Source organism: Actinoplanes sp. GCM10030250 (genome assembly GCF_042666575.1).
Lineage (GTDB): Bacteria > Actinomycetota > Actinomycetes > Mycobacteriales > Micromonosporaceae > Actinoplanes.
This window is the reverse complement of sequence record NZ_JBHTDO010000012.1, coordinates 55,716-110,089: the sequence shown is the minus strand read 5'-3', so window position 1 is coordinate 110,089 and position 54,374 is coordinate 55,716. Positions and strand designations below refer to the sequence as shown.

Genomic DNA, 54,374 nt, shown 5'->3' with positions numbered 1-54,374 from the left:
GCCCGGTTTGCTTCTTCTGCCGTATCTGACCGACACGCTCGGCGTGGCGGCCGGCGTGGCGGGTCTGCTGGTCCTGCTGCCGAAGGCATGGGACGTCCTGGTCAACCCGGTGGCCGGCCGGATCTCCGACCGCAGCGGGTCGCGCCGGCCGTTTCTGCTCATCGCCGGGCTCGTGCTTGGTGTGCTGTTCGCGGCGATCTTCCTGGCCCCGTTCCCGGGCGGGGCGGCCTCCGGTGCCTACGTCGCGGTGGCCTTCCTCGCCGCGGCGACCGCCTTCGCGTTCTTCCAGGTCCCCTACGTCGCGATGCCCGCCGAACTCACCGACGGCTATGCCGAGCGCACCCGGCTGATGACCTGGCGGGTCGCGGTCCTGGCCCTCGCGATCCTGGTCTCCGGCGCCGTCGCGCCCCTGGTGGTCGAGCTCACCGGCGGCGGCCGCGAGGGCCACCGGTGGTCCGGCGCCTTCGTGGGCACGCTCATCGTCTTCGGCACGCTTGCCACCTTCTTCGGTACGCGGAAAGCGCACTCCCGCACGGCCGGTGAAGCCGAGCCGAGCCTTCGTGCGCAGCTGCGGGTGGCGGCCGGCAACGCCCCGTTCCGTGCCCTGCTGATCTGCTGGATCGTCCAGGCGGCGGGCATCGGCACCATGCTCGCCGGAGTGCAGTACTTCGCCGACCACGTCCTGGAGCAGAAGTCCGGCGCGACGTTCCTGTTCGCCGCCTTCGTCGGGCCGGCCCTGCTGGTCATGCCGCTGTGGACCGCGGTCGGCAAGCGGTACGGCAAACTGCGCTCCCTGATCACCGGCTCGCTCATCTTCGCCGCCGGAGCGCTGATCCTGCTCGGCTCCCGGGCCCTGCCCGCCGTGGCCGTCTACCTGCTGGTCGCCCTGATCGGCGTCGGTTACGCCGGCCAGCAGGTCTTCGCGCTGGCCATGCTGCCGGACTGCATCGCGTACGACACCGAGCGCACCGGCCGCCGCCAGGCCGGCGTCTTCACCGGCCTGTGGACCGCCGGCGAGACCCTCGGGCTGGCACTGGGCCCCGGCATCTACGCCCTGCTGCTGCAGATCTTCGGCTACACGTCCTCCGCCACCGGCGAGGCGGCCGGCCAGACCGATTCCGCCCGCCTCGGTGTGCTGCTCGGCTTCACCGTCGTGCCCGCACTGCTTGTCGGAGTCGCCGTGTTGCTACTGCGCGGCTACGACGAGCGGATAACGTCACGGGCATGATCGATGCGCTGCCGGAGAAGGGTGTGGCGGGCGAGCAGGTCCTCGCCGAGCTGCGAGAACTGCGAGGGGGAGACCTGCCGACACACGGCGGGCGTCTTTTCGCGTACGTCTACGATCCGGCTGTCGACGGGCTGGACGAGTTGGCCCGCGCCGCGTACGCCGTCTCCGCCCAGGTCAACGGCCTGGACCCGACCGCCTTCCCGTCCCTGCTCGCGATGGAGAACGCGCTCGTCGGCGCGGCCGCACGGCTGCTCGGCGGAGACCGGGAGACGGTCGGCAGCGTCACCAGCGGCGGCACCGAGTCGCTGATCCTGGCGGTGAAGGCGGCCCGCGACGCGAACCCGCGGATCACGAACCCCCGCCTGGTCGTCCCGTCCACCGCACACGCGGCGTTCGCCAAGGCGGCTCATTACCTGCGGGTCGAGCTCGACGTCGTACCGGTGCACGATCTGTTGGCGGACCCGCCGGCGATGGCCGCGGCAATCGGCCCGGACACCGTGCTCGTCGCGGCCTCCGCACCGAGTTACGCACACGGTGTTGTCGATCCCGTCCCGGAGATCGCGGCGATCGCCGCCGAGCGCGGCGTCCGATTCCACGTCGACGCCTGCTTCGGCGGCTGGGTGCTGCCCTATCTGCGACGGCTCGGGGTGGACCTGCCCGCTTTTGATCTGTCCGTGCCCGGTGTCACCAGCATCTCGGTCGACCTGCACAAATACGCCTATGCCCCCAAAGGGGTCTCGGTGCTGCTGCACCGCAACGAGGAACTGCGCCTGCCGCAGTACTTCGCCTACGCCGGCTGGCCCGGCTACACGATGATCAACCCGGTGATCTCGTCCACCCGCTCGGGCGGCCCGATCGCCGCCGCGGTGGCCACGCTCCGCTCCATCGGCGACGCCGGCTACCTGGACCTGGCAGCGAAAACCCGCGAGGCGGTGTCCATCCTCGCCGACGCGGTGACAGCCACCGACGGGGTACGCCTGTACGCCCCCGCCGAGACCAGCGTGGTCTGCCTGGCATCCGACGGTGTCGACCTGTTCGTGCTCGCCGACGAGCTGGCCGCCCGCGGCTGGCACACCCAGCCCCAGATGGCATACGCCGACTTGCCCCCGACCATCCACCTCACGGTGACCGCTTCCGTTCGCGCAACAGCACCCCAGTTCGCCGCCGACCTCACCGCGGCCGCCGAGGCGGCCCGCGCCCGCGGCCCGATCGAGCTGCCACCCCTCCCACCGCTGACGCCGGAAATGATCACGCCCGCCCTGATCGCGGAATTGGCCGAAGGGCTGGGCCTCGGCGGCGGCGACTTCAGCCAGATGGCCGCAGTGAACTCCCTGCTGAACGCGGCTCCGCCCGCCCTCCGCGAAGCGTTGCTCACCGGCTTCCTCAGCCTCCTGCAGCGACCAGTGACGCAATGACGCAATCATTGCGTCATTGCGTCACCGAGGGGCCGCGCCCCGAGCGGGTGCTTGAGGTGGCGCGCACGCGGATGACGCTGACCGAGCCTTATCCGGATGGGTTAGGTTGACCGGATGGCCCTACCTGGAGTGCTCGGTGAACCCATCCGGTTCGTGCTGAACTGGGGGCGCCGCTATTCCCTGTGGGTGTTCAACTTCGGTCTGGCCTGCTGCGCGATCGAGTTCATCGCGTCGAGCATGAGCCGGCACGACTTCATGCGCCTCGGTGTCATCCCGTTCGCGCACGGGCCGCGGCAGGCCGACCTGATGGTCGTCTCCGGCACCGTGACCGACAAGATGGCGCCGGCCATCAAGCGGCTCTACGACCAGATGCCCGAGCCGAAATACGTGATCTCGTTCGGCTCCTGCTCGAACTGCGGCGGCCCCTACTGGGACTCCTACTCGGTCACCAAGGGCGTCGACCAGATCATCCCGGTCGACGTCTACGTGCCCGGTTGCCCGCCCCGGCCCGAGGCGCTGCTGCACGGCATCCTGCGCCTGCAGGAGAAGATCGCCGCCGAGGGCTCCGGTCTGGGTGGCGTGCACCGCCCCGACGCGCTCTCCCTCACCGCCCCGATCGTCAAGCCGCCGGCCTGAGCGGATCGCCGACCCCCACGATGTTGGACATCTAAGCCGGTCCTGGGCGGTTCGGTTGTCCAAGATCGCCAGGAGCCGCGGCGGTGAGGATCTCGCGGGCGCCCTGGCGGAGCAGGTTCGCCGCGACCGAGGTTCCGAGGACGAGCGGGTCGTTCGCCCACTCGTGCGCGTCCAGCACGGTCTTGCCGTCCAGGCTGATCACCCGGGCGCGCAGGCTGATCCGGCCGTCCGGTTCGGTGCGGGCGTAACCGGCGATCGGCGACTGGCAGTTGCCCTGGAGGATGTGCAGCATCGTGCGCTCGGCCTCGGTCTCGCGCGCGGTTCGCCGGTCGTCCAGCGCCTCCGCGATCTCCAGGGCCGCGCCGTCGTCCTGCCGGCATTGCAGGACCAGTGTGCCGGAGCCGACCGCGGGCACGAACGTGTCGACGCCGATCGGCTGGGTGATGCGTTCGGGCTGGTTGATGCGGTGCAGGCCGGAGACGGCGAGGAGCAGTGCGTCGTACTCGCCGGCGTCGAGTTTGGCGAGGCGGGAATTGGCATTCCCGCGGATCGGCACGGGGGTCAGGTGCGGCCAGTGCAGGGCCAGCTGGGCGATGCGGCGTACGGCCGACGTGCCGATCCGCGCACCGGACGGTAGTTCGTCGATCCGCTTCCCGGACGGGTGCACCAGGCAGTCCCGTACGTCGTCGCGCTCGAGATAGCCCGCGAAGATCGTGCCCGCCGGGGCCGGCCGGTCGCCGGGGACGTCCTTGACGCAGTGCACTGCCAGGTCGGCCCGGCCGTCCAGCAGCGACTGGTCCACCTCCTTGGTGAAGGCGCCCTTGCCGCCCAGCTCGGACAGCGAGCCCTGCCACCGGTCGCCGCTGGTGGTCAGCGGCACGACCTCGACGGTGATCTCCGGCCGCCGGGAGGCGAGCATCTGCCGGACGCGTTCGACTTGGGCGAGCGCCATCGGGGAGGAACGTGTTCCGATACGCAGCACGCGGGAAGCGGACATAGCGGGAAGCGTAGCCGCTACGCCCCGTTTGCTGAGTAGCCTCACCCGCATGGGCTCTCAGTCTCGTGCTGACTTCATCATCGACGTCCTGACCCGCGAGTTCGGCGAGTTGATGGCGCTCGACCCGGCCGCTTTCCGCAGGAAGTTCCGGAAGATGGCGGCGTCGCCGTTCGCCTTCTACCGCGGCAGCGCCTCGTTGTTCTACGCCGACCTGACAGCGGATCACCGCGACGACAGCTATCTGGACGAGCGCACCAGCCGGGTGTGGATCCACGGTGACCTGCACGCGGAGAACTTCGGCACCTACATGAACTCGTCGGGCCACCTGGTCTTCAACGTCAACGACTTCGACGAGGCGTATGTCGGCCCGTTCAGCTGGGACCTGAAGCGGTTCTCGGCGAGCCTGGCCCTGATCGGCTACGCGAAGGCGCTCTCCGACGACGACATCACCGCGCTGGTCACGCGGTTCGCCGGCTCCTATCTCACCGAGCTGCGGGCGATCGCGCACGGCGGTGACGACGCGATCGGCTCGATCACCCTGGCGAACGCGGACGGCGTGCTGCGCCGGGTGCTTCAGGAGGCGCGGCTCAACACCCGGGTCGACCTGCTGGCCGGGCAGACCGTGATCGACGAATACGAGCGGCGGTTCTCCCTCGGCGAGGGTGTCTTCGACGTCGACGAGGCGGCCGCCGCGAAGGTGCGGGAGGCGTTCGACAGTTACCTGGGCACGCTGCCGGAGTCGACCCGCCCGATCTCGATGCGGATCAAGGACATCAAGCTGCGTAAGGGCGTCGGCATCGGTTCGGCCGGGCTGCCGTCGTACAACCTGCTGCTGGAGGGGCACACCGAGGCCCTCGAGAACGACGTGATCATCTACATGAAGCAGGCGCAGGTGCCGGCGGTGGCTCGCTGGATCGACGACGAGAGGGTCAAGGGCTATTTCAAGCACCAGGGCCACCGTACGGCCGAATCGCAGCGCGCCCTGCAGGCTCACGCCGACCCGTGGCTGGGCTTCACCGAGCTCGACAGCGTCGGTCAGCTGGTCGCCGAGGTCTCGCCGTACGCCGCGGACCTCGACTGGGCAGACGTGAACGAGCCGGAGGAGCTGAGCGGTGTGGTCGCCGACCTGGGCCGCGCGGTGGCCCGGATGCACTCGGTGGCCGACGACGAGTCCAGTCACGACCTCGTCGACTTCTCCACCGAGGAGGCGATCGTCGCGGTGGTCGACAAGGACGAGGCCGGTTTCGTCCGGCACCTGGTTGACTTCGCTCACCGGTACGGTGACCAGGCCCGCGAGGACCACCAGGACTTCGTCGACGTCTTCCGCAACGGCCGCCTCCCCGGCCTGTGAGGTCAGTACCCTTCGAGGCTCCCTATGCCGGCCGAGCAGTCCAGCCGAATGCGGCGCGGCCGGGGCCGGCAACGTGCGGCTCGATCCGTACCATCACGGTCCCGCTCGGTCCCGGCACCACGATCGGGACCGAGATGACCAGGGTGCTGGTGGTCTCGCACGGCACGTCCTGCACCACCACCATCGGGACCTGGCCGACCGCCCCGGTGCTTGTCGTGACGCTCATCCCGCCCGATCCGTAGCAGGTCAGCCGAATGTCGTAGGTGCCGCCGGGCAGCACCCGGCCCGCCTCATGCGGCACGGAGCCGAAGGCGGTGACGATCTCGCCGGGTTCCGGATGCTCCGGATCGTCGATCTTGAGGGACTCGGCCACCCGGGCCTTCAGCGTCTCAGCCGTATAGACGGGAGCGGTCTGGAAGGGACCCTCAGCAGGCGACGCCACCGGCACCGAATCGTGGCCCGGCTGGATCGCCGCGGCCAGTCCGGCGACAGCCAGCACGGCGAGGGCCGCCGCCCCCGACAGGGCCGCCCGCCGGCGCTGGGCGGCACGCCGCAGCGGCGCGGTCCCCGGCGGCCGGACGGTGGGAAGGGTCTCGGCCCGCAAGCCGGTGAAAAGGTCCTCGATCCGGTCGGTCACTGCGCACCTCCCGCGCTCTCGGTCAGGTCGAACTCGGCGGCCAGTGCGGCACGCCCCCGGTGCAGCCAGGACTTCACCGTGCCCGCGGCGACGCCCTCCCGCTGGGCGATCTCGCCGACGCTCATGTCGGCCAGGTAGTGCAGCACCAGCGCCCGCCGGTGTGCGTGCGGCAGGTCACCGAGCGCGGCGATCAGGGCGACCCGCTCCGGGCCGGGGCCGTCGGCGTGCGGCTCGGCGATCCGCTGCCGGCGCAGGAAGCTCAGCGCGGTACGCGCCTTCCGCCACCGGCTGACCGCCAGGTTCCAGGCCACCCGGCGGATCCAGGCGACCGGATCGTCGTACCCGGCGACCTGGTTCCACCGGACGAGGGCGCGGTAGAACGCCTCCTGGACCACGTCCTGGGCGTCCTGCCGGTCCCCGAAGTACGCGTAGAGCTGCACGGTGAGATCGGCGTAGTGCGCGGCGTACACCTCGTCGAAGGAGGGCCGGTCGTGGCGCACGTCGATCCGTATCTCCGTTCCGGTCCTGGTCGTCGCTGTCACGGCGACTACACGCGATCGTCCGGCGGCCGGTTGCACCCCGGCCGCCGAATTTCTCGGACCTCACCGGATGATCAGTGACCAGCCGGTTTCCGCGATCTCGCCGGGCGGCGCTTCGTAGCGCGACCAGAACGACACATCCTTGCCGAGCGCACCGTCGATCCGGAAGTCCCGCCGGGCCGGCGGCCAGGCGCATTCGACCGCGTGTTCGGCCAGCACCCTGCCGTCACGCCGGATCTGGAGGGTGTAGGTGCCGGTGCCGCCACAGGCCAGCGCGAGCGTGTACCGCTCGTCGGGGAACTCGGCGTGCTGGGATTCCTCGCCGAACGTCTTACCGGGCTCCGTCTCCGGAGTGCTGCCGCCGGCCCGGGAAGGAGTGCCGTCCTCCATGCCGAGCACCGTGCGTACGCCGGCCAGCGGGTCGTTGGGAGCCATCGGTGCCCCGTTCCGCTCGGTGACCCGATAGGCGAAGCCGGCCCGCCCTGCGGCGGCCCCCACGTCCGCCAGGCTGAAGGTGATCTCTTCCAACACTCCGGCGTTGAGTTCCCAGCTGACCGGGACCGGCTTCGGCTCGCACCGCACCGGGATCCGCGTCAGCTCGCGGTCCTTGAACCGGTTCAGCTTGTCGTTGAGCATGTCTCCGGTGACGACCAGGGTGATGGTGCCGGTCCCGGCGCAGGCGGCGTCGAGCTTCAACCGCGGCAGGAACATCCGCTCGGTCCGCTCGTAACCGGCGACGACCGGCGACGACACGTCCATCCCGGCGGCGTTCGTGTCTTTCGATGTCAGTGTCCGTAAGGCGGTGGCGGCCAGCCCTTCCGCGCTGTCCGGAGCCAGGGTGCTCGCTGCCGGGACCACCAGAGCCGGGCCGGTGCCGGACTGGCCGGCGAGAGCGAGTCCTCCGCCGATGACGACGAGCACGGCGCAGGCCGAGGCCACGGCCGTGGTGGTGCGGCGACGGCGCACGGTCCGCCGGGCAGCCGTGGCGCCGGGCGGGCGGATCTCGCGTACGGCCTGCGCGCGCAGGTCCGCGAAGAGCTCGTCCAGGGTGTCGTTCACTGCGGGCCTCCGTTCAGTTCGGTCGCGAGGGACGTACGGGCCCGGGTCAGCCAGGAGCGGACGGTCCCCTCCGGGACCCGCTCCCGCCCGGCGATCTCGGACACCGGCAGGTCGGCCAGGTAGTGGAGCACGACCGCCCGGCGCTGGGCCGCCGGAAGCTTGCCGAGCGCTGCGAGCAGGGCGACCCGCTCCGGACCCGGGCCGTCGATCCGCGGCTCGTCGGTCCGCTGCCGCCGCAGGAAGTTCATCGCGGTCCGGGCCCGGCGCCAGCGGCTGACCGCCAGGTTCCAGGCGACCCGGCGGATCCAGGCGACCGGATCGTCATAGCCGGCGATGCCGTCCCAGCGGGCCAGCGCGCGGCAGAACGCCTCCTGGGCGACGTCCTGCGCCTCCTGCCGGTCCCCGAAGTACGCGTAGAGCTGCACCGCGAGGTCGGTGTAGCTCGCCGCGTACACCTCGTCGAAGCTCGGCGGATGCTCCCGTGGCGTGATGGGTGTCTCCCGATCGGTTATGGCGCTCACAGCAACTACACGCGCGACCCCGGCGGAACGCTGCGACATCCGGACAGCTTCTTGCACGGGGCCGGAACGCCGCGATGCCAGGACGGGTTCGTGTGAGGCCCGGCGCGGGGTCGCGAACGGGCCCCGGATCATAGGATGTCCTCCATGACGCCCGAAGAGGTCGGTGACCGGCTGGTCGCCCTGCTGGCGACGGACGATCCCGGTCTGGGCGCCGTCACCGCCGAGGTCTCGGGCGGCGGCCCCGGCCATGCCCGTGCCGTGGTCGACGTGCCGGTCGGCCGCTGGTGGTTCGCCGCCGAGGCGGCCCGGGACGCCGGCGCGGTGGGCTGCGACTTCTTCGACTGGCTCTCCGCGGTGGACGAGTTGGACGGCGGCTTCTCGGTGGTCGCCCATCTTTGGTCGACCCGGCGGCGGCACGGCCTGCTGCTGCGCACCCGGGTGTCCCGCGAGGACCCGCTCGTGGAGTCCCTGGTGGATCTCTATCCGGGCGCCGACTGGCACGAGCGGGAGACGCACGAGATGTTCGGCATCGTGTTCGCCCGCCATCCCGGCCTGCGCCCGCTGCTGCTGCCGCCGGAGTTCGAGGGGCATCCGCTGCGCAAGGAGTTCGTGCTGGCGTCCCGGGTGGCCAAGCCGTGGCCGGGCGCGAAGGAGCCGGGTGAGTCGGAGGGCGGCGCGGCCAAGCGTGCCCCGATGCGCCCGCCCGGCGTGCCCGACCCGAACGAGTGGGGCCCGCTCAAGGGCAAGGTCCCACCCCCGGAAACCCCGGCCCGCGCAGCCCGCGCCGAGCGCCCGGCCCCGGGTGAGCGCCCGGCCCGCGCCGAGCGCCCGGCCCCGGCTGATCGCCCGGCCCGAACACCGCGAGCCACCCCGGGCGCGCCGGGCGATCCGAAAGCGGAAGCACCGGCCACGCCCGAGCAGCCGCCCACCGACGGGGAGACAGCCTGATGCCGCTCTGGCTGGACCTCCTGATCCGGGTCGCCGCGGTGATGGGCGGCTTCCTCGTCCTGCCGCTGGTCGTGGGCCAGGCCGAGCACAAGGTGATGGCACACATGCAGGGCCGGGTCGGCCCGATGTACGCCGGCGCCTTCCACGGCTGGGCGCAGCTCATCGCCGACGGTGTGAAGTTCGTCCAGAAGGAGGACATCACTCCACGGGACGCGGATCGCACCGTCTTCCGGCTGGCGCCGATCGTCGCCCTCTTCCCGTACCTGATCGTCATCCTGACCATCCCCCTCGGACCCGGCGGCCTGGTCGCACAGAGCTTGGACATCGGCCTCTTCCTGGTCCTGGCCGTCCTCGGCATCGGTGTGGTCGCCGTGCTGATGTCCGCCTGGGCCTCGGCCAGCAAATACAGCCTGCTCGGCGGCGTGCGCGGCGCCGCCCAGCTGCTCGGTTACGAGCTTCCGCTGGTGCTGGCCGCCGCGAGCGTCGCGATGGCCGCCGGAACGCTCAGCCTGCCCGGCATCGTCGAGGCGTGGCAGCCGTGGTGGCTGATCTGGCAGGGCCCGGCCGCCCTCGTCTTCTTCATCGCTGGTCTCGCCGAGATCCGCCGCCCGCCGTTCGACATGCCGATCGCCGACTCCGAGCTGGTCTTCGGCTACATGACCGAGTACACGGGCCTGCGCTTCGCCTTCTTCCTGCTGGCGGAGTACGTCGGCATCGTCGTGATCGCCGCCCTGACCACGGTCCTGTTCCTGGGCGGCTGGCACGGCCCGTTCGCTGATCAGCTGGGCTGGCTCTGGACGCTGCTGAAGATCTTCGCGCTGTCCTTCGTGATCATCTGGCTGCGGGTCAGCTACCCCCGTCTGCGCGAGGATCAGCTGCAGCGTCTCTGCTGGCTGATCCTCGTTCCGGTCGCGCTGGCCCAGCTGGTGCTCACCGCCGCGGTCAAAACTCTGCTGTGAGGCGGCGGGCCGAGGTCGCGCCGGATGGGCGAAGCGGGCAGGATGTGAACCTGTGACTGAGAACGACGACCGCATCGCGCCCGGCAAGGGCCTGCTCGACGGTCTCGCCGTCACGTTCAAGACGATGACGCGGCGGTCCACCACCCAGCAGTACCCGGACGTCGAACCGGATCTCCCACCACGCTCGCGCGGTGTGATCGCGCTGCTCGAGGAGAACTGCACGGTCTGCATGCTGTGCGCCCGCGAGTGTCCCGACTGGTGCATCTACATCGACTCGCACAAGGAGGAGGTCGTCGTCCCGGGCGCCGCGCGCGCCCGTCAGCGCAACGTCCTCGACCGTTTCGACATCGATTTCTCCCTCTGCATGTACTGCGGGATCTGCATCGAGGTCTGCCCGTTCGGCGCGCTGCACTGGACGCCCGAATTCGAATACGCCGAGACCGACGTCCTCTCGCTGCTGCACGACAAGACCCGGCTGGGCGATTGGATGCGCACCGTGCCTCCGCCGCCGGCCCACGACGTGCTTGGCGAGCCTTCCAAGGAGGAGGCCACGGCGGCGCGCAAGGCAGCGGGCCCGGGCGCGGCCACTGCCGCCAAGACCGCAAGACCAGCAGCGGTACGCCCAAAGCCCGCCCAAAGTCCGCCGGCTCAAACTCCGCCCGCTCAAACTCCGCCCGCGCAGACTCCGCCCGCGCAGACTCCGCCGGCTCAGACTCCGCCCGCCGAGTCCCCGCAGGCCGAGGGTCCGCCCGCGCAGCCGGAGCCGGAGCAGTGACGGTCGCGGACGTGCTGCTGCTGGCTCTCGGCGCGGTGGCGGTCGGCTCCGGCGCGCTCGTCGTCACCAGCTCCCACCTGGTCCGCTCCGGCCTCTACCTGGTGGTCAGCCTCGGCGCGATCGCCGGCCTCTACCTGGTCCTCGGTGCCGAGCTGGTCGCCTGGGTGCAGGTCCTCGTCTATGTCGGCGCCGTCGTCGTGCTGTTGCTCTTCGCGGTGATGCTGACCCGGGCACCGATCGGCCCCTCCACCGACCTGGACCGCCCAGCCCTGCCCGCCGCCGTGATCGGCGCGGGTGTCGGCCTCGGCCTGACCGCCCTGTTCGCCGACGCCTTCCGCTGGACGCGCCTGCCCGACCCCGAGCCCGGCACCGCCGAGCGGCTCGGTGAACAGATCTTCGGCGCCTGGGTGCTGCCCTTCGAGGTGCTCTCGATCCTGCTGCTCTCCGCGCTGGTCGGTGCCATCATCCTGTCCCGCCCCGACCTGGGTGCCCGGCCGGCCCCAGCGGAAGAGACCCGGGACGAGATCGGGGACGATCCCGCGGACGCCGCCGAGGGAAACACCGAGCAGGACGAGGTGCCGGCCTGATGCACGTCGTCATCCCGTACGTGGTGGGTGCGCTGCTGTTCGCCCTGGGTGTCTACGGCGTCCTGCGGCGGCGCAACGCGATCCTGGTCCTGATGGCCGTCGAGCTGATGCTCAACGCGGTCAACCTGATCCTGATCACCGCTGACGTGTCGCTGCGGGCAGCCCTCACCGGGGTCACCTCTCACCCCGGTACCGGGGGCGTCTTCGCGCTCTTCGTGATCGTGCTGGCCGCCGCCGAGGTGGGTGTCGGGCTGGCCATCGTGCTGCAGTTCTACCGGGTGCGCCGGATCGTCGCGATCGACGAGGTACACCTGGCCGACACCGGCGAGATGCCCTTTGCCCACACCGGCGAGGTGCCCCTGGCCGAAACCGGGGTGCGCGAATGAGCGGTGTCGGAGTCGTGGGGGCGCTGCTTCCCTGCGTACCGCTGCTTCTTGGTCTTGCCGGTCTGCTGCTGCCGCCAGGCGACGGTGCCGGTCCACGACGCAGAGTGGCCGCCGGTCTCGGCATCTTCGGTGCTGCCTTCGCCCTGATCGACACGATCGTGCTGCTCACGCTCGTGAACGACAGGGGGAGTGCGCTCGAAGCGAGCGCACCGTGGGTGAGCATCGGGCCGATCGATCTGACGCTCACCTTCTCCGCGGGCACGGCTGCCCTCTACGTCGCGCTGGCAGTGACCGTCGTCGCTCTATGCGTGCAGGTCTACTCGGTCACCTACCTCCACGATGATCCGCGCTATGCGCCCTATGCCGCCCAGGTCAGCCTCTTCACCGGCGCGATGCTGCTGGTGGTGGTCTCCGGCGACCTGATCGGGCTGCTGATCGGCTGGGAGGTGATGGGTGCCTGCTCCTACCTGCTGATCGGCCATGATCGGCGACTGCCGGAGGCGCCGGCCGCCGCGGTGAAGGCCTTCCTGGTCACCCGGGTGGGTGACGTCGGCTTCCTGCTGGGCATCGCGCTGCTGATCGTGGACGCCGGCACGTCGCGGATCTCCGAGGTCCTGGCCCACTCCTACGACTCCGGCACGCTGACCGCGGCGTTGTTGCTGCTCCTGGCCGGCGTGGCCGGTAAGAGCGCGCAGTTCCCGCTGCACACCTGGCTGCCGGACGCGATGGCCGGCCCGACGCCGATCTCGGCCCTGATCCACGCGGCGACGATGGTCGCGGCCGGTGTCTATGTCGTGTTCCGCACCTACCCGCTCTTCGAGAAGTCCCCGGCCGCGCTCGCCGTCCTCGGTGTGATGGCCGCGATCACGATCCTGATCGGCGCCTTCTCCGCGACCGCCCAGGACGACCTCAAACGGGTGCTGGCCTGGTCAACGGTCTCGCAGATCGGCTACATGACCGGTGCGCTCGCCGTCGGTGCGCCCGCCGCGGCGCTGTTCCACCTGCTCACCCACGCCGCGTTCAAGGCGCTGCTGTTCCTGGCCGCCGGTGCGGTGATCCACGCGGTCGGCACCAACTCCCTGTCCCGGATGGGTGGCCTGCGCGAGCACATGCCCGTCACGTTCTGGTCGTTCATGATCGGCCTCGGTGCGCTCGCCGGGCTGCCGCCGCTCTCCGGCTTCTGGTCGAAGGAGAACGTGCTGACCGCCGCCGCGCACGCCACCGAGGGCGGGGAGACCGTACCGGCCTGGGCCGGGTGGGTGGTCTGGCTGGCCGCGCTGCTCGCGGTCGGCGTCACCGCGTGGTACGCGACACGCCTGCTCCTGCGCACGTTCTTCGGGGTCTCCCGCGCACCCGGACCGGACGGCCCGGACTGGGAGGTCGGCTTCGACGACGCCCGCTACCGGCGGCCGGCCGCACCGCACGACCCGCCGGTCCCGATGCTGATGCCGCTGCTGCTGCTGGCGGTGCCGTCCGCGCTGCTCGGCCTCGCCGCCTTCGCGCCCGGCTTCCGGACCGCCCTGGAACTCGAGGACCCGCACCTGGGTGTCGCCGTCGCGCTGCCGATGCTGCTGCTCGTCGCAGGCGCCGGCACGGCGTGGTGGCTCTGGCGGGCGGTGCCCGGTGTCGATCCCGCGGCGGCGCTGGGCCGGGCCCGGCCGTTCCTGGCCGCCGGCTTCCGCCTCGACGACGTGCAGCACCGGCTCGTGGTGGTGCCGGTGCGCGCGCTGGCGAAGTGGATCACCGTCGCGGACGAGCGGGTGGTGGACGGCGCGGTGCGAGGCACCGGGACGGCGACCACGTTCGTCGGCGGGCTGCTCAACGCCGGGCACCGGGTGGCGCTGCCGGTCGCGGCGGTCCTGGTCTGTTCCGGTGCGCTGCTCCTCGGTGTCGTCGCATGGCTGGGGGCACTGGCATGAGCTATACGACCACTGCGGGCGATCTTCCGGCGTTCTTGCTCGTGGCTCTGCTGCTTGTTCCGGCAGTGGGTGCGGCGGTCGTGGCGCTGATGCCGGCTCGTGAGGACCGGCGGGCACGGGTGATCGCCACGATCTTCGCGGCGGTCACCTTCCTGATCACGCTGGCTCTGCCGCTGACCACGGTGGCGGCGCCGGGCGGCTTCGGCTGGTTCGCGTACAGCGTGGGGGACGGTCCGCCGGGGATCACTCCCTGGGCGAACGTGAGCGTGCCGTGGGTCCCGGCGCTGGGGCTGGAGTTCCACCTCGGTGTGGACGGGATCTCGTACCCGTTGATCGTCCTGACCGGGTTGCTGACGGTGCTCTGTTGTGCGTACACGATCAAGAAAGTCCCGCAGGGTGGCTCCGGTCGTGGCCTGGCCGCGCTGCTCCTGGTTCTCGAGGTCGGCGTGCTGGGCACCTTCCTCGCCCTGGACCTGATCCTCTTCTTCGTCATGTTCGAAGTGGTCCTCCTCCCGATGTACGCGGTGATCGCGGGCTGGGGCGGACCGGAGCGACGGGCGGCCGCCCGCAAGTTCGTCCTCTACACGCTCGCCGGCTCGGTGCTGCTGCTGCTCGGCGTGGTCACCGTGGTCGCCGAGGCGGGCACCGGCGACCTGATGGTCCTCACCGGCGCCGATCCGCTCGGCCGCACCACCCAGACGGTCGCGTTCACGCTGCTGCTGCTGGCCTTCGCGGTGAAGGCCCCGCTCTGGCCGCTGCACACCTGGCTGCCGGACGCGCACACCGAGGCGCCGACGGTCGGCTCGGTGATCCTGGCCGGGGTGCTGCTGAAGATGGGCACCTACGGCCTGATCCGCGTCGGCATCGGTGTGGCACCGGACGCCGCCGAGTCGGCCGGCCCGGTCCTCGGGCTGTTCGCCGTGCTCGCGATCATCTTCGGCGCGCTGATCTGCCTGCGCCAGCACGACCTGAAACGCCTGATCGCCTACTCCAGCGTCGGGCACATGGGTTTCGTGCTGCTCGGCATCGCCACGTTCACCACGACCGGCATCCAGGCGGCCCTGATCGGCAACGTCGCACACGGCCTGATCACCGGCCTGCTCTTCTTCCTGGCCGGCACGATCAAGGACCGGGCCGGCACCGGCTCATTCAACCAGCTCAGCGGCCTGCGGGAGACCGCGCCGCGGCTGGCCGGCCTGCTCGGGTTCGCCGCCGTCGCCTCGCTCGGACTCCCCGGCCTCGCCGGTTTCTGGGGTGAGGCGTTCGCCGTCGTCGCCGCCGTCCAGGCGGGCGGTCCCTACTGGTTGACCCTCGCGGTCCTCGCCGCCATCGGCGGTGCGCTCACCGCTGCCTACTTCCTGCGCCTGCTGCGCCGGCTCACGCACGGCCCGGCCACCCCCGCAATGCACCAGGTGCGCCCGGCGATCGCCACCGCCGAGTGGTTCGCCTGGGCGCCGCTGATCCTGCTCACGCTCGCCGTCGGCCTGGCACCGGTGCTGGTGCTGGCGAACACTTCCGAGCCGATCACCGGACTTCTGGTGGGTGCACCGTGAGCAGTCAGCAGATCGACCACTTCGCGCTGCTCCCGCTCTACGCCGCGGCGGGCACCGCGATCCTCGCCCTGCTCGCCGACCTGTTCGTGGCCAGGCGCGCCGCCGTGATCGGCGCGACGATGCTGGGTGCGGCGGCCACCGCCGTCTGCGCCCTGGTCACCGCCGACACCGCCGGGACGTTCTGCACCACCGCAGGAGCCTGTTCGTGGGTGCCGACCTGGCCCGCCGCCGTGGCAGCGGTGCTCTTCGCCGGGCTGACCGCCGGTGTGCTCGCGCTGTCGGTGCCGGCGCTGCGGCTCGGAATCGCCCCGGCGGGCGAGTTCTGCTTCCTGCTGGCCTGCTCGATGACCGGCGGCGTGGTGGTCGGCTACGCGGGTGACCTGATCACCCTGATCGTCGGCCTGGAGACCCTCACCCTGCCGCTCTACGTGCTGGCCGGCCTGCGCCGGTTCGCGCCCGGCGAGCGGGTGACCACCGGCGCGGCCTCGGCCTCGGTGACGTTCTTCCTGATCAGCGTGGTGTCCACGGCGATCGCCCTGCTCGGCGTCGCGCTCAACTACGCGGCGACCGGCGGGGTCCACCTGGACCTGCTGACCGCGGGGTCCGGGCCGCTGGAGAAGCTGGCCGGGGTCGGTGTGGCGTTGCTGGTGATCGGGCTCGCCTTCAAGGTCGCCGCGGTGCCGCTGCACGCTTGGGCGCCCGCCACCTACGACGGCGCGCCGGTGCCGGTCGCGGCGTACCTCTCGACCGCCTCCAAGCTCGGCGGCGTGCTCGCCCTGGCCGCTGTGGTCTCCCGCCTCGACGCCGGTGTGGTGGTCGCGGCCCTCGCCGTGCTCACGATGACCGTCGGCAACCTGGTGGCGCTCCGGCAGACCCGCATGGTGCGGTTGCTCGCCTGGTCCTCGATCGCCCAGGCCGGTTACATCCTGGCCGCCCTGGCGCTGGGCGAGATCGGGGTGCTGGCCGCCCTCGCGTACGCCGTCTTCTTCGTCGTCCTGGAGTTCGTGGCGTTCGGCGTGGTGGTGGCGCTGCGGGCGCCCGGAGCCGACGGCGGCGCGATCGAGGACTACCGGGGTGCCGGCCGCGAGTCCCGCGGGCTGGGCGCCGCGCTCGTGCTCGCCCTCGCCGGTCTGGCCGGGCTTCCGCCGGGACTGGCCGGCCTCTTCGCCAAGCTGTCGGTGGTCGGTGTCCTTGTCGACGCGAGGTGGACCTGGCTGGCCGCGGTCGTGGTGATCAACGCGGTGATCGCGCTCGCGTACTACGTCCGGGTGGCCGCGATCCTCTACAGCGGCCATGCTCGCTCGGCTCTCCCGGTGGCCAGGCCGGTCGTGGTTGCCGTGTTCGCCGGTGTGGCGGTGGCCGTCGTCCTGGGCTTCGCGCCGCAGGTTCTGTTCGACGCCCTTTCATAGGCAGCCCTTTCATAGGCCATCAGGAATCGAGAAGCGCAGCGGGGCGCCGCACCCTTAGCGTGGCTGTCATGACAACTCAGGGAATCAAGACAGTCCTCCACCCGGTCGCCGATCTGGAGAAGAGCAAGAAGGTGTACGCCGCACTGCTCGGCGTGGAGCCGTCGGCCGACTCGGCCTACTACGTCGGGTTCGACGCCGAGGGCCAGCACATCGGCCTCGTGCCGAAGGGGCCGCAGGCCGCGGAGTCCGTGGTCGCCTACTGGCACGTGACCGACATCGAGGCGAAGCTCGCCGAGGTGACCGCGGCGGGCGCCACCGTGCAGGCGGCGCCGAAGAACGTGGGTGGCAGCCGGCTCGTCGCGACATTCACCGATCCCGATGGGAACGTGCTGGGGCTGATTCAGGACTAATCTTTCCTGCCGGACCCGCCTTTTCTGCCGCCGCACCAGCCTTCCTGCCGCACCGCCTGACGGATGGAGACACCATGAGCAAGGCCGACGCGATCCGCGTGCACGGCGCCCGGGTGAACAACCTGAAGGACGTCAGCGTCGAGATTCCGAAGCATCAGCTCACGGTCTTCACCGGTGTCTCCGGCTCGGGCAAGAGCTCGCTGGTGTTCGGCACGATCGCGGCGGAGTCGCAGCGGCTGATCAACGAGACGTACAGCACCTTCGTGCAGGGCTTCATGCCGTCGATGGCGCGGCCCGACGTCGACATCCTGGAGGGGCTGACCACGGCGATCATCGTCGACCAGGAGCGGATGGGCTCCGACCCGCGTTCCACAGTCGGCACCGCCACCGACGCCAACGCCATGCTGCGGATCCTGTTCAGCCGGCTCGGGCAGCCGCACATCGGCTCACCGCAGGCGTTCTCCTTCAACGTCGCCTCGATCTCCGGTGCGGGCGCGGTGACACTCACCAAGGGCGGCAACACCACCAAGGAGCGGCGCAGCTTCAGCATCACCGGCGGCATGTGCCCGCGCTGCGAGGGCCGCGGCAAGGTCAACGACTTCGACCTGACCGCCCTGTACGACGACACGAAGTCCCTCAACGAGGGCGCGCTGACCATCCCCGGTTACAGCATGGAGGGCTGGTTCGGCCGGATCTTCCGCGGCTGCGGTTACTTCGACCCGGACAAGCCGATCGGCAAGTTCACCAAGAAGGAAATGCACGACCTGCTGTACAAGGAGCCCACCAAGATCAAGGTCGAGGGCATCAACCTGACCTACACCGGGCTCATCCCCGCGATCCAGAAGTCGATGCTCGCCAAGGACGTCGACGCGATGCAGCCGCACATCCGCGCGTTCGTGGAGCGGGTGGTGACCTTCACCGTCTGCCCCGACTGCGACGGCACCCGGCTCACCGAGGCCGCCCGCTCATCGAAGATCAACGGGATCAGCATCGCCGACGCCTGCGCCATGCAGATCAGCGACCTTGCCACGTGGGTGGGCGACGTCAACGAGCCGTCGGTGGCCCCGCTGCTGGCCAAGCTGCGCCACACCCTCGACTCGTTCGTCGAGATCGGCCTCGGCTACCTCTCGCTGGACCGGCCCGCCGGCACCCTGTCCGGCGGGGAGGCGCAGCGCACCAAGATGATCCGGCACCTCGGTTCGGCGCTCACCGACGTGACGTACGTCTTCGACGAACCCACCATCGGCCTGCACCCGCACGACATCCAGCGGATGAACGACCTGCTGCTGCGCCTGCGGGACAAGGGCAACACGGTCCTCGTGGTGGAGCACAAGCCGGAGGCCATCGCGATCGCCGACCGGGTGGTCGACCTGGGCCCCGGCGCCGGTACGGCGGGCGGCACCATCTGCTTCGAGGGAACCGTCGAGGGCCTCCGGTCCAGCGGCACCCTGACCGGGCGTCACCTCGACGACCGGGCATCGGTCAAGAAATCGGTACGCACCCCCACCGGAAAGCTGGAGATCCGCGGCGCCGCCATGCACAACCTGCGTGACGTCGACGTGGACGTACCGCTCGGTGTCCTGGTCGTGGTGACCGGCGTCGCCGGCTCCGGCAAGAGCTCGCTGGTGCACGGCTCCATCCCGGGCGGCGCCGGCGTGGTCTCCATCGACCAGACCGGGATCCGTGGTTCCCGGCGCAGCAACCCGGCGACCTACACCGGGATGCTCGAGCCGATCCGCAAGGCGTTCGCCAAGGCCAACGGCGTGAAACCGGCGCTGTTCAGCGCCAACTCCGAGGGGGCCTGCCCGAACTGCAACGGCAACGGCGTCATCTACACCGACCTGGCGATCATGGGTGGGGTCGCGACACCGTGCGAGGTGTGCGAGGGCAAGCGGTTCGAGGCCTCCGTGCTGGAGTACCACCTGGGCGGCCTCGACATCAGCGAGGTCCTGGCGATGTCGGTGGCCGAGGCGGAGGAGTTCTTCCGGGCGGGCGAGGCGGGCATCCCGGCGGCCCACCGGATCCTGAAGAACCTGGCGGACGTGGGCCTGGGCTATCTGCGCATCGGCCAGCCGCTCACCACGCTCTCCGGCGGGGAGCGGCAGCGGCTGAAACTGGCCACCCACATGGGGGAGAAGGGCGGGATCTACGTCCTCGACGAGCCGACCACCGGCCTGCACCTCGCCGACGTGGAGCAGCTGCTCGGCTTGATGGACCGGCTCGTCGACGCCGGCAAGTCGGTGATCGTCGTCGAGCACCACCAGGCGGTCATGGCGCACGCCGACTGGATCATCGACCTCGGTCCCGGCGCCGGTCACGACGGCGGCCGGATCGTCTTCGAGGGCACCCCGGCCGACCTCGTGGCGGCCGAGTCCACCCTCACCGGACGTCACCTCGCCGCGTACGTGGCCCCCAGCTAACTCACAGCGCGCTACCGGATGAACACATAGGTGATCAGTGTTCCTTTGAATGCGGGCCACAAGCCCGCAAGTCGAAGGAGTGAACGTTGTCCGGTCAACACAACGGCCTCAAAACGGCCGCTCTGCTGGGCCTGCTCACGAGTCTCATCCTGGCCGTGGGCTACTGGCTGGGAGGCAGCGGCGGCCTGATCATCGCCGTGTTCATCTCGCTGGCGACGAACGCCGTCAGCTACTTCTACTCCGACAGGATCGCACTGCGGGCGATGGGCGCCCGGCCGGTCAGTGAAGCCGAGTTCCCCGAGCTGCACCAGATGGTCCGCGAGCTGGCGACCGATGCCGGGCAGCCGATGCCCCGGCTCTACGTCTCACCGGCGATGCAGCCCAACGCGTTCGCCACCGGCCGCAACCCGGAGCACGCGGCGGTCGCGGTGACCGTGGGTATCACCCGCATCCTCACCGTCCGTGAGCTGCGCGGCGTGATCGGCCACGAGCTGTCCCACGTCTACAACCGGGACATCCTCATCTCCAGCGTGGCCGCGGGCTTGGCCGGCATCGTCACGATGCTCGCCCAGCTCGCGATCTTCCTGCCGTTCTTCGGCGGCTCGGACGACGAGGACAGCCCCAACCCGGCCGGCCTGCTGCTCATGGCGATCCTCGGCCCGCTCGCGGCGTCGATCATCCAGCTGGCGATCAGCCGTAACCGCGAGTTCCAGGCGGACGCCTCCGGCGCCACACTGACCCGCGACCCGCTCGCGCTGGCAAGTGCCCTGGAGAAAATCCATTACGGTACGCAGCGGGCGCCCCTCCCGGCGGATGCTCAACTCACGAGCACGGCCCATCTGATGATCGCCAACCCGTTCCGGGGCGGTGGGATGTCGTCGCTCTTCGCCACCCACCCGCCGATGGCCGAACGGATCCGCCGCCTCCACCAGCAGGCGTCGTTGACGGGCCCGCACCTGCGCTGAGAGAACGGGGTCGGCCTGCCGGCTGCCGGTGCGTTCCCACGCCGGCAGGCCACTCACCGTGAGCGGGGGCAGAAGCCGCCATTGATGACACAACGATGACGCCGGGATGGTGAGTCGCGTGACACCGGCCCATGTTTCCGGGCTGTGAACCGGCTCCCGGCGTTAGCCTCGAAAGGCGTTTCGCTCGTTACCGAAATTCCGCCGGAGGCACCTCGTGACCGCATTGCGTCAATACCTTGGCGTGTGGCGACTGCCGGGCGGCCGGGTCCTCCTCATCGTCGGCATCCTCGCTCGCCTCGGCATAGGCATGACCCCGCTCGCCCTGCTCCTGCTCGTCGAACAGGCCACCGGCCGGTACGCCGCGGCCGGCCTGGCCGGAGGCGTCTACGCCCTGGCCGGCGCGGCCCTGAGTCCGGTCGCCGGCCGGCTCGCCGACCGGATCGGCCCGGCACCCATCCTGCTCGCCACCGCGGTACTGCACCCGCTGGCACTGGGTGGCCTGCTGCTCGCGAGCCGGGGTGGCGCCGACGCCATCGAGTGGATCTTCATTGCCTCGGCGGCGGCCGGCGCCACGTACCCTCCGCTGACCGCGGCGATCCGCCGCGCCTGGACCGGCATGACCTCGATCGGCAGCGGGCGGCACGGACTCCGCGCCGCCGCGATGGCCGCCGAGACCTCCCTGTTCGAGCTGGTCTTCGTGCTGGGCCCGATGCTGGTGGCGGCGTTCATGGTGGTCACCGGCGAGCCCGGCGCGGCCCTGATCAGCGCCGCGGTGGCGACTTTCGCCGGTACCGCGTGGATCGCCCGCCTGCCGGTGATGCGGCACCGCGGCGAACACGCGTCCGAGCAGACCACCAAGGGACTCGGCCCGCTGCGGGTGGGCGGTTTCCCGGTGCTGCTCGTCTGTGTCGCCGCCATCGGCGTCGCGTTCGGTGCGGCAGGCGTCATCGTCCCCGCGTACGCGTCCCAGCACGGCGGTGACGCGGCGCTCGGCGGCGTACTGCTCGGGGTGTGGGGTGTCGGCAGCGCGATCGGCGGCATCTGGTTCGGCACCCGGCGCCCGGCCATGGCCCTGTCCCGGCAGTTCGCCTGGCTCCTGGCAGCACTGTCGGCCAGCTTCCTGGTGCTCGCGTTCATGCCGAACCCGCTCTACCTGGGCATGGCCCTCGTTCTCGGCGGTGCCACCATCGCACCGGCGCTGACCGTGGAGAACAACCTGGTCGGCCGGATCTCCCCGGCGGGCATGCTGAACGAGGCGTACACGTGGATGGTCACCGTCTCGGTCGCCGGCAGCGCGGCCGGCGGTGCACTGGCCGGCGTGATCGTCGACCAGCCCGGCGGCCTGCCCTGGTCGTTCGTCTTCGCCGCTGGCGTGCTGCTGATCGCCGCCGCCGTGGCGGCGATCCCGGAGGGCTCGATGGCCCGCGCCGACCGGCACGCCGCGGAGCGCCACCACACGGCCCTCGCCGAGCTGGCCTGAAGTCTTGAACAAGTAGAAGGCCGGGGTGTGAGACGCACCCCGGCCTTTACGCGTGCGGTGGATCAGGCTTCGAAGCGCGCCCGCCGCCGGCGTGCCACCAGGAAACCGAGCGCTCCGAGCAGCACCAGCGCGACACCGCCGCCGGCGATCATCGTGGTGTTCGCACCGGTGACGGGGAGACCGCCGCCACCCTCGCCGCCTGGAGCCGCAGTCGGGGCCTCGGCGCCGGCAGTCCCCGACGGGCTGGGGCTCGCAGTGGCCGACGGGCTGGGGCTCCCGGGTTCCTCGGTGTTCCTGCGGCGCACGTACAGGTACGCCGGCAGGTCCGGCCCCTCGTCGACCTGATAGCCGAGAGTGCCGTGCGGAGCCGGCTTGCCGGTGGCCTTGTCGACCAGCTCGAGCGCACCCTTCTCCCGGGCCATTGCCGGGGTGAGCTTGTCCAGCAGGGGAACCTTGAAGTACACCTCGGCGTCACGCGGCGTGGCCCAGAGCACGGTGAACTCGTACGGCTCGTCGTCCGGCAGAACGTTCACCTGGAACGTCAGGAAGTCCGGCGACGACAGGACGTACTTCCGGTCCCCGGCCAGCGTGGCGTCGAACAGGCAGGTCAGTCGCCCGGTGTAACCCCCGTCGCCCTTCAGCTGCGCACAGTTCGGCGGCAGATCGCGCTGGAACCGCAGACGCGGGCCGGCCCAGAGCGTCATCACGATGCCCTGGACAGCCTTGGGGCCCTCCACCTCGAAGCCCGCCGGAACGAGGAAGTCCTTGTTCGGCTCGATCTCCAGCCCGGAGTTCCGCAGGTAGGAGTTGATGATGTCGACCCGCTCGGTCACATTCACCGCGACGGTGCTGGTCCGCGTGGGCTGATCACGCCCGGTCACCGTCACCCGTGCCGTGCCCTTCACGGTGGTGTTGGTGTTCGCGGTGAGGGAGAAATACCGGTACGCGGGCCGGTTGCCGGACGTGAAGGTCAGGTCACCGAGCGCACAGGTGATCACCCTGGCCTTGGTCACGCAGGTCTTGTCATAGGGCTTGACATCGACGGCGGCCGCATCGGAGGCGTCCACCTCGACGATGACGTCGCGCAGCGTCTGGTCCCACGTCTCGGGCTTGATCGCGACGTAGAGGCTCTCGACGTGCGGGTAACGGACCTCACTCCCACCGGCGGTCACCGTCCATCCGGGCTCCTCGGCCAGGCCGGCGGAGGCCGGAGGCGGGGTGGTCAGCAGCACAGTCGCCATGGCGACGCCGGCGGCGAGGAGCGCACGGCGATACGAACGCAGCATTGAAAGTTGATCTCCTTGATCGGTCCGGTGGATCCTAGTCACGCTCCGTCCACTTCGCTGTCCCGTGCCTACCGGCCGGATTCCTCGAACGGCCGCACCGCAAGATCCGGAGAAGAGACGCTCGCCACGGCGGATGTCTGCCCGATCAGCCCTGCCTGCCGAGCTACGGTCGGGGTGTGAGCGCTGCCAACCGTGTCCCGCTGTCCGTCCTCGACCTGGCCACGGTCCGTGAGGGCCACGGCAGCGCCGACGCCCTGCGCGGCACCATCGAGATCGCCAAGACCGCCGACGAGCTCGGTTACTCCCGTTTCTGGGTCGCCGAGCACCACAACATGCCGGCCGTCGCCTCCACCGCCCCGCCGGTCCTGATCGGGGCCGTCGCGGCGAACACCCGTCAGATCCGGGTCGGCTCCGGCGGCGTGATGCTGCCGAACCACATGCCGTTCGTGGTGGCCGAGCAGTTCGCGCTGCTGGAGGCGCTCTACCCGGACCGGATCGACCTCGGCATCGGGCGGGCACCCGGCACCGACCAGGCCACCGCCGCGGCGCTGCGGGGGGTCTCGCCCTATCTCACTGTCGAGCAGTTCCCGGAGCACCTGCAGACGCTGCTCAGCCTGCTCGGCGACGAGCGCGTGCCGGCCTCGCCCCGGTTGAGGGCCACGCCCGCGCCGGAGAGTTACCCCGAGGTGTGGATGCTCGGCTCCTCGACCTATGGCGCGCAGGTGGCGGCCGCGCTGGGCCTGCCATTCTGCTACGCGTACCACTTCGCCATGAGCTCGGACGTGGACGGCGCCCTCCGGCTCTACCGCGACGGTTTCCAGCCCTCGCCGAGCCGCCCCCGGCCACACGTCATGGTCAGCGCGTCGGTGATCGCCGCGGAGACCGCCGAGGAGGCGCATTTCCTGGCCGGTCCCAGCCGGATCATGGCGCTCAGCCTGCGTACCGGTCGTCTCGGCCCGATCGTCTCACCGGAGACGGCCGCGCAGTCCGAGCTCTCCGAGCTTGACGAGGCGATGCTCGCGTCGCTGCCCGGCACGCAATACGCGGGCACCGCCGAAGAGGTCGTCGCCGGGCTGGACGCCCTGGTCGAGCGGACCGGCGCCGACGAGTTGATCCTGGCCGGCGCGGTCTACGACCCGGCCACCCGCCGGGAGAGCCTGGCCCGGATCGCCAAGGTGTGGGGCCTTTAATCGAGTGCGCCCGATGCCCCTGGCCGTCAGGATGATGCGATGGCCTGGGAATTGACGACCGATGTGGAGCGCTTCGCCGCCACCACCGGCGAGTTCCTGCGGTCCGAGCCGGTCCGGCACACCGTCTTCCTCACCCTGATCGAGACCTTGCGGTCGCGAGGACAGCATGCGTACGGCCCAACCGAGCCGTATTTCGGATGGTGGAGCACCCCCGCCGACCAGATCAGCGGTGTCCTGATCCACACCCCGCCGTACCCGGTCATGTTCACCGAGGTGCCACCCGAGGCCGTCCCCGCCGCGGTGGAGGCTCTCGCCACCCGTTCGCTCGCCGGGGCCAACCAGCTCGCCGCCCCCGCGGTCGCCGGGGCCAACCAGCTCGCCGCCCCCGCGGTCGCCGGGGCCAACCAGCTCGCCGCCCCCGCGGTCGCCGGCGCCAACCAGCTCGCCGCCCGCGCGGTCGCCGGGGCCAACCTGCCCGCCGCCGACGTCGACGCGTTCGCCGCCGGCTGGCAGGAGCGGACCGGCACCACGGCCCGCCCCGGCATGCGGACCAGGCTCTTCCGCCTGGACACCCTCGTCCCGCCGCACCCGGCGCCCGCGGGCGCCGCCCGGTCCGCGACCGCGGCCGATCGCCCGCTCGTGATCGACTGGCTCCGCGCCTTCCACGAGTTCATCAACGAGGAGCCGCCCGACCTCGGGACCCTCGCCGACGAGCGCCTGGAGTCCGGCGGCGTCACCCTCTGGGAGAACGAGGGGGTGCCGGTCTCGATGGCCATCCGCTCGCACCCCGCGGCCGGCATGGTCCGTGTGCAGTTCGTCTACACCCCTCCCGAGCACCGCGGCCGTGGCTTCGCCGCCGGTGCCACAGCGGCCGCCAGCCGGGCTGCCCTGGACGCGGGCGCGACAGACGTGGTGCTCTTCACCGACCTCGCCAACCCGACGAGCAACGCCCTTTATCCCCGGCTGGGATACCGGCCGATCGAAGACCGAGCAGTGGTGGAGTTCTCGTGATCCTGTCTCTCAACGTCGGCGCGTCCGAATACAACCCGGCCAAGAGCGTGGGCCGGACCGGCATCGGCAAACAGCCGGTCGAGCACGCGGTGGCCGTGCGGGCGCCCGGCCCGAAGACCACCGGGCTGCACAGCGGCCTGATCGGCGACTTCATCGGCGACATCAAGCACCACGGCGGCGACGACCAGGCGGTGTACGCGTACGCGATCGAGGATTACGCCTGGTGGGCCGCCCAGCTCGGCCGCGACCTGGCACCCGGTCTGTTCGGCGAGAACCTGACAACCGAGGGTGTCGACGTCGGCGGTGCCGTCATCGGCGAGGTCTGGCACGTCGGCGACACCCTCGTGCTCCAGCCCACCTTCGGCCGCATCCCGTGCGCCACCTTCCAGCACCGGATGGGCGAGAAGCGCTGGACCAGGCGTTTCGCCGAGGCCAACCGCACCGGCGCCTATCTGCGTGTCCTCGTGCCGGGCGAGGTGCGCGCCGGAGACCGTGTCGAGGTGACCGATCGTCCGGCGCACAAGCTGACCATCAACGAGGCGTTCGGCATCTACATGCACGACCCGGCGCGGCTGCCCCGCCTTCTGGAAGCGGCGGAGCTGCCGGTCGGTATGCATGCGGAGATCGAGGAGCGTCTCGCCCGTACCCCATGAATTTCGACCGGAATCCAGGCTCTCACCGTCCTCCGATGCGCCGGTGAGGGCCCGGGCCGGAGCTATTCGCAGCGCCAGAGGATCGGCCGTGCCGGAATGTCCGATGCCGACAGGCTGAGGACCGTCCCGGTCATGATGCGTGCGTCGCCGCTGATGGATTCCACCAGGAAACCGTCGTCGTCGGTCCGTCGCTCCGTCGGCAACGTGACGATCTCCCTGCCGACGATGACCGACACCTCGCCGGTCAGCGGGCCGCCGGCGCCGGGAACCTGCGCCGGTAGCACTCCGGCGTCCACCGTCTCCCACGTCTGGCTGACCGGGTCGTACCGGTGGACGAACGTGTAGGGTCCCGACACCCCGGAACTGGCCGAACCCGAGGAATAGCCGTAGATCCAGCCGTGGTGGAAGGCGGTCATCCCGAAGGACTGATCCGTTGTGCCCGGCGGCGGGGGGATCCGCTCCACCCGTCCGTCGGCGTACCAGAGGTAGGGCTCTTCGCTGGTGGTCATGGAGCCGCTGACCGAGACCAGGATGGTGCCGTCCTCAGCCATGTCCCACACCCGGCCGTTGGTGATTCCCGCGGGCATCTTCATGATCTCCGGTTCCGCGTCCGGTGAGGCCCAGCGTTGCGGCACATATCGCCGGCTCGTCTCCTCGGTACCGGCGATCATGCCGGCGTCGTTGACAGCGATCGCCTGACCGGTGCCGCGCAGCCGGCTGATCTTCTCGTCCCGATAGACGTAGGGGACCGTCGGCCACCCGTCAGTCGAACCCACCGCAACGCCGGACCCGTTCACGTCCGACATGAGCACCGGCTTTCCGGTCTGCCGGACGTGCGCGATCAGGTCACCGTCGCGCCACATCATCAGGTTGTTCTTGCCCTCGTAGAAGGGGTCTCCTTGGCCCACCACATAGGTGCCGCTGGGGTCGGCGGCCCTGACCTCGGCCGACGTCTCCTCACCCATCGGCAGCACCTCGAACGTGCACGCGGACGGCACATTCGGATCGGGTGGCAGCGGGGGCAGCGGAGCCGGATCGGAACCGCCGAACGCCAGCACCCCACCGGTGGTCGCCGTCGCGATCACCGCGGTCACCCCGGCGGCGGCCATCCAGTTGCGCCACCATCGTCCTCGCCGCCCGTCCCGCATCGCCGCACTCACGTCGATCCGGCTCGGCTCGGCGGGCTCGGTGTCCAGCGGCCGCAACAGCAGGCGGCCCAGTTCCTCGTCCCTCATCGGTCGCCTCCTTCGCCGCCGTGCGCCGCACTGGGAATCCGGTCACCGAGAAGGCGGCGCAACGTGTCGAGGCCGTGCGACGTCTGGCTCTTCACCGTGCCCTGCGAGCAACCGAGGATGTCGGCCACTTCGGCAACCGGCTTGTCACAGAGGAACCGCAGGACCAGAACGGCCTGCTGACGTGGCGGAACCTGCGAGAGCGCGGCTCTGACGACCGTCCGCTCCTCCAGCCCGGACTCAGCCGGTGCCGCCCGCTCCGGCGCCGACGCGAACAGACCCACGCGCCACCATCCGCGCCGCTTCTCGTCCAGGAACGCCCGCACGATCATCGTGTGCACATAGGCGTCCACATTCTCCACACGAGCGATCCGCGGCCACCGCGCATAAAGCTTCGTGATCGTCTCTTGTACGAGGTCATCAGCCTGATGACTGTCACCGCACAGCAGATAGGCGAACCGCCTCAACACCCCGAGCCGGCCGTTGACGTACGCCAGATAGTCCCGGTCCGATTCATCGCCCATCCCGTCCCCCGATCCGCTGTCGAAAGGTAGACGGGGTTTCGCTCGAACGGGTTGTATCACTTTCCTGGTTTTGGGACGACACGGGCGCCGGCGACGGCGCCCGTGTCGCGACGTCAGGCGGTGAAGGAGGTGCGGCGGCGCCGGGTCGCCAGGTAGAGACCGAAGCCCGCCGCGAGCAGCGCAGCCCCGGCCGCGCCGAGAACACCCGCGTTGGCGCCGGTCACCGGCAGGCCGCCACCGTCCGTGCCACCGGCCGCCGGGGTGGTGGCTGCCGGCGAAACTGGTGCCGAGGCTGACACAGATGCTGAAGGCGATACTGACGCTGAAGGCGACGCTGACGCAGACGCTGACGCTGATGCCGACGGTGAGGAGCCGTCCACCCGAACGCGTCCGACAGACTTGTTGTTGGCCATGTTCGAGTCGGTGGCCTCCCCGCCGGGAGTGGCAGCACCCGGCGCCGGCGTCAGCCGCAACGGCGCACCCGTACCCTTGCTGCCCGCCTTCAGCCAGGTGAGCTTGTCGGCGTCGTCGGCCGTGTACCACGTGTGCTCATAGGTGAACGTGTGGAACTCGTCCGTCGGCAGGGGCGGCCGCAACGGCGTCTCAGCGAGGCGGTACGTCGTGCCCGGCGCGATCTCCCCGTCGAACTCGCAGACCGTGTAGTAGGTGTCGAGGTTGCCGTGCGACGGTGCCCAGTACCAGCAGTTGCTGTAGGTCTCGACCGCCCGCAGGTATCGCCACTTGGTGACCAGCGCCATCACCACTCCCGGCACCGGCTTCGACCCGGCGTTACGGACCTCGACCGGAATCTGCGGAGCCTCACCGGGCCGAACGACCACTTCCGGGTCGTCCGGTCCAGAGACGAGATCAACGTCGGCCACAATGGACGGCGCGGCGCTCTCCGCGTGTGCGGGCGCCGCAACGGTCAGGACGGCGATGGCGGATGCGGCGGCAACCGCCAGGACAGGACGAAACGTAGGCATAACAAGGCTCCCCGTGGTCAATTGGCCGACGGATTGTATCGACGGCCGACGGTTCCCGCTGTCCGCGCGTTGCCCGTGCCTTTGCCCGCCTGATCGGCAGCGTTCCGGCCGCAGCAGGCGCATCCCGGCTCGCAGTCGCAGGCGTCCGCGCTGTCGGCCGTGACCTGCCGCGTCACCAGGGGGTCGGCACAGCAGGCGACGCCACGCCACGCCTCGCGACCTTCCTTGACCGCGACGGCGGCGATCACCAGGGCAGCGATCGGGTCGGCCCAGGACCAGCCGAACAGGCTGTTCATCGCGAGACCCACCAGCAGAACACCGGAGAGGTACGTGCAAAGCAGTGTCTGCTTCGAGTCAGCGACCGCCGAGCGGGAACCGAGCTCGTGCCCGGTCCGGCGCTGGGCGTACGACAGCCCCGGCATGATCGCCAGGGAGACCGCGGCCAGAACGATGCCCAAACTGGAGTGCGCAGCTTCCACCCCGACGATCAGCGCTCGTACCGACTCGACGGTCACGTACGCGGCCAGCGCGAAGAACGAGATCGCGATGACCCGCAGTGCGGTTTTCTCTCGCCGCTCAGGATCCCGTCCGGCGAACTGCCACGCCACCGCGGCAGCCGACGACACCTCGATCACCGAATCCAGGCCGAACCCGATCAGAGCCGTCGACGACGCCATGGTGCCCGCCGTGATCGCGACGATCGCCTCGACCACGTTGTACGTGATGGTCGCGGCCACCAACAGCCGAACCCGACGGTTGAGCGTCGCCCTCCGCCGCGGCGCGGGACCGACGGCGTCGAGCTGAATCAGCGGCCCGCCCATCAGCAGCAGCCCTTCTCGGCCGAGTCGGCGCAGGCCTCCGGGCGGACAGCGAGCACCACCCCCAGCAGGTCGCCCAGAGCGTGTGCCAGTCGCGCATCGGCGAGCTCGTAGCGCACCCGGCGCCCTTCCGGCACCGACACCACCAGGCCGCAGCCGCGCAGACAGGTCAGATGGTTCGACAGGTTCTGCCGCGTCGTGCCCAGCAGTTCAGCCAGCTGCGCCGGATACCCAGGCCCCTCACGCAACGCCAGCAGCAGCCGGGCACGCGTCGGATCCGACAGGGCATGCCCGAACCGAGCCAGCACCGCACCATGGGTCAACATCTCCACAGGGTCGACCGTACATCAAACGCTGTATCGTCGTTGATCCCTTGCAATCGGTACCCAGGTACAGGTTTATCGTCGATGGCACGGCGCTGACCGCGCCCCGTTCGAGGAGGCCGGTATGTCTTCCACAGTTCCCGACGCCCGATCGATGGTGGCCTCGTGATGGCCGGATTGCGAACCGGTGAGGTCGCCGAGCAGGCCGGCGTCAACATCCAGACCCTGCGCTACTACGAGCGCCGCGGCCTACTCGCCGAACCAGACCGTTCCCTGGGCGGCCACCGGCTCTACCCGCCGGACACCGTCGCCCTGCTCACCGTCATCAAAGCCGCCCAGCGACTCGGCTTCACCCTCGACGAGGTAGCCGACCTACTGGCCGCCGGCCGCCGCCGCCACCCACCGGCAGACCTCCGGCAACGCGCCATCAACAAGATCGCCGAGATCGACCGAAAGATCGCCGACCTGACCGCCATTCGCGGCACCCTCACCGAGGTCGTCGACGCCCACTGCGACAGCCTCACCAACTGCACCTGCGCCGACTGCCCGATCCCCTACCTGACCATCGGCAACGCGCACCCGGGAGAACCCGCATGAGCCAGCCCGTCCCCTCACCGATCCCGGTGCTCATCGACAACGCTCCACCACGCCGCACCCAGATCACCGGCGCCCTCGCCATCCTCGCCTGCGCCGCGTGCTGCACCCTGCCCTTGCTGATCGCCGCCGGCCTACTCACCGGCGCGGGCGCAGCCTTCTTGGAGCAAACCCTGCTGGCCGTCGCCGCGGGCCTGGCAGCGCTCGCCCTGGGCATGTGGTGGCTACATCGTCGCCGCTCCACGAAGCGCGCGTCCGCCAGCTGCCGCTGCGCCAGCACCACCTGCGGCTGCTAGCCACGACTCCGGCAGAACGCGAAGCCGATCAAAGACGGACGAGAGACCGGGTGTCGAGTTCGAACCGCCAGGCTCGCACCGCTCTTCACGACGGTTTCCTCGACGTAGTGCTGGTCATCAAGGCGGTTGAGCCGCAGCGTCAGCGAATCCGGCGCCTCATGCTCGACAGGAGGTACCACCCGATGCCGGCAGCAGCGTAGAGCTGCATCTTCAGCACACGGCCCATGGTGGCGTTGCTCGGCGACACGATCTCACCGATCAGGAGCACCCGGGAAGCGTCTGCCGCGACGGCCTCCTCGTCCAGGTCCACCACAATCAGGTCGGGGATCACGATGCGGCCGGTGTGCAGCCGGACGTTGATCGCCTCGTACACGAAGAGCCCGGCCGGCGAGGCGCCTTCCTCCAGCGCGTTCGCCAGACGGCGGGAAGCCGCTGATGGCTCATGTTCGGCGCGGGCTCACCACCAGGCTCGCGTCAATCAGCTCAATCCGGTCCGTCGTCTCGCCAAGCGCGAAGTACTCGTCCTCGGTCCATGGACCGACGTGGTCAACCACTCCCACACTCATCGACGACGTCACCCCCATCGGCTCACGAGAATCAGCTCACAACGGTACGGCACCGAAGGTGGCACGGCGTTTCTGGAAGCTTGGCGGTAGAACGAGATCGGCCCCCTCGGCTGAGCGCTGAGAGGGCCGACTGTGCTGAATGTGGCGGGTAGACGATTCGAACCTCTGTAGCTTTCGCGACGGATTTACAGTCCGAGCGATTAATCGGCTGCCACCAGGGGAAACGTGACTTGAAGGCGGCGGGTCGACACGGATCCGACAACAGATGCCTCCGTGGCCCACCATGAGGCATGGAGGCCCTCAGTCGACGGGGACTCCTCCGTAAGGCCCTGGAGAGGGTTTCTAGCTCAGCCTGGCGCACTCCCGTAAGTACGCGGCGGCTTAATTGCGGGGCACTCGTCCGGGCAGCCAAGATTCTGGGATGGACGACGAACGTCTCGCATTGCTACGCCAGCAGCGGCGCGGTGCCGTTGCACTTGTACGGCTCCTTGCCCGGGATCTACCGGTCCTGGCGTGGCAGATGGGCCCGAGCGGCGATCTGTTTGGAGCGGCCCTCTCCATGGTCGAACCAGAGAGCCGACGGGAGGAGTGGCAAGAGTGGGTGGACGCGCTTGGTGCCGTCCCGCGGGTCGCGCCAGGGTCAGGCCCGACCACCTTCCTGACCGCCCAGGCTGAGCTCGCCGATGGAACGTCGGTCACTCTCGTAGCTAGGTTTGACCGAGACCGCACGTCACGGAACCAGGGACGTTGATCTGCCGGTACGCCAGCCGTGAGCGCATCGTGCGGGCGTCGCGGATGCGATCGAATAAGGCAGGTGGAAGGGCTCCACCTGTAAGCTGAGCAAGCGCGAAAAGAAGAGGGCGGGAGCGCGCGGAACCGGCCGCCGAAGCTGGCTAGCGAAGAGGTAACGGCACGCCAGCGTCCTTCAACCCTCTAGAACGCCGGAATCCCGGGCAGAATACCGGTCCTGACCAGGGCTCCAGCATGTGGAGCGGGTGACGGGGACCGAACGCGTACTGTCAGCTTGGGAGCCGTACAAGAATCTATGGCTACCCCCTATACACGCCCTGATGAGCGGCCGATCGAGCGCGACCTGGTGTGTTCCTGAGCGTCCTGGCCTTATGCCCCCTCACTAGTGGCCGATACTGAATATTTAACCTGTTGCGCAGGTCACGGTCAGGTGGCCAAGTACAGTTCATGACTCATATATCGAGACCATGCGTCCACAAAATGAGAGGCAAAGTTGGCTACGTCATCCAGGTATCTCTCAATCTCAACCACGGACCTGCCTGCTTGACTAAAGACGTCGACAAGAGCCATGCGGCCGTGGGCAACGTCATTCCGAATGATCGCTACTTTCTGCAATGTTAGAGCCCAGGAGGGATTGGGAAACGGGTCGTCTGGCAAACCGTAGATGGACCATATTCGAAGAAAATGCTCTTGTTTCAGGGTCTTTCCGTCAAGAGGTGGTTGTGGACCTCTCGACGGCAAAGGTAGCTGTAGGAAGTCGGCATTTCTGTCCAACGTGGTGACCTGTAGTCGTAGATCCCACAGGCGCCCGTGATCCTGCAAGTCTCGGAGGCTCTCGAAGGTATTGTGAGCAGCGAGCTGGCGGAGGCATGGCCGGAGGTCGCCCATTGCAACCGTGCCGGCATTTATTTCTTCGTGAGACTTCTTCAGTATGAACTGCGTCAGGGCTTCGAGCTCGGCTGCAGCCCCAATGATCGCAACTCCACGCGCCTCTCGGGTCACAAAGTCAAGGCTCGGGTCGTCGCGGGCGATGTTCTCGGCCGCCGAAAGCAGCCGTTTTAGGTCTGTGATTCTCTGCAGTAGGCGATATCCATGTGCATTGACGTCACTGATGAGCGTGCTATGCGCGGCCACTTAGAAGCGCCTTCGCTTGTTCGATTCTGCGGCGAAGCATGGACCGGGTATTCGTCGCTCCGGTACTTGAGTCCTTAAGCTCAGGGTCAACCAGCCATTTGCCAGGTGGCGTAATGACCTCTTGGCCACCTTGCTGCAGCTCCGCCACGGCGACTAGGCATGCCTCGAATTGAACCAGCGGCGTCACATGGACGCCGGGCCGCAAAAATGGACCATTGCAAATATCGAACAGTCGGTCGCTTGCCTTCATGAAAGCAAGCTTTTCTTGATCTGCGTCAAACCGTTCGTTGGCGGCCAGCATGTATCGATTAAGGAACGTGCTTACCTTGCCGTCGAACTGGTCTCTGAAGTTTTTATACGCGAAAAACTTAAGGACTTGCTCGGCTATGGTGCCATCGTGCTGATGAATTTTCTGGAGCTTCAATAGTTTGGTAAAGCTCTCATGTTTAGCAAGTTCTTCAAGTAGGCTATTAAATGGGCCGCGATACACACATGCTCGTACCTCCTGAGGTGTTAGCGTTACGGTGCCTTTATTAAGTCTCTCGAATAGATCAAAGCGGACCTGAAGGTCGCTCTTGTCTGTCAACGAGATTACCTGTAATGGCTGGCGGCCAAAGTAGACCTGAAAATTGCGCGGTAGATCTGCAAATGTTTTGCCATTTAGCTCAGTTAGCTTTTCGAGACCTTCAATCACTAAGGCGGACGTCCTGTTGGCCAGCTTTAGATCATCGGCGTTTTCACTCATGTAGTGCACTAGTGTAGAAAGGCGCTGTAAGCCGTCCACAACCTCCCATTGAAAGTCGACGTTTGTTGCTACAAATAGTGGCGGCACTGGAAGGCCGAGAAAAACAGATTCTACGAATAGTGATTCTCCGTCTTCCCTCCATCTAAACTTCCGCTGGTACTCGGGCGCTACATTGAGTTCGCCATCCGTAATCATGCGGACTAGTTCACGAACCGAGAAGTTGTGCGTAGCCACATCAACCTTGCGGCGCTCATTCGTTAGCTGATCATCCAGGTTGCCTACCTCACCCGTCATGCCCATAGCCTCACCCTAGTTGACGGCGGCTGAGTGCGACATGCGTCATCCCGAGGGCAGCCGGCATGCACTTTTCCCTACTGTTCCCCAGGTCAATGAATCGTTGGGCATACGGGAAGGTCTGCCAGTGGGCCTGGAGCTAAGCGAGGCACTCAATCGTCAGTGGTCCCTCCGAGGGCGCCTGATACCCAACACTGACCCCCTTCACCGGGCAGGTCGGCCGCTTCAGAGGTGCGTGGGGGATGCGGGGGCGGAAACGAGCGAGCTACCGACGCGAGTTGCGGCGCTCAAGATCCCGCCAAGTGTGAGCCGCCTTCACCCGGTCGCGGTAGACGGTGCGGAGCACGATGCACGGGTAAGCGTCCAAACCGCATCGGCAGGCTCTGCGCCAGGGCGCATACCAGCGTCGCCGGGGGCCATGCATCGGAAACGGATCTCTGCTCATCTGAGGTGCCTCCCGTTGGTGAGGCTGCTAGGACGGCGGGCGGGCCACGGGGGAGCCGCGCCCGCCGCCCTTGCAGGGGGGAGGTTACGTCATGACAACTGGATGAGCCAGACCGAACGTTGGATTTGCGTGATGACAAGATCACGCGCTGTCTAGCGTCTGCGGTATGGACGAGCCGTATCCGATGGGGCCGGAAGAGATCCGCGAGCGGCTCAACGTGTCTCGTCAGCGGGCGTACATCCTGATGGGCCGCAAAGACTTCCCGGACCCGTGGCGCGAGCTTGCGATGGGCAAGGTCTGGCGCTCTACCGACGTTGACGAGTACGCGAAGCGGCGTGAGCAGCGAGAACGCAAGAACGACTCGGACGACGAGTCATGAGAGCGCGAAGCTAGATCCGTTGCTGCATTGCCCGGACCTGGCCGCGAGGCGTGCGGTTACCTAGGGTGGTTGGGGGACACCTGCTGAATCCAGTGTCCCCGTCGTTTCCGCAGCTCAATCCGCCTCGGGGGACACCGGGGACACGGGGGACAGGGCCTCGGCTATGTCTCCCATTGACGTCACTACGACGTCGGCGGACCTGAAGGCGGCGACCTTCCAATCTCTGTTCGCGTAGCCGATCACGGCGACCCCGGCGGCATGGGCCGCTTCGATGTCTGAGAGTGAGTCGCCGACGAGCGTGCAGTGCTCCGGCGCGGCCCGGAGTGCGTGCACGGCGGCGAGCACCGGCTCAGGGTTCGGCTTCATGCGCCGTGGGTCGGCGAATGCCCGACCGATGATCGGATTCACGTACGAAGCGAGACCGTGGGCCGTCAGGTAGGCCTCGATCGCTGCCGCCGAGTTGTTGCTCACCACCGCGACCGGCACGCGACGCGCGTGCGCGCCGAGGATCACCTCACGTCCGAACGGCGTCGGAGCTGCGACGGTGGCGGCGCGCACTTCGGCCGCACAGAGGGCCTTCTCGACGGTCTCTGTCACCTCGTGTGTGCAGCTCTCGCCTGCCCAGCGAAGTACGGCGAGGGGATCCTGCTCGCCGCGCAATTCGGCCGGCATGGCGACGCCCTCGGCATCGAGCAGGGCGACCAGCTCGGCCGCAACACGCGGCGCGGGGTAGCCCGCGAAGATCGAGCAGACCGGCCCATCGAAGTCCAAGAGCAGCGGTCCGGCGCCGACGAGGTCAGCAAGCGTCGACCTGCTCACGAGCGGTACTCGCGAGCGACGCTGTTCCAGACTGAGTCGAACCAAAGGCGGGCGGACTCTACGAACTGGGTCCCGTGGGAGGCCTCGTCGTCGTCGACCGCGTAATGGAACAAGGTCGCGTCCCTGCCCATGAGGTCGAAGATCTCGACCGGCTCACGGCCGATGGTTACCTCGCGTCTGATCGCCGGGTAGAAGCCGAAGAACGCCTCTCGCCCGTTGAGAATGTAGAGCTTGAAGGTCGGCGCGATGCTGTGCGTCCGTACCTCCGCCATCGACGACTTCACGAGGCCGAGGTCGGCCAGTTCTTGTACTTGATCGATGATCCCGTCTGCGGCCCGCCGGGTGATGCGCTCTGCCCGCTTCCGGACGGCAGGATCGTCGGCTCCGGTCTCAGCTAGTGCTGGTAGCGCCATGGGCACCGACATGTCGGAGATCAGTAGGCGGACGCTGATGCTCTCCGGGGCGGACCGACCGGCACGGACCATGTCGAGAGCCTCGGCGATCGCATCCCGCAGCGTCTCGCCCGAGAAACCAGCGAAGTCGATCGCGACATGGTTGTGCTCGAATGCCGCCTCGATGAGCGGACGAAGTTCGACCGGCCGCTGTGTTTGAGCGCGGACGAACGCCCCGCTGCCCTGCCTACTCACGATCAACCGCTCATTGCGCAGCACTTCAAGCGCTCGCTTGATCGTCTCTCGTGCAACGCCATATCGGCTCGCGAGTTCGGGTTGTGACGGCAGTTTGTCGCCCGGTGCGAGCTTCCGGGTCAAGATCGCGGCACGCAGCATGTTCGCGATCTGCTGCGACGCCTGTCGCGGGTCATCGGGATCGAGATCACCAAGAAATTCCAGGTTCGCGGCCATGGGCTGACAGTACCTCTGGCTAGCCAAGTAAGGGAAGTTCGGGTGGAGAGGTTGACATGGCTAGCCAAGAGAGCCTAGCGTCATCCATATCGGAACCTGACTAGCCAGGCTCCACAACTTCGGAGGTCCGTTTTGCGCACGCACTCGCTCCCGCTCGGCGAACCGACGCCAGCGGAACTGTCTGCGATCGAGGCTGAGTGGCCGCTGATCGAGGCGGAACTGTCCCTGTTGGACGCGGAGATCAGCCTCATCAACGTCGCCGATCACGGCGGCCCGTCGCCGTTGGACTGGCGGCGTCTGCGCCGGGCTGAGGCCCGTGTGACTCGCGTTGCGGTCGAGCTGGCCGCGCGTCCCGTCTCCCGGAAGGCGGCCGCGTGATGACTCAGGATCTCAAGCTTTTGAAGCGCATCGGGTGGGGCGTGCGTGCGGTGTTCGCCCTCGGCATTGCGGCGTCGCTGGCGGGCAACGTGCTGCACGCCGCCGACAACGTGATCAGCCAGGCGATCTCCGCCTGGTCGCCGCTGGCGCTGATGCTGGCGGTCGAGCTGATCTCCCGGATCCCGGCCCAACGCGACACGGTGATGACAGCCATCCGGCAGTTCGCTACCGCCATCATTCGCGGGCATCGCCGCATGGGTTTCCTACTGGCACATGGTCGACGTCGCCACCCGATACGGCGAGGCCGCCTCCTCGGCCTACCTGCTGCCGTTCAGCGTGGACGGCCTGATCGTGGTCGCCTCGATCAGCCTGGTCGAGATCGGCAGACGGATCCGCGCGCTCAACGAGACCGCAACCGAGACCACGCCGGCCGACGCCGAGGCGATCGTTCCGGTGACGCCCGCCGCGCCCCTGCCCGCCGCCGATCCCGCGCCGATTCCGGCGATCAAGCGGACACCCGCGAAGCGCGTCACGCCGCGTCCCGCGTCGGCGGAGAAGGTTGCCAAGGTCGCCGCTCGGATGCCCGATGCGCCGGTCTCGCAGATCGCCGCTAAGGCCGGTGTCTCGATCTCGACCGCGCGGCGTCACCTCGCCGCCCTCCGCGTCAGTGATGCGTCACCGTCTGCCCCGGTTGCTGCGGAAACGCCCGCCCTCGCCGCTGCCTAGCTTCGCCCGGTGACGCGGTTCCTACCGCCAAGCAAGTGCCGCGTCACCGGCCCTCCCATCAGTCACCAGACCTCAGGAGAGACACCCATCATGACTGCCGCGTTCGCTGCTGTCTTCGTCGCCCTGTTCGTCGCTCACCAGGTCGCTGACCACTGGATCCAGACCCAGCATCAGGCCGACTGCAAGGGCCGTCCCGGCTGGTCCGGCCGCCTCGCCTGCGCCGCTCACGTCGCCACCTACACCCTGACCGCGCTGGTCGCCCTCGCCGCCCTGGCCATGTCGACCGACCTCGACGTCAACCCCGGCAACGTCGCCGCCGGACTCGCGATCTCCGCCGTCACGCACTACATCGCCGACCGACGCACCCCGCTCAAGCGCCTCGCCGAGCTGACCGGCTCCGCCAAGTTCTACGCCCTCGGCTGCCCGCGTCCCGGCCGCGACGACAACCCGTCCCTCGGTACCGGCTCGTACGCCCTCGATCAGTCCTTCCACTACCTGTTCCTGTTCGTCGCCGCCCTCGTGATCGCCGCCTGAGACCGGAGGACAGACACCGTGAACACCCCCAACGAGAACCCCGAGAACTTCGACTGGACCGCCGCTGAGGCCGACGTTGCCGACGTCGTCGACCTGGACGCCGCCCGCACCCGCCGGACCGCCGACGCGGGCACGCACTACGAGATCACCCTGGACGAGACCCCGCAGCGCGGCGGGATGCCGGTCGACACCCCGCCGGTCGACGCGTCCGGCAAACGGCCCATCGTGCCGGCCAACTGGTCGACCTGGCCGAACATCCGCCACACCCTCGGGCAGGCCGCCGCCCTGACCGGCTACCGCGCGAGCTTCCACGCCCTGCGCGCTCCCTGGTACACCCTGCTCGCCTCGTTCTGGGCTGTCGTCGGCCTGTTCCGGCTGATCGGGCGGCAGCTCAAGTGGTGGTGGGTCACTGAGCAGTACAGCCTGCGGCAGGCCGCCGCCGACACCAACGACCCCGCTATGTGGCTCAAGCTGCACCGCGAGGTCAAGGCCACCCGGATGTGGCGCGGCCTGGTCCTTGCCGCCGAACTACTCGCGCTCGCGATCGGCGGCCCGATCCTCTACGCCACCGCTCCGGTCTGGGCACTGGTCCTCGGCGTCGCCCTGGTCGTCGCGTTCCTGGCGCACATCGGCCGTCCGGAAGACCGGCGCATCATCACCCCGGCCACGGTCTCGGGCCGCTTCCGCCGGGTCAACCCGGACATCATCCTGCGGGCCTACTACGCCGCCGGTCTTGGGCACCCGGACAAGGCCCACCAGCAGATCGGGTTCGGCTCGACCATGGCCCGCGACGCGTCGGGCACCGGTTCGCAGGTGTCGATCGATCTGCCGTACGGCAAGACGTTCGACGACGCGGTCAAGGCACGCGGCGCGATCGCGTCGGGCCTGGACGTGGCGGTCTCGCAGGTGTTCATCACCCGGGACCCCAGCTCGCACCGGCGCCACACGCTGTGGGTCGCCGATCGCGACCCGCTCGCCCAGGGCGCGGGCCGGACGCCGCTGCTGCGGTGCAAGCCGACCGACATCTGGCAGCCTGCCCCGTTCGGCCTGGACGAGCGCGGCAACAAAGTCGCGATCGATCTCATGTGGACGTCGATGCTGATCGGCGCGCAGCCCCGACAGGGCAAGACGTTCGCCGCCCGCACGCTGGCCCTGTACGCCGCCCTGGACCCGTACGTGAAGCTGACCGTCCTGGACGGTGGCGGCAAGCCGGACTGGCGCAAGTTCGCCCTTGTCGCCGACCGGTGCTCGTTCGGTCTGGCGCTGACCCGCGACGGTGACCCCGCCGAGATCGTCGTGCAGGCCCTGCGCGAGGTCAAAGCCGACGTGCAGGACCGTTACGAGCGGCTGTCGGCCCTGCCGGTCGACGTCTGCCCCGAGGGCAAGCTGACCCGTGAGATCGCCCGGGACCCGAAGTACGGGATGCCGGTGCGGATGGTCGTGCTGGACGAGTTCCAGGAGTACTTCGACCTCGGCGAGGTCTCCAAGGAGATCGCGAGCCTGTTGGTCTACCTGGTCAAGGTCGCCCCGGCCGCCGGTGTGATCTTCGTCGACGCCACCCAGCGCCCGTCCGGGGTCGGCACCGGGCAGGTCGCCCAGCAGTTCATCTCCTACCGCGACAACCACCAGGTCCGGTTCTCCCTGCGTACCGGCTCGTGGCAGGTCTCCGACCTGGTCCTCGGTTCCGGGGCTTACAGCGAGGGCTACGACAGCTCGACTCTGCTGCCCACCTACAAGGGCGTCGGGATCCTGCGCGGCGCATCGGACGCCACCCCGACGGTCCGCACGTATCTCGCTGATCACCCCGACGCCGAGACGATCCTGATCGCTGCCCGCAAGCTGCGCGAATCGGCCGGCACGCTGACCGGCATGGCCGCAGGCGAGGACATCGCCCGTGAGATCCGCGACGTGCTCGCCGACGTCCGCAGCGTGATCGAGCGCGGCGAGACCGGCGCGCAGTGGGAAGAGATCGCCACCCGCCTCGCCGACCGGCTGCCCGAGGCGTACGCGGACGTCACTGCCGAATCGATCTCGGCCCAGGTCCGGTCGTTCGGTGTACGCAGCGTAGATGTCAAGCGGTCCGGCAAGGCCCTCAAGGGAGCCAAGACCGACGACATCGACGCCGCGATCTCCCGCCGCAAGGCCGCCTAGCCGGTCGCGGGCAACCCGCGACCGGTCGCGTCAACGCGACTCAACCCGCGACCGGCCTGGTCAGCGCAGACATTGACCGGTCGCGGGTTGCGCCGCCAGCCCTTCACACCCAAAAACCGCCTCAGGAGGCTCGCTGTGCCTGTCCTTGCCGCGACCGCAACCGCCGAAACCGCCCTGATCGGCATCCTGATCATCGCCGCCATGATCGCCACTTTCTGTTACGGGATCGGCTGCTGGCTCTGGCCGTTCGGAGCCTGCCGCAAGTGCTCCGGCACCGGCAAGCGCCGGTCCCCGTTCGGCCGCGCGTTCGGCCTCTGCCGCCGCTGCCATGGCGACGGACGCCGTCTACGAGTCGGCCGCCGCGTGATCAACGCCCTGCGCGAACTGCACCACAACGCCCGCTGATCACCTGCCCGCGAAGGGATCCGCCGTGAGCCTGCTCGACCGCCTCGCCGACCGCATCCACCACCGCCACGACACCGCCGCCCGCGCCCAGGGCCTCACCGTCACCCGCCTGCCCGGCGGACGCCGCCAGGTCGCCCACCCCGACCTGCCCGACCGCCTGGAAGCCCGCCGCCGCCGAGCGATCACCGGCGGACTCGACCTCGCCGACCGGATGCTGATCGACCCCGGCACCCTCGCCGCCCTGGACGCCACCGAGGCCCGGATGACCGCCAAGCGTCCGGCGCTGCGGCGGGCCGCCTGACATGCCTGGCCACTGGATCGGCGCGAGCAAGACCCTCGGCCGGCTCGTGCCGACCAGCGGCCGGTACCCGCACATCTGCGACCGGACCGTGGCGGCCGAGGACACCGTCTCCGGCCAGCCGTTGCAGATCGCCCGGTGGGAGAAGGCCCGCTTCTGCGCCGCCTGCGCCCACAGCAAGCACCGCCCGTCCACACCCGACACCAGGAGGCCGGAACTGATGTCCGACAACGGATCCCTGCGCGACACGGCCCTCGCCGCAGCGGCGCGCGGCTGGCACGTCTTCCCGCTCCGCCCGGGCGACAAGCGGCCCGCCTTCCCCGACCACCCGGCCGACGCCTGCACCGGCCGCGATCCGCGCTGCCGCAACGGGCACACCGGCTGGGAAGCCCGCGCCACCACCGACCCCGACCGGATCCGCCTGGGCTGGGCCGAGATCCCGTACGAGATCGGCATCGCCTGCGGACCGTCCCGGCTGCTCGTCGTCGACCTGGATACCCTCAAGCACGGCCAGGACATCCCGGCCGCATGGGCAGGCAAGGGCGTCGATCACGGCGGCCTGGTCCTCGACGACCTGTGCCGCACCGCGCGGGAGCCCTTTCCGTTCGACACGTACACCGTGCGCACCGGTCGGGGCGGATTGCACCTGTACTTCCGACACCCGGACGGCCCGGCCCTGCGCAACACGGCGGGGGAGCGGGGCAACGGCCTGGGCTGGCTGATCGACACCCGCGCCCACGGCGGCTACGTCGTCGCCGCCGGAAGCACGGTCGCCGGACTCAGCTACACGATCGAGCGGGACCGCGACCCCGCCGACCTGCCCGCATGGCTCGCCGAACGCCTCGCCCCGCCGCCGCTACCGCCGCAACGCCCGGTGGTGGTCGACCTGCCGACCGGCCGAACGGGTGCCTACCTGGACGCCGCGATCAGCAGCCAGCTCGATCACCTGCGCCGGGCCGCCGAGGGCGAGCGGAACCACGCCCTCTACGTCTCTGCTGTCGCCCTCGGCCAGCTCGCCGCCGGGGGAGCGCTACCGGTCGACCAGGCCGAGGCGCTGCTGACCGAGACCGCGCTGTCGATCGGCCTCTCCCGGTTCGAGACGCTGCGCACGATCCGCTCCGGACTCGCCGCCGGTGCCCGGCGCCCCCGGACGGTGGCCGCATGAGTACTACGCCGGCCGAACGGCCCGACCGCCCGAACCTGCATGTCGCCGGGCCGGACGACGCCGCCGAGGTCCTGTCATCCGAGCAGGCGCGGCCCGCCCGGATCCGCACCTCCTGGACTGCCGCCGACATCATGGCCATGGAGTTCGCCCCGCCCAAGTGGGCCGTGCCGGGTGTGCTGTCCGAGGGCGTCAACCTGCTCTGTGGCCCGCCCAAGGTCGGCAAGTCCTGGATGTCGCTCGGCCTCGGTATCGACGTTGCGCTGGGCGGTAAGGCGTTCGGGGCGATTCCGGTCGAGCCGGGGCCGGTGCTGTATCTCGCCCTGGAGGACACCGCCCGCCGCCTGCAAAACCGGCTCGGCAAAGTCCTCGGCCCGCGCACCGCTCCGGCCGGGCTGACCCTGGCCACCGAGTGCCCGCCGCTGCCGCAGGGCGGCGACCAGGCCATCGCCGCGTGGCTCGACCGCAACCCGGCGGCGCGGATGGTGATCATCGACGTGTTCGCCAAGCTCAGGGGCAACTCCGCCCCCGGCGCTTCGGCGTATGACGCGGACTACGCCGCCGTGGGCCGGGCGAAGAAGGTCGCCGACGACTACGGGGTCGCGTTCGTCCTCGTGCACCACGTGCGTAAGGCCGGATCCGACGACTTCCTCACCGAAGTGTCCGGCACCAACGGCCTGGCCGGGGCCGCCGACGCGACCCTCGTGCTCAAGCGAGCCCGCAACCAGGGCGACGGCGTGCTGCACGTGACCGGCCGCGACGTCGACGAGAACGAGTACGCCCTGAGCTTCGACCCCCTCGCCGGGGCGTGGCAGATGCTCGACGGCCCGGCCGAGGACCACCAGGTCGGCGAGACCCGCGCCGTGATCCTGCGCTTCCTGCGGACCACCCCCGGCAGCACACCGAAGGTCATCGCCGACGGGGTCGGCCTCGGCTACGACAACGTCAAACGGACCTGCCAGCGGATGCTCGCCGACGGGCAACTCGCCGCCGACACCGGCGGCAGGTACCGAGTCCCCGGTGTCCCCCCTGTCCCCGCTGTCCCCCAACCACCTCTGAGCAGCGAAAACGAGGGGGACAGCCGGGGGACAGCCGGACTCTGGCCATGACCCAACCGAACATGCTGAAACAGGGAGCTATGCGCCTGTTTCAGCACAGACCTAGGCGAGGCCACCAGGACACCCGAGATCTTGGCTCAGCGTCGCTCTCAGCGGGCCGCCCTACGGCCTTCTGCCGCAGGGGTCCTCCCATCCGCCACGGAACGCATCTCGCACGCGAACGCCTGTCTCCGCTCACCTCAGCGCCGCCGCCGCACATCGCCAAGGGAGGCCGGACCCGATGGCAAGCACCTTCTTAACCCTGACTGACTTCCTCGCCGAGCTGGACGTCCCCAAGTCGACCTTCTTCCGCTGGAAGGCCCTCGGCCAAGCACCCCGCACCTACAAGCTGCCTAACGGGCAGCTCCGCATTCGCCGCACCGACTTCGACGCCTGGCTGTCGAGCCGTGAGGAGCCCCAAGCCGCATGAGTACCTTCGACGTCCGAGTCCACAGCGTGTTGGTCAACAAGCTCGCCAAAGGCACCTCTTACCCCGTCCGGTGGGTCGTCGCCGGAAAGCCGTTCCGGGACACCTTCGCCACCCGGGCACTTGCCGACAGCTACCGGTCAAAGCTGGTCGTCGCCCAACGGGAAGGCGTCGCGTTCGACGAGAAGTGCGGCTTGCCCGAGCCGATGGCCCGCGCCCTCAATGCTCGTTCCTGGTACGACCACGCGATCGCCTACGTCGACGTCAAGTGGCCGCGCGCCTCGGCTAAGCACCGCAAGGGCATCGCCGAGGCTCTCGCCACAGTCACGCCTGTGCTGCTGTCGACCAATAGGGGCGTGCCGAACGACAAGGCCATTCGCGCTGCCCTCTACGGATGGTCGTTCAACAAGGCTCGCCGCGACGCCGGAGACCCGCCGGCCGAATTGGCGACCGCCGTTCGGTGGCTTGAGTCCAACACCGTCGACCTGTCCACCCTGAACGACGCCGCCCTGATGAGAAAGGCTCTCGACACGATCGCGCTCCGGATGAAGGACGGCGGAGCAGCGTCCGCGAGCACGATTGCCCGGAAGCGTGCGATCTTCTCCGGCGCTCTCAAATACGCGGTAGAGCTTCGCTTCCTGGAGGTGCACCCTCTGACCCTCGTGAGCTGGACCGCCCCCAAGCATGACGACGAGATTGACCGCAAGGCCGTGGTCAACCCGACCCAGGCCCGCGCCCTACTCACCGCCGTGGGCGACCGGACGCCCGAACTGGAAGCGTTCTTCGGCTGCATGTACTACGCGGCCTTGCGGCCGGAGGAGGTACTCAACCTCCGTGAAGACGAATACGAGCGACCCAAGGTCAAGGGCGGATGGGGCGTTCTGAACCTCACCGGCTCCACCGTGGCGGTAGGGCGCGGGTGGGGCGATGAGGACGGCACGATCGAGCGGCGCGGCCTCAAGCACCGGGCTAAGAGCGCCACGCGGCCGGTGCCCGCCCCGCCCGCGCTGTGCGCCCTACTCGATCACCACATCGGCCACTACCGGCCCGCGCCCGACGGGAGGCTGTTCGTCACCCGGCGCGGCCCCGGCGGGCGCTACGTGCCGACCTTGGGTCAGCCCATCCCCAGCAACTCCTACGGGAAGGCGTGGCGTGACGCCCGCGAGGCTGTACTTACCCCCGCGCAGCTCCGGTCCCCGTTGGCCAAACGCCCGTACGACCTGCGGCACGCCGCTGTGTCGCTCTGGCTGAACGCAGGCGTCCCCGCGACCCAGGTCGCCGAGTGGGCGGGACACAGCGTCCACGTCCTCATGCGGGTGTATGCGAAGTGCATCTACGGCCAGGACGAGGCCGCCCGCCGGAGGGTCGAAGCGGCCCTAGCCACTCCCGAGGGACCCGGCCAGGTCGCCGCCTGATCGCCGACACGTATACGACACGACCAGTGAGATCGAGCGGTCCTGACTGAGACTCAGTGGGACCAACGAGAGAAGCCCTTCCCCGCTGTTTCAGCTGGTGAAGGGCTTCTTTGTGCCTGTGGTGGCGGGTAGAGGATTCGAACCTCTGTAGCTTTCGCGACGGATTTACAGTCCGCTCCCATTGGCCGCTCGGGCAACCCGCCTGGGCAACCGCCGCGGTTCCCCGCGGCAGCGGACATCAGAATAGCCGTACCGTGGAGCAGATCCGCAACCGGGTACGGTCGGCATGTCGCGGGTCGGAAACGGCCCGCAGCCCGACATCGACACGAGCCCAGTCGCAGGAGTCTGATCATGGCAGCCAACCCGTCGTTCGACATCGTCAGCAAGGTCGACCGGCAGGAGGTGGACAACGCGTACAACCAGGCGGAGAAGGAACTCGGTACCCGGTTCGACTTCCGGGGCACCGGCACCGCTCTTGCCAAGTCGGGGGAGGGGTTCACCATCACCTCGGAGACGGAGGAGCGGGCCAGTGCCGCGCTCGACGTTTTCAAGGAGAAGCTGGTGAAGCGGAACATCTCGCTGAAGTCGCTGGATGCCGGCGAGCCGCGGCAGTCAGGTAAGACGTACAAAATTGATTGCAAGGTTGTCGAGGGCATCGAGACCGACAAGGCCAAGGCGATCAGCAAGAAGATCCGGGACGAGGGCCCGAAGGGTGTGCAGGCGCAGATCCAGGGCGACCAGCTGCGGGTCACCGGCAAGAAGCGGGACGATCTGCAGGCGGTCATCACCCTGTTGAAGCAGGAGGATTTCGGCGTCGCCTTGCAGTTCATCAACTATCGCTGAGATCGCGCCGCGCTGCCGAGTCCAGCGTGGGTGGGTGCACACGTTCGAGTTGCGTGTGCGCCGACAAGGCCCGGGACGTGAGTAAACGCGCACACAACCCAAACGTGTGCGCTTACTCCGCCAATGCCGCGCGGCGGGCACTGCGGGCGGCGGACACTGCGCGCGGCGGACACTGCGCGCGGCGGCTACCGCCGGGCCGCCACCGCCGGGCGCTGCCTTCAAGCTTGCCTGAAGTGGCCGGGAGACGGTGGCCCGCTGCGAGATCCACGATGCCAACGACGGTAGGGAGAGCCCGATGATCGCTCCGCTGGTGGATGAGTCGTGGCTGCGCAAGCAGGGTGACGAGGTCGTCCTGGCCGACGTCCGGTGGTACCTGGACGGGCGGTCGGGCTCGGCGGCGTACCAGAAAGGCCACCTGCCCGGCGCCGTCTTCATCGACCTCGACACCGCGCTGGCCCGGCCGGGCTCGCCGGCTGACGGCCGGCATCCCCTGCCGGATCCGGAGGTCTTCGCCGCGGCCATGGCGGCGGCGGGCATCGGGGATGAGAACACCGTCATCGCGTACGACGACGCAGGCGGTGTGATCGCCGCCCGCCTCGTCTGGATGCTCCGGGCGATCGGGCATGACGCCGCCCTGCTGGACGGCGGTTTGACCGCCTACTCCGGCGAGTTGACCACCGAGGTGCCGGTGCGCCCGCCCGCGATCTTCACCACCCGTGACTGGCCCGCCGCCAGCCTGGCCTCCCTGGACGACGCCGCCAGCGCGGATGTGGTCCTGGACGCCCGGGACCACGGCCGGTTCCGGGGTGACACCGAGCCGGTCGACCCGCGCGCCGGTCACATCCCCGGTGCGCGCAACCTGCCCTGCCGGGAGAATGTGGGCGCCGACGGCCGGTTCCTCCCGGTTGCCCGGCTGCGGGAGCGGTTCGCCGAGGTCGGCGCCGACGGTACGACGGACGTCATCTCCTACTGCGGCTCCGGCGTCACGGCGTGCCACAACCTGATCGCGCTGGAACACGCGGGCCTGGGGACCGGACGGCTCTATCCGGGCTCGTGGTCGCAGTACAGCCACACCGACCGTCCCGCCGCCACCGGCGACTGAAACCAGTACTGAAAGTCAGCCCTGGTCCTCGACCCAGCGCTGATGCGCCTCCCACGCGGCCTGTTTGCTGCTCCCGACGGCCGCGCCGATCTGGGTCCACGAGGCGCCGGCCTGCCGTGCCGAGCGCACCATCGCCTGCCGCCCGTACCCGACTTTGCGTATCACCACTTCGCCGAGCGCGAGCATTTCGAGTTTCTCCGTGAGGTTCAGCCCTGGCGCGCCGGTGTCGGGGCTGACGGTGGTGACGGCGTCCCGCATCCTCAGTTCGTTGTACCGGGTGGTGGCGGTCTCGAGGGTGTGCCGCCGCTCCAGTTCCTCCGGGATCGTCATGGGCGCACTCTTTCGTCAGGTGGTCCTGACGTCAAGGCCCCATGACACACAGAGTGCGAATTGGGCTCACTTCTCCCGCTAAATCAGGCAGAAAGCTCTCAATTCTTGGGGTAGGAGGGACGGCTGCGGTTCAACCGTTCGGCCATTGTTTGGCGAAGCGCCGGTTCGACCCGCCCTTGGACGTCCCCAGTCGCACATCTGGTGTGGCAACATCAGGGCATCTGATCCCGTAAGACACTGCACTCTGGAGCGCCACATGTCCGCAGGAAAGCTGGGCCGCCTCGCCGGTTTGGTTTTTGTGCTTGCCGCTGTGTTCGGTGGGCTTGACGCGACGAGCCATGCGGATGTTGTTCAGCCGTCGGCGGCGTCCTTCGCGAACCTCGACTTCACCTGGGGCTGATTGCCGGGGCGGCAATGTCCTCCTGTGCCGGCTGACAAAGGAGCGTTATGGTCGGCCGGACAACTTCGCGGCGACGTTCTCCCGATTACGCGTGGCTGGTCACGGGCCCTCTGGCGCTGTGCGCCCTGGCTCTGACCGCGGCGCTGTGGGTCGTCGACGAACAGTGGTACAAGGACTGGGCAGCCGGCCTTCTCATCTTCGCGCTGTACGTGGTGGCTCAACTCGCCACGTTCAGCATCGCCATCCGCCGTAGCGCCCTCGACGTCTCGGTCACCGAGGTGCCGCTGGTCTTCGCCCTCTTCTACCTCCCGCCCGTGATGACGATCCTCGTCGTCACGGGCGGAGTGCTGTTACGGCAGCTCTGGGGATCGTTTCCGCCGGTCAAGATGTGGTTCAACGTCGCCGAGGTGGCGGCGAGCATCGGCGTCGCCCTGCTGGTGATCGAGGCTCTGCCGAAGGTCGAGGGCACCGGCCCGGCGATGTGGGGCGTCATCTTCACGGGTGTCGCGGTGAACGTCTTCATGCAGCTGGCCTGCTTCGTCGCGGTGATCAGCGTGGTCAACGGCGCCCCGGCCGGCCGGGACATGTTCCGGGCCAGCCTGCCGAACCAGGTCATCGCCGGGATCAACGTGGCGATCGGTCTGCTCTTCCTGATCGCTCTCGAGGAGACCAAGTGGTCGGCGCTGCTGCTGGGCGTACCGGTCATCGCACTGGTCCTGCTGCTCCGCTCGTTCGCCGGGTTCTTCCGGCAGCACCGCACGCTGGCTGACGTCTACGAGCTGACCCAGGCCATCCGGGACGAGGGGTCGAACAACGCCCTGCCGGACGTCCTGCTGGAGCGGGTGCGCTCGCTGATGCGCTCGGAGAACGCGACGCTCTGGCTGGCGCCCCAGGAGCGGTACCCGGAGCTTCTCCTCACCGCCAAGGTCGACAACAAGGGCCTGCTCGACGTCTCGCCAGTGCCCGGCCCGATCCGGGACTACACGGTGCAGCAGCAGCGGCCGGTCGCGGTCGGCGCCCAGTTCCCGGACACCGAACACCTGCGGGAGCACCTGCGTACCGCGCGGGTGAAGGACGTTCTGCTGGTTCCGCTGCGGTCCGGGCAGACCACTGTCGGCACGCTCGAGGTGATCAACCGGGTGGGCGACGCCCGGACCTTCCGGGACAGCGACGTGCAGGTGCTGGAGACCATCGCGGCGCACGTCGCGGTGGCCGTGGAGAACTCCCGCCTGGTCGACCGCCTGCGCCACGACGCCTACCACGACCGTCTCACCGGCATGCCCAACCGCCGGCGGGTGATCGACGCGCTGGCCGAGTCGACGACGGTCCGTGCCGAGGGCGAGGTGGTCGCGGTGATGCTCTTCGACGTCGACGGGCAGCGCAACGTCAACGAGTCGATGGGGCACGCGGCGGGCGACAAGCTGCTCGCCGAGGTGGCCGCTCGGCTGCGTGGCATCGCCGGCTCCGGAGCGCTGGTCGGCCGGATCGGCGGCGACGAGTTCGTGGTCACCCTGCGGACCGAGAGCATGGAGGCGACGATCGAGATCGCCACCCAGATGCGGGAGCGGCTGCGCGGCACGATGGCGGTCGGATCCCTGACCCTGGACGTGGACACGGCAGTCGGTGTGTCCGTCTATCCGGACCACGGCAGCGATCCCGAGACCTTGCTGCAGCGCGCCGAGCTTGCTGCCAATGCGGCCAAGGCGCTTCCGTACGGCGTCCAGCCCTTCCACCCGGCCCTGGAATCGCGTGCCGTGCGCCGTCTCGGCATCGCCGCCGACCTGCGCAGGGCGCTGGACAACGAGCAGCTGGAGGTCTACTTCCAGCCCAAGGTGACGCTCGCCGACCGGCATGTGGTGGGCGTCGAGTGCCTGGCCCGCTGGGTGCACCCGGCGCACGGCGAGGTCGCCCCGGAGGACTTCGTGGCGGTCGCCGAGCACACCGGCCAGCTGGCCCGCCTCACCGAGGTGGTGCTCGGCGCCGGTCTGCGCCGGTGCCGGGAGTGGGCCGACGCCGACCGGCCGCTCTCCGTCGCGGTCAACCTCTCCGCGCGTACGCTGCTCGACTCCCGCTTCCCCGACCTGGTCGAGGAACTGCTCGTCGAGCACGAGGTCGGGCCGGGGCAGCTGACCTTCGAGATCTCCGAGCCGGGCATGCTCAACGACATCGAGCGCGTGCTGCCGAGCCTGTACCGGTTGCGTGACCTCGGTGTGCGGCTCAGCGTGGACGACTTCGGCACCGGTGCGTCGTCCCTGGCCTACCTGCGGCAGTGGCCGGTGCACGAGGTGAAGATCGACGACACCTTCGTGCAGGGGATGGCGACCGACTCGGGCGACCTGGCGATCGTGCGGGCCGTGGTCGGCCTCTCCCGTGAGTTCGGACTCACCGTGGTGGCCGAGGGCGTGGAGAGCGAGCTCACCCTGGGCCTGCTGGAGGAGATGGGCTGCGAGATCGGCCAGGGTTACCTCTTCAGCCGGCCCCTGCCGTACGAGCGATTGGAAGCCTGGCTGAGCGCTCAGACAGAGCCGGAATCGACGCCCACCGGAGAGGTCAGAAGGCTCCGCGCGGTGATCTGAACTGCGGCATCACGGCTTGGGGGGTACTGATTTCACGCCCAGCAACCAGCCGTGTAGTCTTACTTCTGCACGAGCGAGAGATCGCTCGCGCAAGCCCCCTTAGCTCAGTCGGCAGAGCGTCTCCATGGTAAGGAGAAGGTCTACGGTTCGATTCCGTAAGGGGGCTCTACCGGGTTCGTTCCCCGCCCTGCCGGCGCTGGACTTGAGCCTGGCGCGGCGGTGTAGCTCAGATGGCAGAGCAAGCGGCTCATAATCGCTGTGTCGCCGGTTCAAGTCCGGCCACCGCTACTTTCGTGCGGACCCCACCCGGGGCCCCACTTTGCAGATCGAGGGACCAAGCGTCTACGCTGGTTCGTCGACAGTAAGAACCCCGTTAGCAGGAAGGCACCCCGCCGTGGCCAAGGCGACCGACGTCCGTCCGAAGATCACCCTGGCGTGTACGGAGTGCAAGGACCGGAACTACATCACCAAGAAGAACCGGCGTAACGACCCCGACCGGGTCGAGCTGAAGAAGTTCTGCCCGCGCGACGGGAAGCACACCCTGCACCGCGAGACGCGCTGAGCGTCCGCGACAAAAGCTCTTCCCTGCGCCGTCCGGAGTCATCCGGGCGGCGCAGAGTAGTTTGTGGGCATGCCCATGGATCAGTCGTTCGTCGGCCGCAGCTGGCCACCCACCGAGCCCTACCTCGTCGGCCGCGAGAAGATCCGGGAGTTCGCCCGGGCGATCGGCGCCACCGACGCGGAGTACCACGATCCGGAAGCGGCCCGGGCCCTCGGCTACACCGACGTGGTGGCACCGCCCACCTTCCCGGTGGCGATCACGATGGCGGCCAGCCGGCAGGTGATCAGTGATCCGGCGCTCGGCCTGGACTACACCCGGGTCGTGCACGGCGACCAGAGGTTCGCCTACTCGCGACCGGTCGTCGCGGGGGACACCCTGGTCTGTGTGAACAGCGTGGACGAGATCACCAGCCGGGGCGGGCACGAGTTCATCACCACCCGGACCGAGGTGAGCACGGAGGACGGCGAGCCCGTCGTCACGGTCTGGTCCAAGTTGGTGCAGCGCGGCGGGGAGGCCTGAGTGAGTGACGTCCTGGAGCCGCAGACCTTCCGAGTGACCCGGGCGGACCTGGTCCGCTATGCGGGCGCCTCGGGTGACTTCAACCCGATCCACTGGAGCGACCGGGTCGCCACCGGCGTCGGCCTGCCGGGTGTCATCGCCCATGGGATGTTCACGATGGCCCTCGTCGGCCGCGCCGTCACGACGTGGGCCGGCGCCGCGGACGCGGTTGTCGAGTTCAGCGTGCGGTTCAGCCGCCCCGTCCCTGTTCCCGACACCGACGAGGGCACCGAGGTGGTCGTGACCGGCACGGTCAAGGAGATCACCGAGCAGGGACACATCCGGCTGAACCTGACTGCCACGTGCAACGGCGACAAGGTACTGTCCTTGGCGCAGGCGCTCATCAGGAAGCGGTAGGCCCGGGTTGGGAGAACGCCGGGCGTACCCGTACACTGGTGCGCCGTGGGGCACTGAGTCGTAACAGACACAATGTCCCGCAAAGGGGTGTAGCTCAATTGGCAGAGCAGCGGTCTCCAAAACCGCAGGCTGCAGGTTCAAGTCCTGTCACCCCTGCGCAATCCTCCTCGACGTGCCCGCCCGGTGCGCGGTTCGCACAACTTCCGCGTCCGGTCGAGCGCTGACAGGGCCATTCACACCACCGACGACGGAAGTAGGGCGAAGTGGCCGAGAAGGACCGCCCCGGTGACGACGTCCCGGGCGACGACGAGGTTTTCGCCGACGCCGCCGACGGTGACGTGCCGGATGATGACGTCGACGACGCGCCGGTCAGCCGTGGCGGTGGCACCGCCGTGGCCGAGCGGACCAAGGACTCGGACAGCCCGAAGGCGAAGTCAGGCCGTCGGACTGGTCTCTTCGGCCGGGTGGGTGGCTTCTTCCGTGAGGTCATCAGCGAGCTGCGCAAGGTCATCTGGCCGACGCGGAAAGAGCTGCTGACCTACACCGGCGTGGTGATCGTCTTCGTGGTGGTCATGACGGCCATCGTGGCCGGCCTGGACTATGGGCTGGGCAAGGCCATCCTCTGGGCGCTCGGCTAGTCCGCGACCCTGAATCGAAGAGACTTTTTCTGGAAGTGAGCGAGCGTGCCTGAGTACGACGACGAGACCGCGCAGTCTGCCGACGAGCAGGCGACGCCGGAGATCGACGAGTCGGTGGAGTCCGCCGGCGAGCAGGCGACGCCGGTGGTCGACGAGTCGGTCGAGGACGAGTCGGTGGAGTCGGCCGAGGACGAGTCGGTGGAGTCGGCCGGCGAGCCGGTCGAGGCCCAGGCGCCCGAGGCTGACGAGGACTACGACCCCGTCAAGGAGCTGCGCCAGAAGCTGCGGTACGCACCCGGCGACTGGTACGTGGTCCACTCGTACGCGGGTTACGAGAACAAGGTGAAGACCAACCTCGAGACCCGGATCACGAGCCTCGACATGGAGGAGTTCATCTTCCAGGTCGAGGTGCCGACCCGCGAAGAGGTCGAGGTCAAGAACGGCAAGCGCAACCAGGTGCAGGCCAAGGTCTTCCCCGGCTACATCCTGGTCCGGATGGACCTCACCCCCGAGTCGTACTCGTGCGTGCGCAACACGCCCGGTGTGACCGGCTTCGTGGGCGCCACCGACCGGGTCGACCGGCCGGCGCCGCTCTCGCTCGACGAGGTGCTGAAGTGGCTGGCCCCGGCCGTGCAGGCCGAGGAGAAGAAGGCCAAGCCCGAGATCAAGGTCCTCGACTTCGAGGTCGGCGACTCGGTCACCGTCACCGACGGCGCGTTCGCCTCGCTGCCGGCCTCGATCAGCGAGATCAACGCCGACCAGCAGAAGCTCAAGGTCCTGGTTTCGATCTTCGGCCGGGAGACTCCGGTCGAGCTGAACTTCAACCAGGTCACCAAGATCTGATCGCCGGCAACCCGGCGGCAAACGTGGGAGGGGCCGTATTCGGCGGCCCCGCCAACTACCACAGGAGTAAAGAAGAAATGGCACAGCGCAGCAAGGGCTACCGCAAGGCAGCCGAGCAGATCGACGCCTCGAAGCTCTACGAGCCGGCCGAGGCGGTCAAGCTCGCCAAGGACACCAACCCGGTCAAGTTCGACGCCACCATCGAGGTCGCGATGCGCCTCGGCGTCGACCCGCGTAAGGCCGACCAGATGGTCCGCGGCACCGTCAACCTGCCGCACGGCACCGGCAAGACCGCCCGCGTGATCGTGTTCGCCCAGGGCGCGAAGGCCGAGGAGGCCGTCGCGGCCGGCGCCGACGAGGTCGGTACCGACGAGCTCGTCGCCCGGATCCAGGGTGGCTGGCTGGACTTCGACGCCGCGATCGCGACGCCGGACCAGATGGCCAAGATCGGCCGGATCGCCCGGATCCTCGGT

At 69.0% G+C, this 54,374-nt stretch carries 60 protein-coding genes and 4 tRNA genes (2 of these 64 cut by a window edge); 46 read left to right on the top strand and 18 right to left on the bottom strand.

The features are described from left to right. The 3 genes from ACFQV6_RS17840 to ACFQV6_RS17830 form a co-directional block, all read left to right on the top strand. A protein-coding gene (locus ACFQV6_RS17840) for an MFS transporter (RefSeq protein WP_378028603.1) crosses the window boundary here: on the top strand, positions 1–1,228 show its 3' portion. Its footprint begins 110 nt before the window's first position; only the last 1,228 of its 1,338 coding nucleotides appear in the window; the start codon falls outside the window, past its left edge; it ends in the stop codon at positions 1,226–1,228. Beyond that, entirely contained in the window at positions 1,225–2,643 is a 1,419-nt protein-coding gene (locus ACFQV6_RS17835) for a pyridoxal phosphate-dependent decarboxylase family protein (protein WP_378028602.1), read from the top strand. Before ACFQV6_RS17840 ends, ACFQV6_RS17835 begins: the two co-directional genes overlap by 4 nt. Positions 2,644–2,757: 114 nt before the next feature. Beyond that, the gene (locus ACFQV6_RS17830; RefSeq protein WP_378028601.1) at positions 2,758–3,279 is read left to right on the top strand and encodes an NADH-quinone oxidoreductase subunit B; all 522 of its coding nucleotides are present in this window, start codon (positions 2,758–2,760) and stop codon (positions 3,277–3,279) included. 31 nt (positions 3,280–3,310) lie between these two features. Here ACFQV6_RS17830 and hemC read toward each other — a convergent pair whose 3' ends face one another. Further along, on the bottom strand, positions 3,311–4,276 hold the full coding sequence (hemC, locus tag ACFQV6_RS17825; RefSeq protein ID WP_378028600.1) for a hydroxymethylbilane synthase: 966 nt from the start codon (positions 4,274–4,276) through the stop codon (positions 3,311–3,313). A gap of 49 nt (positions 4,277–4,325) precedes the next feature. Between hemC and ACFQV6_RS17820 the strand changes: the two genes are divergently transcribed. Continuing rightward, positions 4,326–5,627 (top strand): DUF2252 domain-containing protein, encoded by a 1,302-nt coding sequence (locus tag ACFQV6_RS17820; protein ID WP_378028599.1) that lies wholly within the window; start codon positions 4,326–4,328, stop codon positions 5,625–5,627. Between the two features lie 22 nt (positions 5,628–5,649). On the opposite strand, the gene ACFQV6_RS17815 is transcribed toward ACFQV6_RS17820, so the two are convergent. The 4 genes from ACFQV6_RS17815 to ACFQV6_RS17800 form a co-directional block, all read right to left on the bottom strand. Further along, positions 5,650–6,264, bottom strand: coding sequence for a hypothetical protein (locus tag ACFQV6_RS17815; protein ID WP_378028598.1), 615 nt, complete (start codon positions 6,262–6,264; stop codon positions 5,650–5,652). Then, a complete protein-coding gene (locus ACFQV6_RS17810; protein ID WP_378028597.1) occupies positions 6,261–6,764 on the bottom strand; it encodes an RNA polymerase sigma factor in 504 nt (167 codons plus the stop codon). Before ACFQV6_RS17810 ends, ACFQV6_RS17815 begins: the two co-directional genes overlap by 4 nt. Before the next feature lie 102 nt (positions 6,765–6,866). Then, on the bottom strand, positions 6,867–7,862 hold the full coding sequence (locus tag ACFQV6_RS17805) for a hypothetical protein (protein WP_378028596.1): 996 nt from the start codon (positions 7,860–7,862) through the stop codon (positions 6,867–6,869). Next, on the bottom strand, positions 7,859–8,383 hold the full coding sequence (locus ACFQV6_RS17800) for an RNA polymerase sigma factor (RefSeq protein ID WP_378028595.1): 525 nt from the start codon (positions 8,381–8,383) through the stop codon (positions 7,859–7,861). Before ACFQV6_RS17800 ends, ACFQV6_RS17805 begins: the two co-directional genes overlap by 4 nt. A 144-nt stretch (positions 8,384–8,527) precedes the next feature. Here ACFQV6_RS17800 and ACFQV6_RS17795 point away from each other — a divergent pair, with 144 nt between their 5' ends. The 12 genes from ACFQV6_RS17795 (at position 8,528) to ACFQV6_RS17740 (ending at position 22,194) form a co-directional block, all read left to right on the top strand. Beyond that, on the top strand, positions 8,528–9,331 hold the full coding sequence (locus ACFQV6_RS17795) for an NADH-quinone oxidoreductase subunit C (protein ID WP_378028594.1): 804 nt from the start codon (positions 8,528–8,530) through the stop codon (positions 9,329–9,331). Further along, a complete protein-coding gene (locus ACFQV6_RS17790; protein WP_378028593.1) occupies positions 9,331–10,290 on the top strand; it encodes an NADH-quinone oxidoreductase subunit H in 960 nt (319 codons plus the stop codon). The genes ACFQV6_RS17795 and ACFQV6_RS17790 overlap by 1 nt, the downstream gene beginning before the upstream one ends. A 52-nt stretch (positions 10,291–10,342) precedes the next feature. Beyond that, positions 10,343–11,065 carry a 4Fe-4S binding protein gene (locus ACFQV6_RS17785; protein ID WP_378028592.1) on the top strand — a complete coding sequence of 241 codons (723 nt, stop codon included), beginning with the start codon at positions 10,343–10,345 and terminating at the stop codon, positions 11,063–11,065. Further along, positions 11,062–11,652 (top strand): NADH-quinone oxidoreductase subunit J, encoded by a 591-nt coding sequence (locus ACFQV6_RS17780; RefSeq protein ID WP_378028591.1) that lies wholly within the window; start codon positions 11,062–11,064, stop codon positions 11,650–11,652. The genes ACFQV6_RS17785 and ACFQV6_RS17780 overlap by 4 nt, the downstream gene beginning before the upstream one ends. Continuing rightward, the gene (nuoK, locus tag ACFQV6_RS17775) at positions 11,652–12,038 is read left to right on the top strand and encodes an NADH-quinone oxidoreductase subunit NuoK (RefSeq protein ID WP_378028590.1); all 387 of its coding nucleotides are present in this window, start codon (positions 11,652–11,654) and stop codon (positions 12,036–12,038) included. Before ACFQV6_RS17780 ends, nuoK begins: the two co-directional genes overlap by 1 nt. Further along, entirely contained in the window at positions 12,035–13,957 is a 1,923-nt protein-coding gene (locus tag ACFQV6_RS17770; protein WP_378028589.1) for an NADH-quinone oxidoreductase subunit L, read from the top strand. The genes nuoK and ACFQV6_RS17770 overlap by 4 nt, the downstream gene beginning before the upstream one ends. Then, positions 13,954–15,510 carry a NuoM family protein gene (locus ACFQV6_RS17765; protein ID WP_378028588.1) on the top strand — a complete coding sequence of 519 codons (1,557 nt, stop codon included), beginning with the start codon at positions 13,954–13,956 and terminating at the stop codon, positions 15,508–15,510. The genes ACFQV6_RS17770 and ACFQV6_RS17765 overlap by 4 nt, the downstream gene beginning before the upstream one ends. Next, on the top strand, positions 15,507–16,919 hold the full coding sequence (locus tag ACFQV6_RS17760) for an NADH-quinone oxidoreductase subunit N (protein ID WP_378028587.1): 1,413 nt from the start codon (positions 15,507–15,509) through the stop codon (positions 16,917–16,919). The genes ACFQV6_RS17765 and ACFQV6_RS17760 overlap by 4 nt, the downstream gene beginning before the upstream one ends. Positions 16,920–16,987: 68 nt before the next feature. Continuing rightward, entirely contained in the window at positions 16,988–17,329 is a 342-nt protein-coding gene (locus ACFQV6_RS17755; protein WP_378028586.1) for a VOC family protein, read from the top strand. 74 nt (positions 17,330–17,403) lie between these two features. Continuing rightward, on the top strand, positions 17,404–19,749 hold the full coding sequence (locus ACFQV6_RS17750; protein ID WP_378028585.1) for an ATP-binding cassette domain-containing protein: 2,346 nt from the start codon (positions 17,404–17,406) through the stop codon (positions 19,747–19,749). A gap of 86 nt (positions 19,750–19,835) precedes the next feature. Continuing rightward, positions 19,836–20,714, top strand: coding sequence for a zinc metalloprotease HtpX (htpX, locus tag ACFQV6_RS17745; RefSeq protein WP_378028584.1), 879 nt, complete (start codon positions 19,836–19,838; stop codon positions 20,712–20,714). Between the two features lie 214 nt (positions 20,715–20,928). Continuing rightward, a complete protein-coding gene (locus ACFQV6_RS17740) occupies positions 20,929–22,194 on the top strand; it encodes an MFS transporter (protein WP_378028583.1) in 1,266 nt (421 codons plus the stop codon). Between the two features lie 62 nt (positions 22,195–22,256). Here the strand turns inward: ACFQV6_RS17740 and ACFQV6_RS17735 are convergent, their stop codons facing one another. After that, positions 22,257–23,480 (bottom strand): LPXTG cell wall anchor domain-containing protein, encoded by a 1,224-nt coding sequence (locus tag ACFQV6_RS17735; RefSeq protein ID WP_378028582.1) that lies wholly within the window; start codon positions 23,478–23,480, stop codon positions 22,257–22,259. Positions 23,481–23,656: 176 nt separating this feature from the next. On the opposite strand from ACFQV6_RS17735, the gene ACFQV6_RS17730 reads away from it, so the two are divergent. From ACFQV6_RS17730 to ACFQV6_RS17720, 3 genes are read left to right on the top strand one after another with little or no spacing between them, the layout of a single operon-like run. After that, positions 23,657–24,670, top strand: coding sequence for an LLM class flavin-dependent oxidoreductase (locus ACFQV6_RS17730; protein WP_378028581.1), 1,014 nt, complete (start codon positions 23,657–23,659; stop codon positions 24,668–24,670). Positions 24,671–24,709: 39 nt separating this feature from the next. Beyond that, positions 24,710–25,681: a GNAT family N-acetyltransferase gene (locus ACFQV6_RS17725; RefSeq protein ID WP_378028580.1), complete on the top strand. Its 972-nt coding sequence runs from the start codon at positions 24,710–24,712 to the stop codon at positions 25,679–25,681. Next, a complete protein-coding gene (locus tag ACFQV6_RS17720) occupies positions 25,678–26,334 on the top strand; it encodes an MOSC domain-containing protein (RefSeq protein ID WP_378028579.1) in 657 nt (218 codons plus the stop codon). The genes ACFQV6_RS17725 and ACFQV6_RS17720 overlap by 4 nt, the downstream gene beginning before the upstream one ends. A gap of 62 nt (positions 26,335–26,396) precedes the next feature. Here the strand turns inward: ACFQV6_RS17720 and ACFQV6_RS17715 are convergent, their stop codons facing one another. The 5 genes from ACFQV6_RS17715 to ACFQV6_RS17695 all read right to left on the bottom strand — a co-directional run bounded on the left by ACFQV6_RS17715 (position 26,397) and on the right by ACFQV6_RS17695 (position 30,217). Next, a complete protein-coding gene (locus tag ACFQV6_RS17715) occupies positions 26,397–27,569 on the bottom strand; it encodes a hypothetical protein (protein WP_378028578.1) in 1,173 nt (390 codons plus the stop codon). Then, the gene (locus tag ACFQV6_RS17710; protein WP_378028577.1) at positions 27,566–28,090 is read right to left on the bottom strand and encodes a SigE family RNA polymerase sigma factor; all 525 of its coding nucleotides are present in this window, start codon (positions 28,088–28,090) and stop codon (positions 27,566–27,568) included. The genes ACFQV6_RS17715 and ACFQV6_RS17710 overlap by 4 nt, the downstream gene beginning before the upstream one ends. A gap of 113 nt (positions 28,091–28,203) precedes the next feature. After that, the gene (locus ACFQV6_RS17705; protein WP_378028576.1) at positions 28,204–29,073 is read right to left on the bottom strand and encodes an LPXTG cell wall anchor domain-containing protein; all 870 of its coding nucleotides are present in this window, start codon (positions 29,071–29,073) and stop codon (positions 28,204–28,206) included. A gap of 17 nt (positions 29,074–29,090) precedes the next feature. Next, a complete protein-coding gene (locus ACFQV6_RS17700) occupies positions 29,091–29,894 on the bottom strand; it encodes a cation transporter (protein ID WP_378028575.1) in 804 nt (267 codons plus the stop codon). Further along, positions 29,894–30,217 carry an ArsR/SmtB family transcription factor gene (locus ACFQV6_RS17695; protein WP_378028687.1) on the bottom strand — a complete coding sequence of 108 codons (324 nt, stop codon included), beginning with the start codon at positions 30,215–30,217 and terminating at the stop codon, positions 29,894–29,896. The genes ACFQV6_RS17700 and ACFQV6_RS17695 overlap by 1 nt, the downstream gene beginning before the upstream one ends. 165 nt (positions 30,218–30,382) lie before the next feature. On the opposite strand from ACFQV6_RS17695, the gene ACFQV6_RS17690 reads away from it, so the two are divergent. Continuing rightward, positions 30,383–30,811 carry a MerR family transcriptional regulator gene (locus tag ACFQV6_RS17690; RefSeq protein ID WP_378028574.1) on the top strand — a complete coding sequence of 143 codons (429 nt, stop codon included), beginning with the start codon at positions 30,383–30,385 and terminating at the stop codon, positions 30,809–30,811. Continuing rightward, positions 30,808–31,104 (top strand): hypothetical protein, encoded by a 297-nt coding sequence (locus ACFQV6_RS17685; RefSeq protein WP_378028573.1) that lies wholly within the window; start codon positions 30,808–30,810, stop codon positions 31,102–31,104. The genes ACFQV6_RS17690 and ACFQV6_RS17685 overlap by 4 nt, the downstream gene beginning before the upstream one ends. A 139-nt stretch (positions 31,105–31,243) precedes the next feature. On the opposite strand, the gene ACFQV6_RS17680 is transcribed toward ACFQV6_RS17685, so the two are convergent. Further along, the gene (locus ACFQV6_RS17680) at positions 31,244–31,510 is read right to left on the bottom strand and encodes a Uma2 family endonuclease (RefSeq protein ID WP_378028686.1); all 267 of its coding nucleotides are present in this window, start codon (positions 31,508–31,510) and stop codon (positions 31,244–31,246) included. Between the two features lie 1,720 nt (positions 31,511–33,230). On the opposite strand from ACFQV6_RS17680, the gene ACFQV6_RS17675 reads away from it, so the two are divergent. Then, on the top strand, positions 33,231–33,482 hold the full coding sequence (locus ACFQV6_RS17675) for a hypothetical protein (protein WP_378028572.1): 252 nt from the start codon (positions 33,231–33,233) through the stop codon (positions 33,480–33,482). A 58-nt stretch (positions 33,483–33,540) separates the two neighbouring features. On the opposite strand, the gene ACFQV6_RS17670 is transcribed toward ACFQV6_RS17675, so the two are convergent. Further along, the gene (locus ACFQV6_RS17670; RefSeq protein WP_378028571.1) at positions 33,541–34,593 is read right to left on the bottom strand and encodes a DUF262 domain-containing protein; all 1,053 of its coding nucleotides are present in this window, start codon (positions 34,591–34,593) and stop codon (positions 33,541–33,543) included. A 611-nt stretch (positions 34,594–35,204) separates the two neighbouring features. Here ACFQV6_RS17670 and ACFQV6_RS17665 point away from each other — a divergent pair. Next, on the top strand, positions 35,205–35,417 hold the full coding sequence (locus ACFQV6_RS17665; RefSeq protein ID WP_378028570.1) for a DNA-binding protein: 213 nt from the start codon (positions 35,205–35,207) through the stop codon (positions 35,415–35,417). A gap of 114 nt (positions 35,418–35,531) precedes the next feature. Here the strand turns inward: ACFQV6_RS17665 and ACFQV6_RS17660 are convergent, their stop codons facing one another. Then, positions 35,532–36,236: an HAD family hydrolase gene (locus tag ACFQV6_RS17660; protein WP_378028569.1), complete on the bottom strand. Its 705-nt coding sequence runs from the start codon at positions 36,234–36,236 to the stop codon at positions 35,532–35,534. Continuing rightward, entirely contained in the window at positions 36,233–37,099 is an 867-nt protein-coding gene (locus tag ACFQV6_RS17655; RefSeq protein WP_378028568.1) for a winged helix-turn-helix domain-containing protein, read from the bottom strand. The genes ACFQV6_RS17660 and ACFQV6_RS17655 overlap by 4 nt, the downstream gene beginning before the upstream one ends. A gap of 132 nt (positions 37,100–37,231) precedes the next feature. On the opposite strand from ACFQV6_RS17655, the gene ACFQV6_RS17650 reads away from it, so the two are divergent. Then, the gene (locus tag ACFQV6_RS17650) at positions 37,232–37,477 is read left to right on the top strand and encodes a DUF6284 family protein (RefSeq protein WP_378028567.1); all 246 of its coding nucleotides are present in this window, start codon (positions 37,232–37,234) and stop codon (positions 37,475–37,477) included. 4 nt (positions 37,478–37,481) lie between these two features. Here ACFQV6_RS17650 and ACFQV6_RS17645 read toward each other — a convergent pair whose 3' ends face one another. Further along, positions 37,482–37,691 carry a hypothetical protein gene (locus tag ACFQV6_RS17645; RefSeq protein ID WP_378028566.1) on the bottom strand — a complete coding sequence of 70 codons (210 nt, stop codon included), beginning with the start codon at positions 37,689–37,691 and terminating at the stop codon, positions 37,482–37,484. Positions 37,692–37,750: 59 nt separating this feature from the next. Here ACFQV6_RS17645 and ACFQV6_RS17640 point away from each other — a divergent pair, with 59 nt between their 5' ends. The 9 genes from ACFQV6_RS17640 (at position 37,751) to ACFQV6_RS17600 (ending at position 45,692) form a co-directional block, all read left to right on the top strand. Then, entirely contained in the window at positions 37,751–38,203 is a 453-nt protein-coding gene (locus ACFQV6_RS17640) for a DUF2637 domain-containing protein (RefSeq protein ID WP_378028565.1), read from the top strand. A gap of 90 nt (positions 38,204–38,293) precedes the next feature. Continuing rightward, the gene (locus ACFQV6_RS17635; protein WP_378028564.1) at positions 38,294–38,737 is read left to right on the top strand and encodes a DUF3307 domain-containing protein; all 444 of its coding nucleotides are present in this window, start codon (positions 38,294–38,296) and stop codon (positions 38,735–38,737) included. A gap of 18 nt (positions 38,738–38,755) precedes the next feature. Further along, entirely contained in the window at positions 38,756–40,888 is a 2,133-nt protein-coding gene (locus tag ACFQV6_RS17630; protein WP_378028563.1) for a cell division protein FtsK, read from the top strand. A gap of 135 nt (positions 40,889–41,023) precedes the next feature. Then, positions 41,024–41,293 (top strand): hypothetical protein, encoded by a 270-nt coding sequence (locus tag ACFQV6_RS17625; protein ID WP_378028562.1) that lies wholly within the window; start codon positions 41,024–41,026, stop codon positions 41,291–41,293. A 25-nt stretch (positions 41,294–41,318) separates the two neighbouring features. After that, a complete protein-coding gene (locus ACFQV6_RS17620) occupies positions 41,319–41,594 on the top strand; it encodes a hypothetical protein (RefSeq protein WP_378028561.1) in 276 nt (91 codons plus the stop codon). Position 41,595: 1 nt separating this feature from the next. Next, on the top strand, positions 41,596–42,756 hold the full coding sequence (locus tag ACFQV6_RS17615) for a bifunctional DNA primase/polymerase (RefSeq protein WP_378028560.1): 1,161 nt from the start codon (positions 41,596–41,598) through the stop codon (positions 42,754–42,756). Beyond that, positions 42,753–43,862 (top strand): AAA family ATPase, encoded by a 1,110-nt coding sequence (locus ACFQV6_RS17610; protein ID WP_378028559.1) that lies wholly within the window; start codon positions 42,753–42,755, stop codon positions 43,860–43,862. The genes ACFQV6_RS17615 and ACFQV6_RS17610 overlap by 4 nt, the downstream gene beginning before the upstream one ends. A 229-nt stretch (positions 43,863–44,091) precedes the next feature. Next, positions 44,092–44,280: a helix-turn-helix transcriptional regulator gene (locus ACFQV6_RS17605; protein WP_378028558.1), complete on the top strand. Its 189-nt coding sequence runs from the start codon at positions 44,092–44,094 to the stop codon at positions 44,278–44,280. Beyond that, the gene (locus tag ACFQV6_RS17600) at positions 44,277–45,692 is read left to right on the top strand and encodes a tyrosine-type recombinase/integrase (RefSeq protein ID WP_378028557.1); all 1,416 of its coding nucleotides are present in this window, start codon (positions 44,277–44,279) and stop codon (positions 45,690–45,692) included. Before ACFQV6_RS17605 ends, ACFQV6_RS17600 begins: the two co-directional genes overlap by 4 nt. Positions 45,693–45,811: 119 nt before the next feature. On the opposite strand, the gene ACFQV6_RS17595 is transcribed toward ACFQV6_RS17600, so the two are convergent. After that, positions 45,812–45,895, bottom strand: a tRNA-Tyr gene (locus ACFQV6_RS17595). A 148-nt stretch (positions 45,896–46,043) separates the two neighbouring features. Between ACFQV6_RS17595 and ACFQV6_RS17590 the strand changes: the two genes are divergently transcribed. Then, on the top strand, positions 46,044–46,535 hold the full coding sequence (locus tag ACFQV6_RS17590; protein WP_378028556.1) for a YajQ family cyclic di-GMP-binding protein: 492 nt from the start codon (positions 46,044–46,046) through the stop codon (positions 46,533–46,535). Positions 46,536–46,830: 295 nt separating this feature from the next. Next, a complete protein-coding gene (locus tag ACFQV6_RS17585) occupies positions 46,831–47,637 on the top strand; it encodes a sulfurtransferase (protein ID WP_378028555.1) in 807 nt (268 codons plus the stop codon). Positions 47,638–47,652: 15 nt separating this feature from the next. Here the strand turns inward: ACFQV6_RS17585 and ACFQV6_RS17580 are convergent, their stop codons facing one another. After that, entirely contained in the window at positions 47,653–47,967 is a 315-nt protein-coding gene (locus ACFQV6_RS17580; protein WP_378028554.1) for a hypothetical protein, read from the bottom strand. Between the two features lie 256 nt (positions 47,968–48,223). On the opposite strand from ACFQV6_RS17580, the gene ACFQV6_RS17575 reads away from it, so the two are divergent. From ACFQV6_RS17575 to rplA, 11 genes are all read left to right on the top strand, one after another. Beyond that, complete coding sequence (locus tag ACFQV6_RS17575; RefSeq protein ID WP_378028553.1) at positions 48,224–48,367, top strand: hypothetical protein; 144 nt, start codon at positions 48,224–48,226, stop codon at positions 48,365–48,367. 47 nt (positions 48,368–48,414) lie between these two features. Then, complete coding sequence (locus ACFQV6_RS17570) at positions 48,415–50,943, top strand: putative bifunctional diguanylate cyclase/phosphodiesterase (protein ID WP_378028552.1); 2,529 nt, start codon at positions 48,415–48,417, stop codon at positions 50,941–50,943. Between the two features lie 93 nt (positions 50,944–51,036). Next, positions 51,037–51,109, top strand: a tRNA-Thr gene (locus ACFQV6_RS17565). Between the two features lie 49 nt (positions 51,110–51,158). After that, a tRNA-Met gene (locus ACFQV6_RS17560) sits at positions 51,159–51,231 on the top strand. Between the two features lie 106 nt (positions 51,232–51,337). Then, the gene (gene rpmG / locus ACFQV6_RS17555; RefSeq protein WP_014687739.1) at positions 51,338–51,505 is read left to right on the top strand and encodes a 50S ribosomal protein L33; all 168 of its coding nucleotides are present in this window, start codon (positions 51,338–51,340) and stop codon (positions 51,503–51,505) included. Positions 51,506–51,574: 69 nt separating this feature from the next. Then, entirely contained in the window at positions 51,575–52,024 is a 450-nt protein-coding gene (locus ACFQV6_RS17550) for a MaoC family dehydratase N-terminal domain-containing protein (RefSeq protein WP_378028551.1), read from the top strand. Continuing rightward, positions 52,025–52,420: a MaoC family dehydratase gene (locus tag ACFQV6_RS17545; RefSeq protein WP_378028550.1), complete on the top strand. Its 396-nt coding sequence runs from the start codon at positions 52,025–52,027 to the stop codon at positions 52,418–52,420. A gap of 83 nt (positions 52,421–52,503) precedes the next feature. Then, a tRNA-Trp gene (locus ACFQV6_RS17540) sits at positions 52,504–52,576 on the top strand. 107 nt (positions 52,577–52,683) lie between these two features. After that, positions 52,684–53,058 (top strand): preprotein translocase subunit SecE, encoded by a 375-nt coding sequence (gene secE, locus ACFQV6_RS17535; protein ID WP_378028549.1) that lies wholly within the window; start codon positions 52,684–52,686, stop codon positions 53,056–53,058. A gap of 45 nt (positions 53,059–53,103) precedes the next feature. Next, entirely contained in the window at positions 53,104–53,901 is a 798-nt protein-coding gene (nusG, locus tag ACFQV6_RS17530) for a transcription termination/antitermination protein NusG (protein ID WP_378028548.1), read from the top strand. Between the two features lie 77 nt (positions 53,902–53,978). Beyond that, positions 53,979–54,374, top strand: the 5' portion of a protein-coding gene (gene rplA / locus ACFQV6_RS17525) for a 50S ribosomal protein L1 (RefSeq protein ID WP_378028547.1). The gene runs 324 nt beyond the window's last position; the window shows 396 of its 720 coding nt (coding positions 1–396); the start codon lies at positions 53,979–53,981; its stop codon lies off the right edge, out of view.

What these genes read in the sequence shown, in the direction of transcription:
- ACFQV6_RS17835 (WP_378028602.1), top strand. Translation starts at nt 1,225, where the DNA reads ATGATCGATGCGCTGCCGGAGAAGGGTGTGGCGGGCGAGCAGGTCCTC.
- ACFQV6_RS17830 (WP_378028601.1), top strand. Translation starts at nt 2,758, where the DNA reads ATGGCCCTACCTGGAGTGCTCGGTGAACCCATCCGGTTCGTGCTGAAC.
- hemC (WP_378028600.1), bottom strand. Translation starts at nt 4,276, where the DNA reads ATGTCCGCTTCCCGCGTGCTGCGTATCGGAACACGTTCCTCCCCGATG.
- ACFQV6_RS17820 (WP_378028599.1), top strand. Translation starts at nt 4,326, where the DNA reads ATGGGCTCTCAGTCTCGTGCTGACTTCATCATCGACGTCCTGACCCGC.
- ACFQV6_RS17795 (WP_378028594.1), top strand. Translation starts at nt 8,528, where the DNA reads ATGACGCCCGAAGAGGTCGGTGACCGGCTGGTCGCCCTGCTGGCGACG.
- ACFQV6_RS17790 (WP_378028593.1), top strand. Translation starts at nt 9,331, where the DNA reads ATGCCGCTCTGGCTGGACCTCCTGATCCGGGTCGCCGCGGTGATGGGC.
- nuoK (WP_378028590.1), top strand. Translation starts at nt 11,652, where the DNA reads ATGCACGTCGTCATCCCGTACGTGGTGGGTGCGCTGCTGTTCGCCCTG.
- ACFQV6_RS17770 (WP_378028589.1), top strand. Translation starts at nt 12,035, where the DNA reads ATGAGCGGTGTCGGAGTCGTGGGGGCGCTGCTTCCCTGCGTACCGCTG.
- ACFQV6_RS17765 (WP_378028588.1), top strand. Translation starts at nt 13,954, where the DNA reads ATGAGCTATACGACCACTGCGGGCGATCTTCCGGCGTTCTTGCTCGTG.
- ACFQV6_RS17755 (WP_378028586.1), top strand. Translation starts at nt 16,988, where the DNA reads ATGACAACTCAGGGAATCAAGACAGTCCTCCACCCGGTCGCCGATCTG.
- ACFQV6_RS17750 (WP_378028585.1), top strand. Translation starts at nt 17,404, where the DNA reads ATGAGCAAGGCCGACGCGATCCGCGTGCACGGCGCCCGGGTGAACAAC.
- ACFQV6_RS17735 (WP_378028582.1), bottom strand. Translation starts at nt 23,480, where the DNA reads ATGCTGCGTTCGTATCGCCGTGCGCTCCTCGCCGCCGGCGTCGCCATG.
- ACFQV6_RS17725 (WP_378028580.1), top strand. Translation starts at nt 24,710, where the DNA reads ATGGCCTGGGAATTGACGACCGATGTGGAGCGCTTCGCCGCCACCACC.
- ACFQV6_RS17715 (WP_378028578.1), bottom strand. Translation starts at nt 27,569, where the DNA reads ATGAGGGACGAGGAACTGGGCCGCCTGCTGTTGCGGCCGCTGGACACC.
- ACFQV6_RS17710 (WP_378028577.1), bottom strand. Translation starts at nt 28,090, where the DNA reads ATGGGCGATGAATCGGACCGGGACTATCTGGCGTACGTCAACGGCCGG.
- ACFQV6_RS17705 (WP_378028576.1), bottom strand. Translation starts at nt 29,073, where the DNA reads ATGCCTACGTTTCGTCCTGTCCTGGCGGTTGCCGCCGCATCCGCCATC.
- ACFQV6_RS17700 (WP_378028575.1), bottom strand. Translation starts at nt 29,894, where the DNA reads ATGGGCGGGCCGCTGATTCAGCTCGACGCCGTCGGTCCCGCGCCGCGG.
- ACFQV6_RS17695 (WP_378028687.1), bottom strand. Translation starts at nt 30,217, where the DNA reads ATGTTGACCCATGGTGCGGTGCTGGCTCGGTTCGGGCATGCCCTGTCG.
- ACFQV6_RS17690 (WP_378028574.1), top strand. Translation starts at nt 30,383, where the DNA reads ATGGCCGGATTGCGAACCGGTGAGGTCGCCGAGCAGGCCGGCGTCAAC.
- ACFQV6_RS17685 (WP_378028573.1), top strand. Translation starts at nt 30,808, where the DNA reads ATGAGCCAGCCCGTCCCCTCACCGATCCCGGTGCTCATCGACAACGCT.
- ACFQV6_RS17670 (WP_378028571.1), bottom strand. Translation starts at nt 34,593, where the DNA reads ATGACGGGTGAGGTAGGCAACCTGGATGATCAGCTAACGAATGAGCGC.
- ACFQV6_RS17665 (WP_378028570.1), top strand. Translation starts at nt 35,205, where the DNA reads ATGGACGAGCCGTATCCGATGGGGCCGGAAGAGATCCGCGAGCGGCTC.
- ACFQV6_RS17655 (WP_378028568.1), bottom strand. Translation starts at nt 37,099, where the DNA reads ATGGCCGCGAACCTGGAATTTCTTGGTGATCTCGATCCCGATGACCCG.
- ACFQV6_RS17645 (WP_378028566.1), bottom strand. Translation starts at nt 37,691, where the DNA reads ATGGCTGTCATCACCGTGTCGCGTTGGGCCGGGATCCGGGAGATCAGC.
- ACFQV6_RS17640 (WP_378028565.1), top strand. Translation starts at nt 37,751, where the DNA reads ATGGTCGACGTCGCCACCCGATACGGCGAGGCCGCCTCCTCGGCCTAC.
- ACFQV6_RS17635 (WP_378028564.1), top strand. Translation starts at nt 38,294, where the DNA reads ATGACTGCCGCGTTCGCTGCTGTCTTCGTCGCCCTGTTCGTCGCTCAC.
- ACFQV6_RS17615 (WP_378028560.1), top strand. Translation starts at nt 41,596, where the DNA reads ATGCCTGGCCACTGGATCGGCGCGAGCAAGACCCTCGGCCGGCTCGTG.
- ACFQV6_RS17610 (WP_378028559.1), top strand. Translation starts at nt 42,753, where the DNA reads ATGAGTACTACGCCGGCCGAACGGCCCGACCGCCCGAACCTGCATGTC.
- ACFQV6_RS17605 (WP_378028558.1), top strand. Translation starts at nt 44,092, where the DNA reads ATGGCAAGCACCTTCTTAACCCTGACTGACTTCCTCGCCGAGCTGGAC.
- ACFQV6_RS17600 (WP_378028557.1), top strand. Translation starts at nt 44,277, where the DNA reads ATGAGTACCTTCGACGTCCGAGTCCACAGCGTGTTGGTCAACAAGCTC.
- ACFQV6_RS17590 (WP_378028556.1), top strand. Translation starts at nt 46,044, where the DNA reads ATGGCAGCCAACCCGTCGTTCGACATCGTCAGCAAGGTCGACCGGCAG.
- ACFQV6_RS17585 (WP_378028555.1), top strand. Translation starts at nt 46,831, where the DNA reads ATGATCGCTCCGCTGGTGGATGAGTCGTGGCTGCGCAAGCAGGGTGAC.
- ACFQV6_RS17580 (WP_378028554.1), bottom strand. Translation starts at nt 47,967, where the DNA reads ATGACGATCCCGGAGGAACTGGAGCGGCGGCACACCCTCGAGACCGCC.
- ACFQV6_RS17575 (WP_378028553.1), top strand. Translation starts at nt 48,224, where the DNA reads ATGTCCGCAGGAAAGCTGGGCCGCCTCGCCGGTTTGGTTTTTGTGCTT.
- ACFQV6_RS17570 (WP_378028552.1), top strand. Translation starts at nt 48,415, where the DNA reads ATGGTCGGCCGGACAACTTCGCGGCGACGTTCTCCCGATTACGCGTGG.
- ACFQV6_RS17550 (WP_378028551.1), top strand. Translation starts at nt 51,575, where the DNA reads ATGCCCATGGATCAGTCGTTCGTCGGCCGCAGCTGGCCACCCACCGAG.